53 protein-coding genes (1 of these 53 cut by a window edge) are annotated in these 55196 nt (G+C 74.3%); 15 read left to right on the top strand and 38 right to left on the bottom strand.

Translation table 11 applies throughout. The features are described 5' to 3' along the window. Window positions 1-143: 143 nt before the first annotated feature. From EDD39_RS35710 to EDD39_RS35695, 4 genes are all read left to right on the top strand, one after another. A complete protein-coding gene (locus tag EDD39_RS35710) occupies window positions 144-671 on the top strand; it encodes a DinB family protein (RefSeq protein ID WP_123563737.1) in 528 nt (175 codons plus the stop codon). 399 nt (window positions 672-1070) lie between these two features. Next, window positions 1071-1469, top strand: a complete 399-nt coding sequence (locus tag EDD39_RS35705; RefSeq protein ID WP_162870321.1) for a cell division protein SepF — start codon at window positions 1071-1073, stop codon at window positions 1467-1469. A 187-nt stretch (window positions 1470-1656) separates the two neighbouring features. Further along, window positions 1657-2211, top strand: coding sequence for a TetR/AcrR family transcriptional regulator (locus EDD39_RS35700; protein ID WP_030461201.1), 555 nt, complete (start codon window positions 1657-1659; stop codon window positions 2209-2211). Further along, a complete protein-coding gene (locus EDD39_RS35695) occupies window positions 2208-3941 on the top strand; it encodes an MFS transporter (protein WP_244257476.1) in 1734 nt (577 codons plus the stop codon). Before EDD39_RS35700 ends, EDD39_RS35695 begins: the two co-directional genes overlap by 4 nt. A 7-nt stretch (window positions 3942-3948) precedes the next feature. On the opposite strand, the gene EDD39_RS35690 is transcribed toward EDD39_RS35695, so the two are convergent. After that, the gene (locus EDD39_RS35690; RefSeq protein ID WP_208765751.1) at window positions 3949-5634 is read right to left on the bottom strand and encodes an alpha/beta hydrolase; all 1686 of its coding nucleotides are present in this window, start codon (window positions 5632-5634) and stop codon (window positions 3949-3951) included. A 293-nt stretch (window positions 5635-5927) separates the two neighbouring features. Between EDD39_RS35690 and EDD39_RS40020 the strand changes: the two genes are divergently transcribed. Beyond that, entirely contained in the window at window positions 5928-6623 is a 696-nt protein-coding gene (locus EDD39_RS40020; protein WP_162870320.1) for a hypothetical protein, read from the top strand. A 105-nt stretch (window positions 6624-6728) separates the two neighbouring features. Here the strand turns inward: EDD39_RS40020 and EDD39_RS35680 are convergent, their stop codons facing one another. Continuing rightward, window positions 6729-7028, bottom strand: a complete 300-nt coding sequence (locus EDD39_RS35680; RefSeq protein WP_123563734.1) for a hypothetical protein — start codon at window positions 7026-7028, stop codon at window positions 6729-6731. 241 nt (window positions 7029-7269) lie between these two features. Here EDD39_RS35680 and EDD39_RS35675 point away from each other — a divergent pair, with 241 nt between their 5' ends. Continuing rightward, on the top strand, window positions 7270-8382 hold the full coding sequence (locus tag EDD39_RS35675; RefSeq protein ID WP_123563733.1) for a right-handed parallel beta-helix repeat-containing protein: 1113 nt from the start codon (window positions 7270-7272) through the stop codon (window positions 8380-8382). A gap of 27 nt (window positions 8383-8409) precedes the next feature. Beyond that, a complete protein-coding gene (locus tag EDD39_RS35670; RefSeq protein ID WP_425269807.1) occupies window positions 8410-9474 on the top strand; it encodes a methyltransferase in 1065 nt (354 codons plus the stop codon). Window positions 9475-9535: 61 nt separating this feature from the next. Here the strand turns inward: EDD39_RS35670 and EDD39_RS35665 are convergent, their stop codons facing one another. Genes EDD39_RS35665 through EDD39_RS35620 form a run of 10 tightly spaced genes read right to left on the bottom strand, consistent with a single transcriptional unit; the run spans window position 9536 to window position 18288 of the window. Next, window positions 9536-10900, bottom strand: coding sequence for an acetyl-CoA carboxylase biotin carboxylase subunit (locus tag EDD39_RS35665; RefSeq protein WP_123563732.1), 1365 nt, complete (start codon window positions 10898-10900; stop codon window positions 9536-9538). 9 nt (window positions 10901-10909) lie between these two features. Beyond that, window positions 10910-11407 carry an acetyl-CoA carboxylase biotin carboxyl carrier protein gene (locus tag EDD39_RS35660; protein WP_123563731.1) on the bottom strand — a complete coding sequence of 166 codons (498 nt, stop codon included), beginning with the start codon at window positions 11405-11407 and terminating at the stop codon, window positions 10910-10912. Beyond that, window positions 11404-13086 carry an acetyl-CoA carboxylase, carboxyltransferase subunit beta gene (gene accD / locus EDD39_RS35655; RefSeq protein ID WP_123563730.1) on the bottom strand — a complete coding sequence of 561 codons (1683 nt, stop codon included), beginning with the start codon at window positions 13084-13086 and terminating at the stop codon, window positions 11404-11406. Before accD ends, EDD39_RS35660 begins: the two co-directional genes overlap by 4 nt. 41 nt (window positions 13087-13127) lie before the next feature. After that, entirely contained in the window at window positions 13128-13457 is a 330-nt protein-coding gene (locus EDD39_RS35650; RefSeq protein ID WP_123563729.1) for a TcmI family type II polyketide cyclase, read from the bottom strand. Further along, window positions 13454-13912, bottom strand: a complete 459-nt coding sequence (locus EDD39_RS35645) for an SRPBCC family protein (RefSeq protein WP_123563728.1) — start codon at window positions 13910-13912, stop codon at window positions 13454-13456. Before EDD39_RS35645 ends, EDD39_RS35650 begins: the two co-directional genes overlap by 4 nt. A 1-nt stretch (window position 13913) precedes the next feature. Then, window positions 13914-14168, bottom strand: a complete 255-nt coding sequence (locus EDD39_RS35640) for an acyl carrier protein (protein WP_123563727.1) — start codon at window positions 14166-14168, stop codon at window positions 13914-13916. A 28-nt stretch (window positions 14169-14196) separates the two neighbouring features. Next, entirely contained in the window at window positions 14197-15417 is a 1221-nt protein-coding gene (locus EDD39_RS35635) for a beta-ketoacyl synthase N-terminal-like domain-containing protein (protein ID WP_123563726.1), read from the bottom strand. After that, window positions 15414-16679 (bottom strand): beta-ketoacyl-[acyl-carrier-protein] synthase family protein, encoded by a 1266-nt coding sequence (locus EDD39_RS35630; protein WP_123563725.1) that lies wholly within the window; start codon window positions 16677-16679, stop codon window positions 15414-15416. The genes EDD39_RS35635 and EDD39_RS35630 overlap by 4 nt, the downstream gene beginning before the upstream one ends. Then, entirely contained in the window at window positions 16676-17104 is a 429-nt protein-coding gene (locus tag EDD39_RS35625) for a cupin domain-containing protein (protein WP_123563724.1), read from the bottom strand. The genes EDD39_RS35630 and EDD39_RS35625 overlap by 4 nt, the downstream gene beginning before the upstream one ends. Window positions 17105-17154: 50 nt before the next feature. After that, entirely contained in the window at window positions 17155-18288 is a 1134-nt protein-coding gene (locus tag EDD39_RS35620) for a SchA/CurD-like domain-containing protein (RefSeq protein WP_123563723.1), read from the bottom strand. A 270-nt stretch (window positions 18289-18558) separates the two neighbouring features. On the opposite strand from EDD39_RS35620, the gene EDD39_RS35615 reads away from it, so the two are divergent. Then, a complete protein-coding gene (locus tag EDD39_RS35615; RefSeq protein ID WP_123563722.1) occupies window positions 18559-20217 on the top strand; it encodes an FAD-dependent oxidoreductase in 1659 nt (552 codons plus the stop codon). Window positions 20218-20247: 30 nt separating this feature from the next. Here EDD39_RS35615 and EDD39_RS35610 read toward each other — a convergent pair whose 3' ends face one another. The 7 genes from EDD39_RS35610 to EDD39_RS35580 form a co-directional block, all read right to left on the bottom strand. Continuing rightward, window positions 20248-21690 carry an MFS transporter gene (locus tag EDD39_RS35610; RefSeq protein ID WP_123563721.1) on the bottom strand — a complete coding sequence of 481 codons (1443 nt, stop codon included), beginning with the start codon at window positions 21688-21690 and terminating at the stop codon, window positions 20248-20250. A gap of 93 nt (window positions 21691-21783) precedes the next feature. Beyond that, on the bottom strand, window positions 21784-22236 hold the full coding sequence (locus EDD39_RS35605; protein WP_123563720.1) for a hypothetical protein: 453 nt from the start codon (window positions 22234-22236) through the stop codon (window positions 21784-21786). Window positions 22237-22322: 86 nt separating this feature from the next. Then, the gene (locus EDD39_RS35600; protein ID WP_123564071.1) at window positions 22323-24848 is read right to left on the bottom strand and encodes a SpoIIE family protein phosphatase; all 2526 of its coding nucleotides are present in this window, start codon (window positions 24846-24848) and stop codon (window positions 22323-22325) included. A gap of 142 nt (window positions 24849-24990) precedes the next feature. After that, window positions 24991-25605: a TetR/AcrR family transcriptional regulator gene (locus tag EDD39_RS35595; RefSeq protein WP_123563719.1), complete on the bottom strand. Its 615-nt coding sequence runs from the start codon at window positions 25603-25605 to the stop codon at window positions 24991-24993. Window positions 25606-25647: 42 nt separating this feature from the next. Next, window positions 25648-27249: a 4-coumarate--CoA ligase family protein gene (locus tag EDD39_RS35590; RefSeq protein ID WP_167518098.1), complete on the bottom strand. Its 1602-nt coding sequence runs from the start codon at window positions 27247-27249 to the stop codon at window positions 25648-25650. A gap of 213 nt (window positions 27250-27462) precedes the next feature. After that, complete coding sequence (locus EDD39_RS35585) at window positions 27463-28299, bottom strand: inositol monophosphatase family protein (protein WP_123563718.1); 837 nt, start codon at window positions 28297-28299, stop codon at window positions 27463-27465. A gap of 38 nt (window positions 28300-28337) precedes the next feature. Continuing rightward, window positions 28338-29120, bottom strand: a complete 783-nt coding sequence (locus tag EDD39_RS35580; protein ID WP_123563717.1) for a maleylpyruvate isomerase family mycothiol-dependent enzyme — start codon at window positions 29118-29120, stop codon at window positions 28338-28340. 156 nt (window positions 29121-29276) lie between these two features. Here EDD39_RS35580 and EDD39_RS35575 point away from each other — a divergent pair, with 156 nt between their 5' ends. Then, window positions 29277-30023, top strand: coding sequence for a phosphotransferase family protein (locus EDD39_RS35575; RefSeq protein ID WP_123563716.1), 747 nt, complete (start codon window positions 29277-29279; stop codon window positions 30021-30023). Window positions 30024-30068: 45 nt separating this feature from the next. Here EDD39_RS35575 and EDD39_RS35570 read toward each other — a convergent pair whose 3' ends face one another. From EDD39_RS35570 to EDD39_RS35555, 4 genes are all read right to left on the bottom strand, one after another. After that, complete coding sequence (locus tag EDD39_RS35570; protein ID WP_123563715.1) at window positions 30069-31241, bottom strand: acyl-CoA dehydrogenase family protein; 1173 nt, start codon at window positions 31239-31241, stop codon at window positions 30069-30071. Window positions 31242-31338: 97 nt separating this feature from the next. After that, window positions 31339-33279: an acetyl/propionyl/methylcrotonyl-CoA carboxylase subunit alpha gene (locus EDD39_RS35565; RefSeq protein ID WP_123563714.1), complete on the bottom strand. Its 1941-nt coding sequence runs from the start codon at window positions 33277-33279 to the stop codon at window positions 31339-31341. A 304-nt stretch (window positions 33280-33583) separates the two neighbouring features. Beyond that, window positions 33584-35182 carry an acyl-CoA carboxylase subunit beta gene (locus tag EDD39_RS35560; protein WP_123563713.1) on the bottom strand — a complete coding sequence of 533 codons (1599 nt, stop codon included), beginning with the start codon at window positions 35180-35182 and terminating at the stop codon, window positions 33584-33586. After that, the gene (locus EDD39_RS35555) at window positions 35179-36963 is read right to left on the bottom strand and encodes an acyclic terpene utilization AtuA family protein (protein ID WP_123564069.1); all 1785 of its coding nucleotides are present in this window, start codon (window positions 36961-36963) and stop codon (window positions 35179-35181) included. Before EDD39_RS35555 ends, EDD39_RS35560 begins: the two co-directional genes overlap by 4 nt. A gap of 116 nt (window positions 36964-37079) precedes the next feature. Here EDD39_RS35555 and EDD39_RS35550 point away from each other — a divergent pair, with 116 nt between their 5' ends. Together EDD39_RS35550 and EDD39_RS35545 are read left to right on the top strand one after the other, a co-directional pair. Beyond that, window positions 37080-37412, top strand: coding sequence for an MDR/zinc-dependent alcohol dehydrogenase-like family protein (locus EDD39_RS35550; protein ID WP_244257475.1), 333 nt, complete (start codon window positions 37080-37082; stop codon window positions 37410-37412). Between the two features lie 69 nt (window positions 37413-37481). Next, window positions 37482-38243: an HAD family hydrolase gene (locus tag EDD39_RS35545; protein ID WP_123563712.1), complete on the top strand. Its 762-nt coding sequence runs from the start codon at window positions 37482-37484 to the stop codon at window positions 38241-38243. 284 nt (window positions 38244-38527) lie between these two features. Here the strand turns inward: EDD39_RS35545 and EDD39_RS35540 are convergent, their stop codons facing one another. Continuing rightward, window positions 38528-39241: an HAD family hydrolase gene (locus EDD39_RS35540; RefSeq protein WP_123563711.1), complete on the bottom strand. Its 714-nt coding sequence runs from the start codon at window positions 39239-39241 to the stop codon at window positions 38528-38530. A 207-nt stretch (window positions 39242-39448) separates the two neighbouring features. On the opposite strand from EDD39_RS35540, the gene EDD39_RS40465 reads away from it, so the two are divergent. Then, the gene (locus EDD39_RS40465; RefSeq protein WP_208765750.1) at window positions 39449-39841 is read left to right on the top strand and encodes a hypothetical protein; all 393 of its coding nucleotides are present in this window, start codon (window positions 39449-39451) and stop codon (window positions 39839-39841) included. 34 nt (window positions 39842-39875) lie between these two features. On the opposite strand, the gene EDD39_RS35530 is transcribed toward EDD39_RS40465, so the two are convergent. After that, the gene (locus EDD39_RS35530) at window positions 39876-40070 is read right to left on the bottom strand and encodes a hypothetical protein (RefSeq protein WP_123563710.1); all 195 of its coding nucleotides are present in this window, start codon (window positions 40068-40070) and stop codon (window positions 39876-39878) included. A 391-nt stretch (window positions 40071-40461) separates the two neighbouring features. Continuing rightward, the gene (locus EDD39_RS35525; protein ID WP_123563709.1) at window positions 40462-41463 is read right to left on the bottom strand and encodes a phosphatase PAP2 family protein; all 1002 of its coding nucleotides are present in this window, start codon (window positions 41461-41463) and stop codon (window positions 40462-40464) included. A gap of 150 nt (window positions 41464-41613) precedes the next feature. On the opposite strand from EDD39_RS35525, the gene EDD39_RS35520 reads away from it, so the two are divergent. Next, on the top strand, window positions 41614-42246 hold the full coding sequence (locus EDD39_RS35520) for a TetR/AcrR family transcriptional regulator (RefSeq protein WP_123563708.1): 633 nt from the start codon (window positions 41614-41616) through the stop codon (window positions 42244-42246). A 160-nt stretch (window positions 42247-42406) separates the two neighbouring features. Next, window positions 42407-43171, top strand: a complete 765-nt coding sequence (locus tag EDD39_RS35515; protein WP_030464345.1) for a glucose 1-dehydrogenase — start codon at window positions 42407-42409, stop codon at window positions 43169-43171. Between the two features lie 90 nt (window positions 43172-43261). Here EDD39_RS35515 and EDD39_RS35510 read toward each other — a convergent pair whose 3' ends face one another. Both EDD39_RS35510 and EDD39_RS35505 read right to left on the bottom strand, forming a co-directional pair. Next, a complete protein-coding gene (locus EDD39_RS35510; protein ID WP_123563707.1) occupies window positions 43262-43927 on the bottom strand; it encodes an MBL fold metallo-hydrolase in 666 nt (221 codons plus the stop codon). Window positions 43928-43993: 66 nt separating this feature from the next. Further along, the gene (locus tag EDD39_RS35505; RefSeq protein WP_123564067.1) at window positions 43994-45019 is read right to left on the bottom strand and encodes a nucleotidyl transferase AbiEii/AbiGii toxin family protein; all 1026 of its coding nucleotides are present in this window, start codon (window positions 45017-45019) and stop codon (window positions 43994-43996) included. Window positions 45020-45278: 259 nt separating this feature from the next. Here EDD39_RS35505 and EDD39_RS35500 point away from each other — a divergent pair, with 259 nt between their 5' ends. Beyond that, complete coding sequence (locus tag EDD39_RS35500) at window positions 45279-46958, top strand: Shedu anti-phage system protein SduA domain-containing protein (RefSeq protein WP_148089588.1); 1680 nt, start codon at window positions 45279-45281, stop codon at window positions 46956-46958. A gap of 16 nt (window positions 46959-46974) precedes the next feature. Here the strand turns inward: EDD39_RS35500 and EDD39_RS35495 are convergent, their stop codons facing one another. The 10 genes from EDD39_RS35495 to EDD39_RS35450 all read right to left on the bottom strand — a co-directional run. Further along, the gene (locus EDD39_RS35495) at window positions 46975-47910 is read right to left on the bottom strand and encodes a Gfo/Idh/MocA family protein (protein WP_123563705.1); all 936 of its coding nucleotides are present in this window, start codon (window positions 47908-47910) and stop codon (window positions 46975-46977) included. Between the two features lie 147 nt (window positions 47911-48057). After that, the gene (locus tag EDD39_RS35490; RefSeq protein ID WP_123563704.1) at window positions 48058-49065 is read right to left on the bottom strand and encodes a phosphatidylinositol-specific phospholipase C; all 1008 of its coding nucleotides are present in this window, start codon (window positions 49063-49065) and stop codon (window positions 48058-48060) included. A 126-nt stretch (window positions 49066-49191) separates the two neighbouring features. Continuing rightward, window positions 49192-50238 carry an urease accessory protein UreD gene (locus EDD39_RS35485; RefSeq protein WP_123563703.1) on the bottom strand — a complete coding sequence of 349 codons (1047 nt, stop codon included), beginning with the start codon at window positions 50236-50238 and terminating at the stop codon, window positions 49192-49194. After that, on the bottom strand, window positions 50235-50855 hold the full coding sequence (gene ureG, locus EDD39_RS35480; protein WP_123563702.1) for an urease accessory protein UreG: 621 nt from the start codon (window positions 50853-50855) through the stop codon (window positions 50235-50237). The genes EDD39_RS35485 and ureG overlap by 4 nt, the downstream gene beginning before the upstream one ends. A gap of 22 nt (window positions 50856-50877) precedes the next feature. After that, window positions 50878-51612, bottom strand: a complete 735-nt coding sequence (locus EDD39_RS35475) for an urease accessory protein UreF (RefSeq protein WP_123563701.1) — start codon at window positions 51610-51612, stop codon at window positions 50878-50880. 56 nt (window positions 51613-51668) lie between these two features. After that, complete coding sequence (gene ureC, locus EDD39_RS35470) at window positions 51669-53393, bottom strand: urease subunit alpha (RefSeq protein WP_123563700.1); 1725 nt, start codon at window positions 53391-53393, stop codon at window positions 51669-51671. After that, window positions 53393-53806, bottom strand: coding sequence for an urease subunit beta (locus EDD39_RS35465; protein WP_123563699.1), 414 nt, complete (start codon window positions 53804-53806; stop codon window positions 53393-53395). Before EDD39_RS35465 ends, ureC begins: the two co-directional genes overlap by 1 nt. Before the next feature lie 58 nt (window positions 53807-53864). Further along, a complete protein-coding gene (locus EDD39_RS35460; protein ID WP_123563698.1) occupies window positions 53865-54686 on the bottom strand; it encodes a hypothetical protein in 822 nt (273 codons plus the stop codon). A gap of 3 nt (window positions 54687-54689) precedes the next feature. Then, window positions 54690-54995, bottom strand: coding sequence for an urease subunit gamma (locus EDD39_RS35455; protein ID WP_030463673.1), 306 nt, complete (start codon window positions 54993-54995; stop codon window positions 54690-54692). A 141-nt stretch (window positions 54996-55136) separates the two neighbouring features. Next, window positions 55137-55196, bottom strand: partial view of an urea transporter gene (locus EDD39_RS35450; RefSeq protein ID WP_123563697.1) — the 3' portion only. It continues 912 nt past the right edge of the window; 60 of the gene's 972 nt are visible here — the last part of the coding sequence; its start codon lies beyond the right edge, outside the window — the gene reads right to left on this strand; the stop codon is at window positions 55137-55139.

Raw genomic sequence — 55196 nt, 5'->3', positions numbered from 1 at the left:
CCCCCAGCCCCACCTCACACCCCAACCCCACCTCACGCCCCCAACCCCACCTCACGCCCACAGCCTCACCCCGCCCAACCCCGCCCCGCGCCCGGCCCGAAAACGGCTCGCCCGCCCGCCCCGGGCTGCCCCACCATGTCCGCATGACGAACACCGGCCCCGCCACCACCCGCACCAGCCCGCCCTTCGCCGCCGACGAGGCGACCATGCTCGGCGCCTGGCTGGACTTCCACCGCGCCACGCTCGCCCTCAAGTGCGCGGGCCTGACTCCCGATCAACTGCGCGAACGCGCCTGCCCACCGTCCTCGCTGAGCCTGCTCGGGCTGGTGCGGCACATGGCCGAGGTGGAGCGGCACTGGTTCCGCAAGGTGCTGGACGGCCAGGACCTCGGCACCGACGGCCGCTACTGGACAGAGGAGTTCCCGGACGGCGACTTCGACCTGGTGGACGGGGCCGACCCGGTCGCCGACACCGCGGTCTGGCAGGAGGAGGTGGCGTTCGCCCGGTCCGCCGCCACCGGCCTGCCGCTGGACACGGTCGGCAAGAGCCGGTGGCGCGACAACGAGGTGACGCTCCGTTGGATCCTGGTCCACATGATCGAGGAGTACGCCCGCCACAACGGGCACGCCGACCTGCTTCGGGAACGAATCGACGGCTCGACCGGCGAGTAGCCCCCACCGCCACCCGCTCGCACGGTGCACGCCGCACCGGTGTGACGCACGCCGCGCTGCGCGCCACCCGCCACCCGCACGCCCCTCGGCCGCGACCCGCCACTCCCGGGTGAAGCCGTTACATGATTGTTGACACTCAGTCAACTAGCTTCCCGATACCACCGATAGGGTCGTCACTCGCAACCACCCACCGATTAATGGCGTCGTTGCGGGTATCCGCCGAGTATCCGGGGAGCCACTGTTTTTCCTCCGCGCCACAACCGGTGCAGGGGGTACAAGCGGGCACATCCACGGTGATCAGTGCGATACTCGGACAGTTCCAACAAGTGGATGACGTGTCAAAACGACCCGTCACCCCCCGGGGGGACGAGTACGGAACGAGACAGGGAGGCGCGGCTAATGGGAGCACTACGCGACGAGCACCACAACGGGTGGCTGATGCCTTCCGGCAGCTACCCGGCCGCGATGTACGAGGAACCGTGGGAGGGCGAGGAGACGCTGCCGAGCAGCGTCCAGGCCGCCCCCTCCAAGATCGTCTCGCTCCGCCCGACGGGCTTCGAGGCCGCCCGCACGGTCGGCGAGCACATCCGCGCCGCGACCCCGGTGGTCATGGACCTCACGGAGATGGACGACGCCGAGGCCAAGCGGATGGTCGACTTCGCCTCCGGTCTGATCTTCGGCACCCGCGGCGGCATCGAGCGGATCGCCCGCCGGGTGTTCCTGCTCACCCCCGCCGACGTCGAGGTGATGGTCATCGACCGCCCGCTCGACGAGTCCGGCTTCTACAACCAGAGCTGACAGCCAGCCCACCAGCCGTTCGAAGACCCCGCGCCCCGCGCGGGGTCTTCGGCATGTCCGGCCCCAACGCCACACCCTCCCTCCTCTCCCCCTCTCTTCTCCCCCCTCCATGAGACTTCTCCCCCCTCCATGAGACACGCAACAAAATTTTGAGACATCAAAGTCTCACTTGCGCTACCCTTATCTCATGGCAACCGACCGCGACTCCGTCCTGGAGGCAGCCGTGGGCATCCTGTCCCGGCGCCCGACGGCCCATCTCGACGAGATCGCCCGCGCCGCCGGCATCAGCCGCGCCACGCTGCACCGGATCTTCCCGGGCCGCGAGGCCCTGATCCTCGAGGTGGGCGCCCTCGGCCTGCGCCGTTTCTCCGCCGCGCTCGACACCGCGCGGGTCGAGGAGGGCAACGCCGAGGCCGCGCTGCGCCGCCTGGTGGACGCGGTGGTGCCGGATGCCGCGCTGTGCGCCTTCCTGGCCGGGGAGAACCAGCTGTACGACCACGAGGAGATCAACGACCTCTGGGAGCTCCAGGACGCCCGGGTCCGCGCGCTGTTCCTGCGCGGCCAGCAGGAGGGGGTGTTCCGCGTCGAGCTCTCGGCCGCCTGGCTGAGCGAGGCGTTCTTCGACCTGGTGGCCGGCATCGGCTGGGCCGTGCAGGAAGGCCGGCTCGCCCCCCGCGAAAGCGCGTTCTCGCTCGCCGAGCTGTTCCTCGGCGGTGCTCTACGGAGATCTGATACCCCATGAGTTCCACCCCCGTCGTCACCCGGCCCGTCCACCGCTGGGCCGGTCTCGGCGTCCTCGTGCTCGCCGTCACCCTGGTGGCGGTGGACGCGACGGTGCTCTCCCTCGCCATCCCCTCGATCACCGAGACCCTCCGCCCGTCCGGCACCCAGCTGCTCTGGATCGGCGACGTCTACTCCTTCGTGCTGGCCGGCCTGCTGGTGTCGATGGGCGCGCTCAGCGACCGGCTGGGCCGCAAGCGGGTGCTGCTGGCGGGTTCGGCCGCGTTCGGCGCGGCCTCGCTGCTGGCGGCGTACGCGCCGGGCCCGGGCTGGCTGATCGTGGCCCGGGCGCTGCTGGGCGTGGCGGGCGCGACGATCATGCCGTCCACGCTGTCGCTGATCCGCACGCTGTTCCCGGACGCGAAGGAGCGGGCCACCGCGATCGGCGTCTGGGGCGCGGGCGCGGCGGCCGGTGCCGCGCTGGGCCCGCTGGTGGGCGGTGTGCTGCTGGAGCACTTCTGGTGGGGGTCGGTGTTCCTGCTGAACCTGCCGGTGATGGTGCTGCTGCTGGCGCTCGGTGGCTGGCTGCTGCCGGAGTCCCGCGATCCGCGTCCGGGCCGGTGGGACGTGGGGAGCGTGCTGCTCTCGATGGCCGGTGTGATCGGCGTGGTGTACGGCGTCAAGGAGTTCGCCGTGCACGGCCTGGAGCAGTGGACGGCTCCGGTGGTGTTCGTGCTGGGCGCGGCCGCGCTGGCGGTGTTCGTACGGCGCCAGCTCCGCCTGGAGACCCCGCTGCTGGACGTCCGGCTGTTCCGGAACGCGCGCTTCACGGCCGCGGTGGTGTCCTCGCTGATCTGCCTGATCGGCCTGTCCGGTGTGATCTTCTTCATGTCGCAGTACCTCCAGCTGGTCCGCGGCTACTCGCCGCTGCACGCGGGCTTCGCCGAGATGCCGGCCTTCGTCGGCTCGGTGGCGGGCGGTCTGCTGACGGCCCGGCTGGTGCGGCGCGCGGGCGCCCGCCGGGTGCTGACGGCGAGCCTGTTCGTGATGGGCCTGGGCATCGGCGTGCTGGGCTTCGTCCGGGTGGACAGCGCCTACCTGCTGCTCGGCTCGTCCTTCCTGGCGCTGGGCACCGCCGAGGGCGTGGTGTACACGCTCTCCTCGGACCTGGTGCTGGGTGCCGCCCCGGCCGACAAGGCGGGTGCCGCCTCGGCCGTGTCGGAGACGGCGTACGAACTGGGCGCGGCGCTGGGCATCGCCCTGGTCGGCTCGATCGTGACGGCCCTGTACGCGGGGTCGCTGTCCGTCCCGGCGGGTACCGACCCGGCGCTCGCGGAACAGGCCGGCCAGTCGCTGGGTGGCGCGATCGAGGCCGCGGCCGCCCTTCCGGCGGGCCCGGCCGGGCAGTTGCTCACCACCGCGAACAGCGCGTTCGTGCACGGGATCACGGTCGCGGCCTGGGTCTCGGCGGTCCTGCTGCTGGGCGCCGCCGCCCTCGCCCACCACCTCCTGCGCACCCGCCCCGACCGCCCCGCGGAAACCACCGGCACCGCGCGGCCGAGCGCGGAAACCACCGCCACCACGCGGCCCGCCGCAGGAACCACCGGCACCGCGCAGCCCAGCGCGGAAACCACCGCCACCACGCAGCCCGCCGCAGGAACCACCGGCACCGCACGGCCCAGCGCGGAAACCACCGGCACCACGCAGCCCGCCGCGGAGGCGGAAACCGCCGGCACCCCCGCGCACCGCTGACGCCCCGTCAGGGGTGGTCCGCCAGGTACGCCACTAGCCGGTCGGTGTCCTGCTGGGTCCACCCCTCGGGCGGCGCGATCCGCGCCCACGCCTCGGCGGGCATCAGCCCGTAGCGGTGCCCGTGCCCCTCGGGCACCGCCTCGGAGGCGGCCAGGTCGCAGGTGACCTGCCAGAACGTCACCAGCGGGTACCACCGCATGGTCGGGGAGACGTCGTGGGCCCGCTGCCCGTTCAGCCACTCGGGTCGGCGCCAGACCAGCGCGGGTTCCCACCACACCACCGGGTCGCTGCCGTTCTGCAGGTAGACCACCCGCGGCTGTTCCCAGGCGGCGCCGGCCGGCACCGCGAAGTCGGAGGGCTGCTGGGCGAACCGCACGTGCTGTCCGTCCCGGTAGACCGGCCGCCAGACGGGGCTGCCGGTCTGCCGCAGGTCGGTGACCGTCTCCCGCAGCGGGTTGTCGGGGGTGGGCCCGACCAGCAGCGCTCCCCCGGTCTGCCCGGTCAACTGCTCGACGCCGCCGGGGAAGGCCCGCTCGGTGGCGTACGAGCCGAGGCTCTCGCCGGCCACCATCAGCCGGGGCCGGGAGTCGGCGGGCAGTTGCGACCAGTGCGCGTGCACCGCGTCGTACAGGGCCTTCCCGGCGTCGGTCGCCTCGCCCTCGGTGAGGAAGGAGATCCAGCTCGGCAGGTACGAGTACTGGAAGGCGACCTCGGCGCTGTCGCCGTCGTACAGGTACTCCACCGGTCTGGCGATCCGCTCGTTGACCCAGCCGCTGCCGGTGGTGCCCAGCACCACCAGCACCTTGCGCCGGAAGCCCCCGGCGCGGTCGAGTTCGGCGACCGCGCGCCGGGCCCGCTCGGCCAGTCCGGCGGTGGTCCGGGCGCCCTCGGCGAAGCCCGTCCCGTCCACCGACCGCAGTCCGACGTACGCCCGGACCGGGTCCAGGGCCGGGCGTCCGGTGAAGCCGGAGATCTGCGCGGCGGTGGGGGCGCGGCCGACGAAGTCGCGGCCCTTCGCACCGAGGCCGGCCCAGCTCTCGTACGACTCGGGGCTGCCGGACAGGGTCGGCGACAGCGGCTGTTCGACGCCGGGCGAGGTGGTGCGGTCGGCCAGCGCGGCGCCGCGTTCGGCCAGGTCGAGCAGCCCGCGCAGCAGGAAGCCCTCGACGAAGCCGACCACCAGGACGGTGGCGAGGGCGGCGGCCCCGGCGGCGGCCGCCCAGTTCGGGACGGCGCGGCCGAGGATCCGCCGCAGCCGGCGGGTGCCGAGCCGGACCGCCCGGGCGCACAGCACCAGCAGCGCGCCGAGCAGCAGGGCGACCGGCAGCACCAGGGCCCACTGCCACCAGCCGATCCGCGGGTCCATGCCGACGGCCCTCCGCAGGTCGCCCTGCCAGCGCACGCTCCACGCGGTGACGGCCACCACCGCGCCGCCGCCGGCCACGGCCAGCACCCACCAGCCGGCCCGCCGCACCCGCTCCTCGATCTCCGGGCCGCACGCCCGGACCACGTACCCGGAGAACGCCCCGATGCCGTAGCCGAACACGGCGGTGATCGCCCCGGCGGCGGCCTGCAGGTACCAGGGTCGGGGCAGCAGCGAGGGGGTGAAGGACAGTCCGTAGCACAGCAGCGCCCCGGCCAGCGCGCCCCAACTCGGCCACCGCCGTACGATCCGCTCCCCCGCTGCCGCCACCCGCCGCCTCCCGTCCTGTCCTGTCCTGTCCCGGCGCCCGCACCGTCGCCGCCGCGCACCCGCCGCGGCCCGCCATACGTATCTCGCCGCCCGCACCGCCGATCTGACGGGCCGTCGGACTCCTCCCAATGGCGCAGCGCCGCTGGCCCCGGGGGCCGCCGGGCTCCGACGATGGGGACGTAGGGCGGAGGCGGACGTCCGGTTCCGCATGTCCGGACGCGGGCCGTGGGCCTGCCGGAACGACCGCGGCGCGCACGGGCCCGGCGCGGTTCTGAACGAGAGGGTGCATCGGGATGCGAGACGCGGAGCGGAACGGTTCGGGCCGGGGGCTGGTCCGGCAGGGGCCGGTGGGGCCGCCGCAGCGGCACCCGGTGCGGCGGCGCCCGGTGCGGCGCGGGCTGCGGCTGTCGCTGGCGGTGGCCGGCGCGGCCGCCGGGATCGCGGTGATCGCGGCCTGCGGCGGCACCTCGGGCGAGAACCCGGTGCAGGCGGCGATGTCGACGTTCACCGTCGGGGCGTCGCCGGAGGCGGCGAACTTCTCGGGCGAGCCGCCGTCCGCCTTCGCGTCCGCGCACGAGTCGGCGCTGGCCTCGGTGTCGGCCGCGGAGGCCAGCGCCTCCGAGCGCGCGGCCTCCTTCGAGGCGTCCGCCAACGCCCAGTTGGCGGCCACCCGGGCGAAGGCCGCGGAGGTGCTGGCGGCCGTCCCGGACGCGGGCAACGCGATGACGGACGTGACGCTGACCGGTGTGCCGAACTCGACCTCCGGCGACCTGACCGCGGCGATCATCACGGTCACCAACAGCACCACCGAGACCCGGTCCTACGCGATCCAGGTCGACTTCACCGACAGCACCGGCAAGAGCGTGGACAGCCAGGTGCTCGGCGTGGAGCACCTGGCGGCGGGCGCGACGGCCAACCCGGTGGCGTTCAGCAAGCTGGGCAAGGACACCAACCTGCTCCCGGTGGTGGTCAAGGCCTACCGCTACTGACCGGGCGCCGAACGCCGGTGTGCCTGCCGCTCGACCGGTCGAGCGGCAGGCACACCGGCGTTCGGCCGGTCCGTCGTCCCGGTACCGGGTCGACGGGCCACCGGGTCAGTTGACGGAGCGGAGGATGACGTCCTCGTAGTCCCAGGCCGGGTCCTCGGCGCCGTCCGGTCCGACGGCGGTCTCAAGACCGCTCTCGAGGCCGTTCTCAAGACCGCTCTCAAGAGCGGTCCCAAGGCTGCTCTCGCCGCCGGCCTCGACGCCGGCGACGGGTTCCGCGAACCCGAGATCGGTGCGGGGACCGGCGTGGAAGTCGGTGCGGAGGTCGGTGCGGCCGGCGCCGGCGGGGCGCAGTTCGGCGGCCAGGAGTTCGGTCTGCTCGACGGTTCGTCCATTCTGCGTGTCCATGGATCCATAGTGGTTCGGGCCGCCGGTACGGGCCCGCTGCCCGGCCGCAGAGCCCCCCGATCGGGTGTACGGGTGGTACCCGCCTCCCCCTTTCCGGCCATCGCCACCCGGTCGGCGGGTGCGGGCAACCCGTGCGCGCCAACCCGGCTGGCCGGGCCCGGGGCGCGACCATAGCTTCGAGGCGGCGGACCGGCCCGCATGCCGTCCGTGACCGCGACGTCTGGAAGCCGGCTGCTCTTCGATGACTGCTCTCCTCTCTCCGGCGCGCCCGCTGATCCGGGCCGCTGCCGTTCTGCTGTCCTGTGCCGCCACGGTGCCCGCCGGGCTGGCCGCCGCCCCGGCCGCGGCGGCCCCCACCGGCCCGGCCGTGTACCGGGTCGCGCCCGGCGCCTCCGTCCAGGCCGCCCTGGACGCGGCCGCCCCCGGCGACGTGGTGGAGCTCGCCGCGGGCCGCTACCCGGGCAGCGTGACCCTCTCCACCGACCGCGTGACCCTGCGCGGCCAGGGCGTCGCCACCGTCCTGGTGCCCGATTCGGCCGACCGCGGCGCCTGCGCGCGGGCCGGCGACGGCGTGTGCGTGACGGGCAGTTCGGACCCGCAGGGCGCGCCGGTGCACACGGTGTCGGGGGTGGTGGTGGAGGCCCTGGCGGTCGCGGGCTTCCCCCGCAACGGCGTGGGCGCGGCCGTCACCGACCGGCTGACGGTGCGCGGGGTGGCGGCGCACGACAACGGCCTGCAGGGCATCAGTGTCGAGATGTCGACCCGTACCGCGCTGACCGACAACGAGGCCCGGGACAACGGCCAGGCGGGGATCTTCGTCGCCAACTGGTACGACCGCAAGGGCGGTGCGCTGGAGACCCTCGGCACCGAGGTGTCGGAGAACCGGCTGACCGGCAACCGGATCGGCCTGCAGCTGCGCCGGGTGCGCGGGCTGACGGTGGCGGCCAACCTGGCGTCCGGGAACTGCGGCGGCGTGTTCGTGGTCGGCGACGACGGGGTGCCGCGGGCGGGGGCGCTGACCGTGCGGGACAACGTGGTGCGGGCGAACAACCGGTACTGCCCGCCCAATCCGCGGCTCGACTTCGTCCAGGGCACCGGCATCCTGCTGACCGGCACCGAGGACGTCACGGTCTCCGGCAACCAGGTCAGCGACCACACCGGCGCGTCCCCGATGTCGGGCGGCATCGTGCTGTACCCGAGCGTGGTCGGCGCGCCCAACGCCCGGGCCACCGTCACCGGGAACGCGCTGCGCGACAACCGGCCCGCCGACCTCGCCGACCGGGATCCGCGCGGCACCGGCAACACCTTCACCGGCAACGTCTGCGGCGCCTCAGAGCCCGCCGGCCACTGCTGATCCCCATCCGTCCTCCGAAGAAAGGCCATGCCCGTGACTTCCGCCCCCACCGCCCCGCCGAACCCGACCGCACCCCAGGCCCCGGCCGTCCCACCCGCGATGCTGCTGCGCGAGCTGGTGTTCGGCGCCGCCTGCGCGGGCGCGGTCCGCGCCGCCGCGAGCCTGCGGCTGCCGGACGTGCTGGAGCAGGAGCCCGCCACCGCCGAGGAGTTGGCCGGTCGGCTGGACGTCGAGCCCGGCCCGCTGCGGCGGCTGCTGCGCGCGCTGGCCTGCTACGAGGTGTTCGCCGAGGACGCCGACGGCCGCTACCGGCACACCCCGCTGTCGCGCCTGCTGCGCGCCGACGAGCCGGGCAGCCTGCGCGACATCGCCCTGTGGTGCACCGAGCCGTGGACCTGGCAGTCCTGGTCCCGGCTGGACGACGCGGTGCGCACCGGGCGCAGCGTGTTCGGCGACGCCTTCGGCAAGGAGTTCTTCCAGTACCTGCACGACGACGCGCCGGAGTCCGCCGCGCTGTTCAACCGGGCGATGACCCAGTCCAGCCGCCAGTCCGCGCAGGACCTGGCGGGTTTCCTCGACCTGGCGGGCGTCGCCTCGGTGGCCGACATCGGCGGCGGCCAGGGCCAGGTGCTGGCCGAGCTGATGGAGCGCCACCCCGGCCTGCACGGCACCCTGCTGGACCTGCCGAAGGTGGTCGAGCACGCGGACCCGCGGCTGCTGCCGGGCGGTTCGCTGGCCGACCGGGTCCGGCTGGTGCCCGGGGACTGCCGCACCGCCGTGCCGGTGCAGGCGGACCTGTACCTGGTGAAGAACATCCTGGAGTGGGACGACGACTCCACCCGCCGGACGCTGCGCAACCTGCGCCAGGTGGCCCGGCCGGGCGCCCGGGTGGTGATCGTGGAGAACCTGGTGGACGACTCCCCCTCGATGCGGTTCACCACCGCGATGGACCTGCTGCTCCTGCTGAACGTCGGCGGCGCCAAGCACACCCTGGGCAGCCTGACCGCGCTGATCGCCGAGTCCGGCCTGCGGCTGGACGCGGTCGCCCCGGTCAACCCGTACCTGCACGCCTTCTCCTGCACCGTGCCGTAGCGGGACGTGACGGAAGGGGCCGCCCGGAGCGTTCCGGGCAGCCCCTTCCGTCACGTCCGGGTCAGTGCGCGGCGGCTTCCTCGGCGGCCATCTCGGCGACCAGCCCGGTGGTGTGCCGGCCGGCCCGGAAGCGCGGGTCGGCGAGGGTGCGGCGCAGGTAGCCGGTGGTGGTGCGGACGGTGGGGCCGTCGATCCGGAACTCGCCGAGGGCCCGGTCGAGCCGGGCGATCGCCTGTTCGCGGTCGGGCGCCCAGGCGACGGTCTTGGCCAGCAGCGAGTCGTAGTCGGGGCCGATCAGCCAGCCCGGGTAGGCGTGGGTGTCGACCCGGACGAACGGGCCGCCGGGCGGGACGAACTCGGTGAGCAGCCCGGGGGTGGGCAGGAAGCCGCGGTCGGGGTCCTCGGCGTTGACCCGGGCCTCGACGGCGGCGCCGCGCGGCCGGACGGCGTCCTGGCGCAGGGTGAGCGGTTCACCGGCGGCGATGGTGAGCTGTTCGCGGACCAGGTCGATGCCGGTGACCATCTCGGTGACGGGGTGCTCGACCTGGAGCCGGCAGTTGACCTCCATCAGGTAGAAGGAGGCGTCGGGGGCGAGCACGAACTCGAAGGTGGCGGCGCCGACGTAGCCGACGGCGAGCGCGCCGCGGACGGCGGCGGCGCAGATCTCGCGGCGCAGCGGGTCGGGCAGGTTGGGCGCCGGGGACTCCTCGATCAGCTTCTGGTGGCGGCGCTGCACGGAGCAGTCGCGTTCGGCGAGGTGGACGGCGTTGCCGTGGCTGTCGCAGAGCACCTGGACCTCGATGTGCCGGGCGCCGTCCACGTAGCGTTCCAGGTAGAGCCGTTCGTCGCCGAAGACGGCGCGGGCGTGGGCCCGGGTCTCCTGGTAGGCGCCAGCCAGGTCGGCGTCGTCGCGGACCACGGCCATGCCGCGTCCGCCGCCGCCGGCCACCGCCTTGAGGATGACGGGGTAGCCGACCCGGGCGGCGGTGGCGCGGGCCTCGGCGGGGCTGCGGACGGCGCCGGCCGAGCCGGGCAGCACGGGCAGTCCGGCCTCGCCCATCAGGCGGCGGGCGACGGCCTTGTCGCCGAGCTGCTCCATGACGCGCGGCGGCGGGCCGATGAAGGTCAGGCCGTTGGCCTCGCAGATCTCGGCGAAGTCGGGGTCCTCGGAGAGGAAGCCGTAGCCGGGGTGGACGGCCTCGGCGCCGGTGAGCTTGGCGGCCTCGACGATGGAGGGGATGTGCAGGTAGCTGAGCCTGGCGGCGGCCGGTCCGAGGTGGACGGCGCGGTCGGCGAAGCGGACCACCGCCGAGTCGCGGTCGGCGGTGGAGTACAGGGCGACGGTGCGGATGCCCATCTCCCGGCAGGTGCGGGCGATCCGCAGGGCGATCTCGCCGCGGTTGGCGATCAGCACGGTGGAGAACACGCCGCCCCCTCAGGCCGGCTCGACGGCGATCAGCCGCTGCTGGAACTCGACGGGCGTGCCGTCCTCGGCCAGGATCTCCACCACCCGCCCGGCGGTGTCGGCCTCGACGGGGCTCATCATCTTCATCACTTCGAGGATGCCGATCGGCTGGCCGACCGCCACGGTGTCGCCGACGCTGACGAACGGCGGCGCGCCGGGCTCGGGCGAGCGGTAGAAGGTGCCGACCATCGGCGCGCGCACGTGCCGGGCGGTGCCCTCGTCGAGCGGTTCGTCCGCCGCGGGGGGAGCGGCCGTGACGACCTGCTGCTCCCCGACCGGCCATTCGACCTCGACGGCGGTGCCCAGGTGTTCGAGCCGGATCCGGCTGGGCGGCCGGGTGGTGGTGCGGGCGAGTTCGGCGATGCTGCGGCACAGCGCGGTGAGGTCGGCGACCGGGTCCGTGGCGGCGCCGTCGCCGGTCAGGGTGATCCGGCCGCGCTGGGCCTCGTGCTTCACCTCGACGGTCATGGCTGGCTCCAATCTGCCGCGGCCGCGCCGGTGTCGGTGCCGTAGCGGTGGAAGCGGGCCCGGCGGTCGGCGCGCAGCCGGTCCGGGTCCCAGGGGATCAGTTCGTGCAGGGCCGCGGTGACGGCGGCCTCCAGCAGGTCGGCGGCGGCGGCGTGGTCCTGGTGGGCGCCGGCCGGCGGTTCGGGGACGATGCCGTCGACGACGCCGAGGCTGAGCAGGTCGCCGGGGTGCAGCCGGAGCGAGGCGGCGGCCGCGGGGGCGGCCTGCGGGTCCTTCCACAGGATGGCGGCGCAGCCCTCGGGGCTGATCACCGAGTAGGTGCCGTTGGCGCAGACCAGCACCCGGTCGGCGACGGCCAGGGCGAGCGCGCCGCCGCTGCCGCCCTCGCCGATCAGCACGGCGACGATCGGGACGGGCAGCCGGGCCATCAGCCGGAGGTTCTCGGCGATGGCGGCGGCCTGTCCGCCGGTCTCGGCCTCGGGGCCGGGGTTGGCGCCGGGGGTGTCGATCAGGGTGACGACGGGCAGGCCGAGTTTGGCGGCGAGCCGCATCAGCCGGGCGGCCTTGCGGTAGCCGGAGGGCTGGGCCATGCCGAAGTTGCGGCGGCGGCGCTCGCCCAGGTCGGGGCCGCCCTTGTGGTGGCCGATCAGGACGACGGGGGTGCCGGCCAGCCGTCCGGTGCCGGCCACGATGGCGGGGCAGTCCTCGGCGAGCCGGTCGCCGTGCAGTTCCTGGAAGTCGTCGACCAGGCGGCGGACGTAGTCGAGGGTGGTGGGCCGTTCGGGGTGCCGGGCGAGCCGGACGCTGTGCCAGGGGTCGCGGCCGACCAGGTCGTCGGCGGCGCGCAGGATGGCGGCGCCGTCGCCGGGCGGCAGCGGGCCGGTGACGGCGCGCAGGCCGAGCAGCCGGCCGAGGACGGGGCGCAGGCCGACCCGGGGGACGACGTCGTCGATCATGCCGTGGGCGAGCAGGAACTCGGCGGTCTGGAAGCCCTCGGGCAGTTTCTCGCCGGTGGTCTGTTCGATGACGCGCGGCCCGGCGAAGCCCATCCGGGCACCGGGTTCGGCGAGGATCACGTCGGCGAGGGTGGCGAAGGAGGCGGCGACGCCGCCGTAGGTGGGGTCGGTGACGATCGAGACGGTGAGGACGCCGGCCTCGTCGAGTTCGGCCATCGCCTGGGCGGTCTTGGCCATCTGCATCAGCGACAGCACGCCCTCCTGCATCCGGGCGCCGCCGCTGGCGGTGACCAGCACCAGCGGGACGCGCCGTTCCAGGCTGGTGCGGGCGGCGTGGGTGATCAGGGCGCCGACGGCGCAGCCGAGGCTGCCGCCGAGGAAGCGGAAGTCCATCACGGCGGCGACGCAGGGCTGGCCCTCGACCGTGCCGGCGGCGCACAGCACGGCCTCGGGCAGGCCGGTGTCGGCGCGGGCCCGTTCGAGGCGTTCGGCGTAGGGGCGGCTGTCGACGAAGCCGAGCGGGTCGTGCAGGGCGGGCACCGGTCCGATGCTCTCGGCGGTGCCCGGGTCGAGCAGCTGCTCGAGCCGCTCGGGGGCGGTGAGCCGCCCGTGGTGCCCGCAGTCGGGGCACACGTGCAGGGTGCGCGTCCAGCGTTTGCCGTAGACCAGGGCGCCGCAGCCTGCGCAGCGCACCCAGTCCGCCGGTTCGGTCCGCTCGGCCACGGCGGCTCTCCCTTCCCTGCTGCGTACGTGCGTACGGCGGTTCAGCGGTCCCAGCGGTAGAACTCGTGCGCCATGGCGTCCTTGGGGCTGCGCCAGGTCGCCGGGTCGTAGGCGTCGACGTAGACCGCGAGGCGTTCGCTGACGTCGCGGAACTCGGGGTGCGCGGCGTACCTGGCGACCTCCGGTCCGGCGGGGCGTTCGGACTCGATGAGGTGCAGGTAGACGTCGCCGAACTGGAACAGGCTGCGGCCGGTGACGCCGATCAGGCCGGGCAGGGCGCCGCGGTCGGAGTCGGCGAAGACGCCGGCGATGTGGTCGGCGGTGCCGGGCTTCATCCGGGCGACGATCAGGGTGCGGTGCGGCTCGCTCATCCGGTCGCTCCGGCGCGGTGCTCGACCTTGGCGCGGATCAGCTCCATCTGGACCTTGGAGTTCTGGTTGATCCGGTCGGTCATGCCCTGGTCGTCGACGGGGGCGGTGGGCTTCATGGCGAAGTCCTGGATCCAGCGCATGCTGGTGCCCTGCGGGTGCTCCTCGTACTCCCAGCGGATCTCCATGAACTCGAACGGGCCGGGTTCGACCCGGCGGGCCCGGACGGTGAGCTTGTCGCGGTCGGTCTCGCGCTCGGAGACCCAGCTCCAGACCTGGCCGTTCTCGTCGGGGTGCATGGTGAGCCGGAAGCGGACCAGCTGGCCCTGCCGGTCGAGGACCTCGACGGAGGCGTACTCGCTGAACAGCTGGGGCCAGTTCTCCAGGTCGTTGGTGACGTCCCAGACCAGGTCGAGGGGCGCGTTGATGACGATCGTGTTGTCGGTGTGTCCGGGCATCTCAGGCACCAGCCTTCACGGAGGAGTTGACGGTCTGCAGGAACTCGGCGACGGGGCGGCCGAGCAGGTCGGAGGAGTCGATGGAGACGCCGTAGCGGTTCTCCACGTCGGCGAGGACGCCGAGCACGCCGAGCGAGTCGACGCCCAGGTCGAGGAACATGCAGCCGGGGTCGGCGAGTTCGTCGACGGTGACCGCGACGCCGGCCCGGGTCTTGATCAGGGTGGCGAGTTCCTCGTAGGTGATCTCGGAGGACATGTGGTGCTCCTTCGGGGTTCGGGACGGATCAGGGGCGGCGCAGCAGCAGGGCGCTGTTGGAGCCCATCAGGCCGCGGCTGAGCACCAGGGCGGTGCGCAGTTCGGCGGAGCGCGGGTAGCCGGTGACCAGGTCGAGGCCGTGCGGGCAGTCCGCGGTGTGCGGGGTGGGTGGGACGAGGCCGTGTTCGAGGGCGAGCACGGCGGCGGCGACGTCCAGCGCTGGGGCGCCGCAGTGGGCGCGGCCGAGGCCGGCCTTGGGGGCGGTGACGGGGACTCGCCCGGCGTGGTCGCCGAGGGCGTCGGCGAGGGCGAGCGCCTCGGCGCGGTCGGCCTCGGGGACGCCGAGTGCGTCGGCGAAGACCACGTCGACCTCGTCGGGGGCGCAGCGCGCTTCGGCGAGGGCGCCGCGGATCGCGTGGGCGAGTCCTTCGCGGCTCTCGCTCCAGCGGGCGGCGCCGGTGAAGGTCGCGGTGTGCCCGGCGATCCGGGCCCGGGGGCGGGCGCCGCGCAGGCGGGCGGTGTGCTCGTCCTCGACGACGAACATGGCGCCGCCCTCGGCGGGGACGAAACCGGCCGCGTCGCTGCCGAACGGGCGGTAGGCGCGTTCGGGGTCCTCGGTGGTGGACAGTCCGGGGTAGCCGAGCTGGCAGACCATCGAGTAGGGGGCGACGGGGGCTTCGGCGGCGCCGGCCAGCACGGCGTCGGTGCCGCGGGCGACGGCCCGGGCGGCGTGCGCGAGGGCGTCGAGGCCGCCGGCCTCGTCGGAGGCGACCACGCCGCAGGGGCCCTTGAAGCCGCCGCGGATGGAGATCTGGCCGGTGGAGGCGGCGTAGAACCAGGCGATCGACTGGTAGGGGCCGACGTGGTGCGGACCCTCGGCCCACAGGTGCTGGAGTTCGCGCTGGCCGAACTCGCCACCGCCGGAGCCGGCCGCGGTGACCACGGCGACGGTGAACGGGTCGTCGGGGTGGTCGGCCAGGTCGGCGTCGGCCATGGCGAGTTCGGCCGCGGCCATGGCGAAGTGGGTGAACCGGTCGGTCTGGACGAGGTAGCGCGGTTCGACGTACTCCTCGGCGTCGAAGCCGCGGACCAGGCCGGCGACCTTGAGCGGCAGGTTCTCGCAACCCTCCCGGTCGATCGGGCCGAGCGCCGAGCGGCCCTCGCACAGGGCCTTCCAGTAGTCGTCGGCGCCGATGCCGTTGGGCGCGACCACGCCGACTCCGGTGATCACCGCGCAGCGTTGGTTCATGCGGCCGCCTCCACCCTGCTCAGCACCACCGCGGACTGGAAGCCGCCGAAGCCGCTGCCGACCGACAGCACGTGGCGCAGCGGCAGTTCGCGGGCGGTGCGGGGGACGTAGTCGAGGTCGCACTCGGGGTCGGGCTCGGTGTAGTTGGCGGTGGGCGGGACGACGCCGTGGTGCAGGGCGAGGGTGCAGGCGACGAGTTCGATGGCGCCGATCGCGCCGAGCGAGTGCCCGACCATCGACTTGATGGAGCTCATCGGGACGCGCCGGGCGTGCTCGCCGAGCGAGCGCTTGACGGCGGCGGTCTCGTGCCGGTCGTTCTGCTTGGTGCCGGAGCCGTGCGCGTTGACGTAGTCGACGGCCTCGCCGGGGAGTTCGGCGTGGGCCAGGGCCCGGTCGATGGCCCGGGACATCTCCAGGCCCTCCTGGGTGAGGCCGGTCATGTGGTACGCGTTGCCGAAGGTGGCGAAGCCGCCGAGTTCGGCGTAGATCCGGGCGCCGCGCCGCTCGGCGTGCTCCCACTCCTCCAGGACCAGGACGGCGCCGCCCTCGCCGAGCACGAAGCCGTCGCGGCCGGCATCGAAGGGGCGGGAGGCGTGCTCGGCGTCGTCGTTGCGGGCCGAGGTGGCCTTGATGGCGTCGAAGCAGGCGACGGTGATCGGGGAGATCGGCGAGTCGCAGGCTCCGGCGACGATCACGTCGGCGCGGCCCTCCTCGATGGCGAGGGCGGCGTAGCCGACGGCGTCCAGGCCGGAGGTGCAGCCGGTGGAGACGGTCTGCACGGGGCCGTGGGCGCCGATCTGCTCGGCGACGGCGGAGGCCAGGGTGGACGGGGAGAAGGCCCGCTCCAGGTGCGGCGCGGCGGGGGCGTGGTCGACGTCCCAGTGTTCGCCGCGGCCGCTGACCAGCACGTAGTCGCGCTCCAGCCGGGTGGTGCCGCCGACGGCGGTGCCGAGCGAGACGCCGATCCGCCAGGGGTCCTCGCGCGCCGGGTCGAGCCCGGCGTCGGCGACCGCCTCGGCGGCGGCGACCAGCGCGAACTGCACGTACCGGTCGTTGCGGGCGGTCTGTTCGGGGGTGAGGCCGTGGGCGGCGGGGTCGAAGTCGCACTCGGCGGCGATCCTGGAGCGGAAGCCCTCCGGGTCGAACAGGGTGATGCCGCGGGTGGCGGTGCGGCCCTCGGTGAGCAGTGACCAGAACCGGGGGACGCCGATGCCGCCGGGGGCGACCACGCCGATCCCGGTCACCGCGACCCGGCGGGTCACGAGGCCGCCCCGGCCGGTTCCGGCGGTCCCGCCTCGGCGGCGCTCTCCTCGGTGTCGACGTGCCCGAGCTCGGGGCGCGGCGCGAGCGGCCCGAGGTGGAAGACCATCCGGGCCTGGGTGGCGCCGACGTTGCGGAAGCGGTGCCGCATCCCGATCGGGATCATCAGGCCCTCGTCGGGCCGCAGCCGCTGCGGCACGCCGTCCAGGTCGACCTCCAGCTCGCCGGAGATCACGAACACGAACTCCTCGGAGTACGGGTGGTAGTGCTCGCCGATCCGGTCACCCGGTTCGACGATCGCCACGCCCATGAATCCGCTGGTGGCGCCGACCGCCGGCGGGGTGAGCATGGCCCGCAGGTCGCCGCCGCGCTTGCGGTTGGGGGGCGCGTCGTCGACGTGGACGATGCGTGGCATCTCGGTGGTCACGGTGGGTTCCTCTCGTGGCGGGCGTGCGGGGGGGGGCTGAGAGCGGCCGGTCAGTCCTCGGCCGAGCTGCGGTCGGTGACGAGGGCCATCGAGCACTCGGCGAGCAGGCGGCGCAGGCCGTCGGGGGTGCGCTCGGCGGGTTCGGCGAGCTTGCCGAGGACGGCGGCGGCGCGCGGGCCGGCCAGGCCGAGGGCGGCGGCCGGGTCGTCGGCGGGGTCGGTGAGCAGGTCGACCAGCCGGACCACCAGGTCGTCGTGCCGGTAGACGGTGGCGCGCACCAGCGGGCCGCCGGGGTCGGCGGCGGCGTGCTCGTCCTCCTCGGCCAGCAGCTCGGCGAGGGCCGCGCCGGCGCCGGGGCGGACGGGGTACAGGTAGGCGTGCCGCTGCACCGGGCCGCTCCGGAGGGCGGCGTGGTGGTGGACGGCGGGCAGTGCGGCGCGCTGGAAGAAGTCGCGGGCGGAGAGCGGGTCGTCCAGGTCGCGGTCCTCCTCCAGGTAGGGGTTGAGCGCCTCCTCGACGGCCCGCACCCCGGGCTGCCGGGCGACGTGCCGCAGCGCGGTGGGCAGGTCGCCGGCCACCTCCACGCAGCGCACGACCCGGTTGCCGTGCATGAACAGCGAGGTGCGCAGCAGGCGGGTGGTGTCGTCGACCCGGGCCTGCGGGGAGCGGTAGCCGGCCAGCAGTTCGGCGGCCCTGGCCTCGGCGCCGGGCTTGACGGTGAAGCTGAGCGCGTGCCGGACCACGCCGTCCGGGCCGGGGCGCGGCACGCCGGGGACGCCGGGGTGGTGCTCGCCGGGGCGCAGCGGTGGGACGGTGGTGTCGGTGGCGGTGGTGCCGTGGGTCTCGCGCAGCACGGTGTAGCGCAGCGAGCGGGTGTCGCGGACGCAGCCGTGCATCGGCTTGACCATCTCGCGGTGGGCGGGGCTGTCGACCCAGGCGAGGAACGGTTCGGCGCTCTCCCACTCGCTGGTGATCAGCCAGCGGGACGGGTCGTCGATGGACTGGCAGAGCTGGTCGCTGACGTGGCCGGGGACGGCCGAGACCTGGTAGCGCAGCAGCTCGTAGGCGTCCAGGAAGCGGTCCTGGGCGCCTTCGTAGACCTCCAGCATCAGGATGACGCGGAGCCGGCCCGGGGTGGGCCGGCCCGTGGTGGTGGTCTCCTCGGGTTCGGAGAGCAGGGTCATGTCGGCGGTTCCTGTCGTCGGTTCGCGGTTGGTCCGCGGCGTGTTCGCGGTTCGGTTACGAAGGGCCCTTCGCCGGTTTCGTGGACGGGCCTCGGGCGGCCGGGCCGGTCGGCGGAGCGGGCGGCGGTTCGCCCTCGATCGTCACGGCGGGGCGGGGGCGGCGCGAGACTTCGCGGCCATCCGGGCGACGTACCCTGCGTGGCCGCCCGCGGCGGGGGATGGATGTCGGGTCTGGCGCATCCCGCGCCCCGCACGGATGGAGCAGAGCTGATGAACACACAGATGGCGGACCGGGTGCCGGTCCTGATCGCGGGGGGTTCGCTGGTCGGGCTGTCGGCCTCGCTCTTCCTCGGCCGGCTCGGCGTGCCGCACCTGCTGGTGGAGCGGCACGCCGAGACCTCCCGGCACCCGCGCGGCCGCGGGAACAACCTCCGCACCATGGAGCTGTTCCGGGGTGCCGGCGTCGAGCAGGACGTCCGGGACGCGGCGTCCGTGCTGGCCGACAACCACGGCATCCTGCAGGCCGAGACGCTCTCCGGCGGGGAGCAGGAGTGGCTGTTCCGGGAGATCGACCCCGGCGGGGGGCTGGCCAGGTTCAGCCCGTCCTCGTGGTGCCTGTGCAGCCAGAACGACCTGGAGCCGGTGCTGCTGCGGCACGCCGCCGAACGCGGCGACGTGCGGTTCAACACCGAGCTGCTCTCCTTCGCCCAGGACGCCGACGGGGTGACGGCCCGGCTGCGGGACCGGGCCACCGGCGAGGAGCAGGAGGTGCGGGCCGATTACCTGCTCGCGGCGGACGGGCCGCGCAGCCCCGTCCGGGAGCGGCTGGGCATCGGGCAGTCCGGGCGCGGCGACCTGTTCCACAACGTCTCGGTGACCTTCCGGGCCAAGCGGTTGGCCGAGGTGGTCGGCGACCGGCGCTTCATCGCCTGCTACCTGACCGCCCCGGACGGCGCGGGCGCGCTGCTGCCGGTCGACAACCGCGAGCAGTGGGTCTTCCACCTGCCCTGGCACCCCGAGCGCGGCGAGGCCGTCGAGGACTTCACCGACGCCCGGTGCACGGCGCACATCCGGGCCGCGGCCGGGGTGCCCGACCTGGACGTGGAGATCACCGGCCGGGCGCCCTGGCACGCCGCCGAGCGGGTCGCCGACCGGTACCGCACCGGGCGGGTCTTCCTGTGCGGCGACTCCGCCCACGAGATGCCGCCGACCGGGGCGTTCGGCTCCAACACCGGCATCCAGGACGCGCACAACCTGGCCTGGAAGCTGGCCGCGGTGCTCGGCGGCTGGGGCGGGCCGCGCCTGCTGGAGTCGTACGAGGCGGAGCGGCGGCCGGTGGCCGTGCAGACCGCGGCCCGGGCCGCGGCACGGTCGGTCGAGCACCAGCACCCCGGCTTCGACGCGGCGCCGGTGGGCGGGCCGCGCACCAACGTGCTGGCGGTGGCGCTCGGCTACCGGTACACCGAGGGCGCGCTGGTCGGGGCGGACGCCACCGCCGGGGTGATCCCGGAGCGCTTCGCCGCGACCGGCGAGGTCGGCACCCGGGCCCCGCACCTGTGGCTGCGCGACCGGGACGGCGCCCGGCTCTCCACGCTCGACCTGTTCGTGCGCGAGCCCGTGCTGCTGGCGCCCGCGGCGGGCGGGGAGCAGTGGCCGGCGGCGGCGCGGGCGGTGGCCGAGGAGACCGGGGTGCCGATCCGCTGCGTGCTGCTCGGCGAGGGCGGCGACCTCGTCCCCGAGCCGGTGCCCGACGCCCCGGCCGGCCGGGGTCCGGCGGGGCCGGGCGGCTGGCCCGCGGTCTACGGCCTGCGGCCGGGCGGCGCCGTGCTGGTCCGCCCCGACGGCTTCGTCGGCTGGCGCGCCGTCAGCTCCGTCGGCGACCCGGTCGGCGCGCTGCGGGTGGCCGCCCTCGGCGTGGCGGGGCGGTAGGCCGGGCGGGCCTGGCCGGCTGCGCGCCGGTCAGGCCCGCCGTTCCCCGGACTCCCCGCGGGGCCGCTTGGTGAAGGGCTCGGCCGCGGCGAGGAGGGCGAGCAGGATGAAGGCGAGCACGACGGCGAGGCTGAGCTGGAAGGCCGTGGGGTAGTCGGCGGGGGTGTGGAGGTGGCCGAAGAAGGTGGCTCCGACGGTGGCGATGCCGGCGGCGGAGCCGATCCGCTGGGCGGTCTGCAGGACGCCGCCGGCCGATCCGGCCCGGGCGACGGGGACTTCGTTGAGGGTGAGGGCCTGGTTCGGGGAGACCACCAGGCCGCTGCCCAGGCCGGCCAGCAGGAGCGGCAGGGCGGTGGCCCAGCCGATCCCGGGGCCGTCGAAGAAGTGCACGGTGAGGGCGGCGAGCGCGAGGCCGACGGCGACGGTGGCCAGGCCGACCGCGATCAGGCGGCGGCCGTAGCGGGTGACCAGGCGGCCGCCGATGGTGGAGGCGATCGCCGAGGCGAGCGCGAACGGGGTGATGGCCAGGCCGGCCTGGAGGGCGGTGTAGTGGCGGCCGGACTGCAGGTAGAGGGTGAAGACGAAGAAGACCGCGGTGAACCCGGCGAAGTAGAGCAGCGAGACCAGCGCGCCGTAGGTGAAGGAGCGGGTGCGGAACAGCGCGGGGTGCACCAGGGGCTCGCGGTGGCGGGCGTAGTGGCCCTCCCAGCGGGCGAACCCGGCCAGCACCAGGGCGGCGGCGGCCAGCAGCAGCCACTTGCGGGCGCCGTGCCACTGGGACTGGACCAGCGGGAGCAGCAGCAGGACGGTGCCGGCGCCGAGCAGCAGCACGCCGACCGGGTCGAAGTCGCGGCGGGCGCAGGTGTCGGGGGTGGGGGCGGGCAGCAGGCGGCGGGCCAGCGGGAGGGCGGCGAGGCCGATCGGCAGGTTGACGTAGAAGACCCAGCGCCAGCCCTCGGCGGTGCCGAAGGCGGCGATCAGCAGGCCGCCGAGCAGCGGGCCGACGGCGGTGGAGAAGCCGATGGTGGTGCCGAGCAGACCGAAGGCGCGGGCCCGTTCGGCGCCGCGGAAGAGCTGCTGGATGAAGCCGGAGACCTGCGGGACCAGCAGCCCGCCGGACATGCCCTGCAGCAGCCGGGCGACGACCAGCCAGCTCTCCCCCTGGGCGGCGCCGGCCAGCGCGCTGGTGGCGGTGAACAGGGCCAGGCCGGCCAGGAAGACCGGGCGGCGGCCGATCGCGTCGCCGAGCCGCCCGGCGGGGACCAGGACGAGCCCGAAGGCCAGCGAGTAGCCGGAGAGCACCCATTGGAGTCCGGCCTCGGACATGTGCAGTCCGCTGCGCACGGACGGCAGGGCGACGTTGACGATCGACACGTCGAGCAGGGTCATGAAGCCGGCGACCAGGCACACCGCGAGAGCCCGCCAGCGGCGCACTTCCTCGGTGGCGGCGCCGACTGTCGTGGGCTGGGTCATCCGGGTTCCCTTCCGTCCGGCGTCCAGTCTCGGAGGAGGGGGCGGCGGCGGGCGGGCGGCGCGCCGGGGGTGGGCCGGTCGGCTGACGTCGGGTCAGGGGACGGGTGGCAGGTCGAGCGGGATGCTGCGGGCGTCGGCGGCGGCGGGCGGGGTGGCGCCGAGGTCGGTGAGGGTGGTGATCACCACGGAGTCGGGGCCGGGCAGCCAGTTGCTGGTCTTGGACTGGACGGTGACGGTCTGGGTCTGCGGGGTGCCGTCGCAGACCACCAGGGTCGGCGAGGTGCGGGTGGAGCCGAAGGCGATGGTGGCGGGGTCGTCGGGGTCGGTCTGCTCGACGGAGGTGTTCAGCGAGCGGGGCCGGTCGGTGGGCGCGCAGGTGTAGGCGAGGGTGACCCGGGCCCGGCTGGGGACCTTCGGGTCGATGACGGCGCCGGTGATCGAGATCGTGGTCGTGGCGGGGGTGCCGGCGGGGTCGTCGGCGGCGGTGGCCGGGGCGGCGGCGGTGAGGGCGAGCAGGCCGGCGGCGGCGAGGAGGCGGACGGGCACGGGGGGCCTTTCGGTCGGTGGCGGGATTGCCTCCGACTGTCCGTCAGTTCCGCGGTCCGGGCGAGCGGTCGGCGCCCGGGCGGGTGTCAGCCCGCCCGGTACGGGAGTTCGATCTCCGCCCAGACCACCTTGCCGTGCCGGGTGGGGCGGCTGCCCCAGCGGTGCGCGAGCTCGCTGATCAGGTGGATGCCGCGGCCGCCCTCGTCCTCCTCGGCGGAGCTGCGCAGCCGGGGCGGCTGGCCGCCGGCGTCGGAGACCTCCAGGGTGAGGGTGCGGTCGCGGAAGATCCGCAGCCGGCGCGGGGCGTCGGCGTGCAGCAGGGCGTTGGTGACGAGTTCGCTGACCACGAGTTCGGCGTAGTCGGTGAGTCCGGACAGGCCCCAGGTCTCCAGGGTGGCGCGGGTGAAGCGGCGGGCGCGGGCGGGCAGCGGGCCCTCGCTGGGCAGCAGCAGGGTGGCGATCCGGTCGGCGGGGACGGGCAGGACGCGGGCCATGATCATGGCGATGTCGTCCTCGGTCCCGTCGGTGACCAGGGCGGAGAGCGCGGCGTCGCAGCTCTCCTCCAGGGTGCGGCCGGGGACGGCGAGGGTGCGGGCGAGCAGGTCGATGCCCTCGTCGAGGTCGCGGCCGCGGCGCTCGACCAGGCCGTCGGTGTAAAGGGCGAAGGTGGAGCCGGGCGGCAGGGTGAACTCGATCGACTCGAAGCCGCCGCCGCCGACGCCGAGCGGGACGCCCGGCGGCAGCTCGATGACCTGGGCGGTGCCGTCGGGGTCGACTCGGACCGGCGGCAGGTGGCCGGCCGAGCAGACCACCACGCTGCGGTCGACCGGGTCGTACACGGCGCACACGCAGGTGGCGAACTGGCCCTCGCCGATCGCGGAGGCGGTCTCGTCGAGCCGGCCGAGGACCTGTTCGGGCGGCAGGTCGAGGGTGGCCAGGGTGCGGGCGACGGTGCGCAGTTGGCCCATGGTGGCGGCGGCCCGGATGCCGTGGCCCATCACGTCGCCGACCACCAGGGCGACGCGTCCGCAGGACAGCGGGACGACGTCGAACCAGTCGCCGCCGACCTCGCTGACCACGCTGGAGGGCAGGTAGCGGTGGGCGATCTCCAGGCCGAGGGTGCGGTGGATCTCCTGCGGGAGCAGGCTGCGCTGCAGGGTGAGGGCGGTCTCCCGCTCGCGCCGGTAGAGCCGGGCGTTGTCGATGGCCAGCGCGGTGCGGGCGACCAGTTCCTCGGCGAGCGAGACGTCGGCGGCGCCGAACGGCTCGGGGTTGCGGGTGCGGACGAACTCGGCGCCGCCGAGCACCATGCCGCGGGCGATCAGCGGCACCAGCAGGTAGGAGTGGATGCCGGCGGCGACGCCGGAGGCGACCCGGTCCGGGTCGGGCACCAGGCCGCGCAGCACCTCCTCGTCGACGTGCGGCTTGAGCAGCGGGCGGCCGCTGCGCAGGCACTGGGTGTAGACCCGGTGCGCGCCGTACTCGGTGGTCTCGCCGACGGTGTCGGAGACGGTGGTCAGCCCGGAGCCGTACGCCTCGCCGACCGCGACGGCGCGGACCTGGATGGACCGCTCGGGCTGGATCGGGGCGGGCTCCTCGCCCCGCAGCACCGGCTCCAGCAGGTCGACGGTGGCGAAGTCGGCGAACTTCGGGACGATCGCCTCGACCATCTCCTCGGCGGTGCGCTTGAGGTCGAGGGTGGTGCCGATCCGGGCTCCGGCCGCGGCGAGCAGGGTGAGGCGCTCCTGGGCGCGGGAGGCGCGGGCCTCGGCCTGGAAGCGCTCGGTGACGTCGATGATCGAGGAGGAGACGCCGAGCACCTTGCCGGTGGAGTCCTCCAGCCGGAAGTAGGACGCCGACCAGGCCCGGTCGCGGCGCGGGTCGCCGGGGACGCGCCCGTACGAGCGGGCGTCGACCACCGGTTTGCCGGTGGCGATGACCTGCCGCATCACGTTCTCGATCTCGGCGGCGTTGATGCCGGGCAGCACGGCGGAGATCCGGCGGCCGAGGTGCTCCTCGGCGCTGAGGCCGTTGATCCGGGCCAGCGCCTCGTTCAGCCGGACGAAGCGCAGGTCGGTGTCGTAGACGGCGAGGCCGATCGGGGACTGGTCGAAGAAGCCGTCCAGGACGGCCAGGTCGGACTCGACCTCGTGCAGCGCGTCGGTGTCGGAGGCGGTGGCCAGCAGCAGCGGGCGGCCGTCGGGGCCGGCCACCGGGTAGGTGTGGAACTCCAGCTCGACGGTGGAGCCGTCGCGGCGGCGCACGGGGTGGGTGCCGGACCAGCCGCGCCCGGCGACCAGCCGGTCGAACAGCTTCTCGGCGGCGGCCCGCTCCTGCTCGGGCAGCAGCAGCCGGACCGGGTGGGCGCCGATCGCCTCCTCGGCGGGCCAGCCGGTGAGCGCCTCGGCCTCCTGGCTCCAGTGCAGGATCCGGCCGTCCTCCTGGACCAGGGCGGTGGCCAGCGGGACCAGGCGGTGCCCGGCCAGGCGCGCGGAAGCGGCGCCCGCCGCGTCGCGGCCGGGCTTCTGTTCGAACCCGTGCGTGCTCAGTTGGCCACCTGCCCGGTACCTTCCCCGGTTCTGCCGGTAGTTCCGGCTTCCACCAGACTGCACGGCCCGCCGCACGCTGGCGACTGGTGGTCGTGCGGGCGGTCGGACCGAAGATGCGAGTGTGCTCGATCCGGACCGGTTCGGGCAAGGGTGTGACTCCCAACTGCCGGTCGGGGCCCGGTCCGGGCCGCAGGTGCGGGCCGGTTCAGCCCGCCAGCGCGGCGTCCAGCAGCCGGGACCACTGGCGGACCACGCCGGCCCGGCGCGGCCCGTCGTCGGTGAGCAGGTTGGCCAGGCCCAGGCCGCGGGCCAGGTCGAGGGTGGCCTGGACGGTCTCCCGGACGCCCTGGGCGGACTCGTCCGCGCCCAGGCACTCGACGGCGGCCCGGTGCGCCTCCCGGCCGATGTGGTTCTCCAGGCCGGTGATCCGGCTGCGCAGCGGCTCCTCGGTGGCGGCGGCCACCCACAGGTGCAGGGCGGCGCGGAACAGCGGGCCGGTGTAGAGGTGCACGATCATCTCCACCACCGCCTCGGTGCGGGCCGGCCCGGGCGGCGGCAGCTGTTCGACGTGCGCCAGGGCGGCGGCCAGCCGCTCGGCGGCGACGTGCTCGACGGCGGCGGTGAACAGGTCCTCGCGGGTGCGGAAGTGGTGCTGGGCGGCGCCGCGGGTGACGCCGGCCCGCTCGGCGACCACCAGCACCGTGGAGCCGTTCCAGCCGACCTCGGCCAGGCACTCCACCGCCGCCTCCAGCAGCCGTCTGCGGGTGGCGCGGCTGCGGTCCTGCCGGGGCATGCGGGCGGCGGGGGCGCTGGTCGTCATCGGCGGCTCCTGGTCGGCGCGGGCGGGCTCCGGATGCCGATCCTATGCACCGCCGGCCGGGATCCCACCCCGCTGCGCGGCCCTGGCCCGCAGTTCGCGGCGCAGCACCTTGCCGCTGGCGGACTTCGGCACCGCGTCCAGGAACTCCACCTCGCGCACCTTCTTGTACGGGGCGACCCGGCGGGCCACGTACTCGATCACCTCCTGCTCGGCCAGTTCGCAGCCGAACGCGGGCACCACGTACGCCTTGGGGTGCTCGGCGCCGTGGGCGTCGTGGACGCCGATCACGGCGGCGTCGGCGATGCTCGGGTGGGTGAGCAGCACGGCCTCCAGTTCGGCGGGGGCGACCTGGTAGCCCTTGTACTTGATCAGCTCCTTCACCCGGTCGACCACGAACAGGTAGCCGTCGGCGTCGACGTGGCCGACGTCGCCGGTGTGCAGCCAGCCGTCCGGGTCGAGGGTCGCGGAGGTCTCGGACTCCCTGCCGAAGTAGCCGCGCATCACCTGCGGGCCGCGGAACAGCAGTTCGCCGTCCTCGCCGGGGCCGAGGTCGTGGTGCGGGGCCGTCAGGGAGCGGATCCGCAGCTCGGTGCCGGGGACCAGGCGGCCGACGGTGCCGGCCGGCGGGTTCGGGTCGCCGGGCGGGACGACGTGGGTGACCGGGGACAGCTCGGTCATGCCGTAGCCCTGCAGCAGGTGCGGCAGGCCCAGGCGGCGGGCGCAGGCGGCGGCCAGCTCGGCGTCCAGCGGGGCGGCGGCGCTCAGCACGTAGCGCACCGAGGACAGGTCGAAGCGGTCGACCAGCGGGTGCCTGGCCAGCGCGAGGACGATCGGCGGGGCCACGTACACCGCCTCGATCCGGTGGCGCTGGATGGCGGTCAGGAACTGCTCCAGGTCGAAGCGGGGCAGCACGACCACGGTGGCGCGGGCCCGCAGCGGGCGGTTGAGGAGGGCCGCGAGGCCGTAGATGTGGAAGAAGGGCAGCACCGCCAGCACCCGTTCGCCAGGGGCCGGGCCGAACAGCGCGTCGGTCTGGGCGAGGTTGGTGGACACCGAGCGGTGGGTGAGCATCACGCCCTTGGGCAGGCCGGTCGTCCCGCTGGAGTACGGCAGCACCGCCAGGTCGGCGGCCGGGTCGATCGGCGGGGCGGGCTCCGGGGCGGAGCTCGCCGCCAGGTCGGCCAGCGAGCGGTGGCCCTCGGCCTCGTCGCAGACGAAGATCCCGGCGACCGGGTGCTCGGCGGCGGCCTGCCGGGCCACCGGCAGGAACGCGGCGACGGTGATGATCCAGCGGGCCCCGGAGTCGCGCAGCTGGTCGGCCAGCTCCCCCGCGGTGGCCAGCGCGCTGACCGGGGTCACCGTCGCGCCGGTGCGGGTGGTGGCGTAGAACGCCAGCGGGTAGGCGATCGAGTTCGGGCTGAACAGCGCCACCACGTCGCCCCGGGCGACCCCCGCCTCGGCCAGGCCCGCGGCGACCCGGCGGCTGCCCGCCTCCAGCTCCCGGTAGCTGACGCTGCGTCCGGTCAGCCCGTCCACCAGGGCCGGGCGGTCGGCGTGCTCGCCCGTGGCGCAGCCGTCCAGGACGGCGGCGTGGATCGGCAGGTCGAGCGGGGCGACGGGCGGGTAGTCGCTGTGGAACACCATGCGGGCCTCCGGACGGCTCGACGGTCGCGGCCCCCGGGCCCGGACGCGGAGTGGATCCGTGGGGCGGATCCGTTGCGTGGATCGATCTGCGGGACGGATCCGTTGGGCGGATCGGTCCGTTGGGCGGATCCGGGTGCGGGGTGCGGTCGCGGGGTGCGGCCGCGGTGCAAGCGTGCCGGGGGCGGGGGGCCGCCGCCAGGGCGCGTGGCGGGCTTACCGGCGTACGCCGGTGGTCTCCTGACGGGTGATCAGGTCGAGCAGGAGGGCGTGGGTCCGTTCGTCGGCCGCGGCGATCAGGCCGCCGTCGCCGCGGTGGACCGGCCCGCCGCGCAGGTCGGTGACGGTGCAGCCGGCCGCCTCGCAGAGCGCGATGCCCGCCGCGAAGTGGACGCTGCCCTCGAGTCGGCCGTCCGTCACGTACCCGGCGCGGCGGCCGGCGGCGACCCAGGCCACCGCGAGGGTGCTGGACACCACCCGGGGGCGGAAGGCCCGTTCGAAGTCGGCGTCGGTGAGCAGGCGGGCGACGCGCAGCGCGGGGGCGTTCGGGTAGGGCGGGTCGAGGTTGAGGTCGACCAGCCGGGACTCCGGGGACGGCTCCAGCGGGGTGTCCGCCCCGTCGCGGCGCAGCCGGGCGCGGGCGCCGTCCGTCCAGTACGTCTCCCCGGTGTACGGGTCGGCGGTGGCGGCGGCGGTCGTCCGGCCGTGCTCCTGGAGGGCGACGTTGACGCCGACCAGGTGGGTGCCGACCGCGAAGTTGAGCGTCCCGCACAGCGGGTCGACCAGCCAGCGGCGGGCGGCGTCGGGCGCGCCGGTGCGGCCGCTCTCCTCCGCCGTGAACGCGTCGTCCGGGCGGGCGGCGCGGAGCAGGCCAAGGACGGCCCGCTCCGCCTCCACGTCCACGGCGGTGGCGAAGTCGCCGCCGCCCTTGTCCTCCCGTGCGACGCCGCGCCAGTCCCGGTTGCGCACCACCTGCGCGCCGAGTTCGGCGGCCCGGCGGGCGAGGTCGGCGTCGCCGGTGGTGGTTTCGCTGGCGTCGTCGGCGTTGCTCACGTGGGCCTTTCGGGGCGCGGGGAGGGGGCGGGGGGTGCTCAGGCTTCCGGGTCCCAGTCGTAGAGCTGGTGGAAGAGCTCGGCGTCGCCCTCCAGGTGGAGGGCCTCGATGGGGGTGCGGCCGTGGAAGACGGCGAGCAGTTCGGCGGCGGTGCCGCGGATGGTCGCGTCCGGGGTGGCGGCGCCGGGGGTGGCGGCGCCCGGGGCGGTCGGGGTGCGGGTGGCGTGGGCGCCGTTCGCGGAGAGGGTGAGCTGCCAGGTGGGGCCGTCGGTGGCCTGGAAGGCGAGGACGGCGGGGGTGTGCGGCCAGGCCACGGTGGTGGAGCAGCAGGTGAGGAGGAACTCCTCGGCGCTGTCGAGGGCCACCTCGCGGGGCAGCTCGGCGGCGACACCGGCGGCGAGCTGGGCGTCGTAGGCGTGGACGGCCGTCTCGTTGAGGCGGCGGCGGACCGCGCCGGTGGTGTTCCGCGGGGACTGGGCGAGCTCCCACCAGCCCCAGCAGGGCGCCTCGGGGCCGGCCTCGCGCAGCGCCGCCAGGAGCTGCGCGTTGGACTCGGCGAACCAGGCGATCAGGGCCTCCCGGTCGGCCGGGGCGGCCTCGGTCGGACGCGGCGGGGGCGTCTCGGAGGCGCCCGCGGCCACGATCGCGGACCAGAAGCGCTGGCCCTGGCCCAGGTGCTGCGCCAGGTCGTACAGCGTCCACTCGGGGCAGGTCGGGACCTGGACGTCGAGGCCGGGCGCCGCGACCAGGGCCTCGCGGAAGGCCGTGGAGCGGTCTTCGAGCAGGCTCAGCAGGGCCGGGAAGTCAAGATCGATAGCCACCTTGACTGTCTATCATCAAGATTCCGGGGGGCGGAAACGATTTATTCAAGGCGGTGGGTGGGGGCGGCAGTGGCGGGGAGGGGCGGTGGCGGATGGGGACGGTGGCGGGGGAAATTCGGGGGACGGGGGCGGTCGTCCTCGGGATACTGGTCGGTCATGGATGAGGTCGAAGTCGTCGTCGCCCATTCCGAGCGTGCGACCCTGCGCGTCGGTGGCGTGTTCCTGAAGGTGGACGCCGATCAGGCGCGCGTCGACGCCGAGGTCGAAGCGATGTCCCTCGCGCCGGTGCCGACGCCGGAGGTGCTGTGGCACAAGCCGCCCGTGCTCGCCGTGGCCGCGCTCCCCGGGGCGACGCTCGGGCGCCTGGGCGGGCCGTCGACCGGGTCGGCGGCGGCGTGGGCCGCGGCGGGCGCCGCCATCCGGCGGTTGCACGACGCGCCGCTGCCGCCCCGGCTCGGCCGGGCCGGCCGGAGTGCCGACGCGTTGGCGGCGGAACTCGACGCCGAGTGCGAACTGCTGGTGGCGAGCGGTGTCCTGCCCGCCGACCTGGTCGCCCGCAACCGCCGGGTCGCCGAGGCCGCGTTCCGGCCGTGGACCCCGGCGTTCACGCACGGCGACCTGCAGATCGCGCACGTCTTCCTGGAGGGCGACGAGGTCACCGGCATCATCGACTGGTCCGAGGCGGGCCGGGGCGACGCGCTGTACGACCTCGCCACCTTCACGCTCGGGCACGAGGACCGGCTGGCCGACCTCCTCGCCGGCTACGGCGCCGAGGTCGACCTGGACGTGATCCGCGCGTGGTGGTCGCTGCGCAGCCTGCTGGTGGTCCGCTGGCTGGCCGAGCACGGCTTCGACCCGTACGCGCCGGGGTGCGAGGTCGACGTGTTGAGGTCCCGGATGTGAGGCCGTGCGGGATCGGGGGGCTCGTGCCGGCGGCGGGTGGGACGGTCAGTAGGAGCGGGGCAGGCCGAGGGTGTGCTGGGCGACGTAGTTGAGGATCATCTCCCGGCTGACCGGGGCGACCCGGCCGACCCGGGTGGCGGTGATCAGTGCGGCCAGGCCGTACTCCTGGGTGAGGCCGTTGCCGCCGAGGGTCTGGACGGCCTGGTCGACGGCGCGGCAGGAGGCTTCGCCGGCCGCGTACTTGGCCATGTTGGCGGCCTCGCCGGCCGCCAGGTCGTCGCCCGCGTCGTAGAGCTGGGCGGCCTTGCGGGTCATCAGGCGGGCGAGTTCGACCTCGATGGCGCACTGGGCGAGGGGGTGCGCGATGCCCTGGTGGGCGCCGATCGGGCGGTCCCAGACGGTGCGGGTGCGGGCGTAGGAGACGGCGGTGTCCAGGGCGTGGCGGGCGATGCCGAGGGTGAAGGCGGCGGTCATGATGCGTTCGGGGTTGAGGCCGGCGAAGAGTTGCAGCAGGCCGGAGTCCTGGTCGCCGACCAGGGCGTCGGCGGGCAGCCGGACGTCGTCCAGGAAGACCTGGAACTGCTTCTCCGGGGCGGTGAGTTCCATCGGAATGGGCCGGTACTCGAAGCCCGGGGTCTCGCGCGGGACGACGAACAGCGCGGGCTTGAGCTTGCCGGTGCGGGCGTCCTCGGTGCGGGCCACGAAGAGGACGGCGTCGGCCTGGTCGATGCCGGAGACGAACACCTTGCGGCCGGTGAGCAGCCAGTCGTCGCCGTCGCGGCGGGCGACGGTGGAGATCCGGTGCGAGTTGGAGCCGGCGTCGGGTTCGGTGATGCCGAAGGCCATGACGGTGCTGCCGTCGGCGAGTCCGGGCAGCCAGCGCCGCTTCTGCGGATCGTTGCCGAAGCGGGAGATGACGGTGCCGCAGATCGCCGGGGAAACGATCAGCATCAGCAGCGGGCAGCCGGCCGCCCCCAACTCCTCCAGGACCACCGCGAGTTCGCCGATGCCCGCGCCACCGCCGCCGTACGCGGTGGGGAGGTTGACGCCGAGGTAGCCCAACTTGGCGGCTTCCGACCAGAGTTCGCGGACGGGCTCTCCCGCGCGGGCCTTGCGCTGGAAGTACTCGCGGCCGTAGCGGGCGGCGAGGGCGGCGACGGCCGTGCGCAGGTCGTGCTGGTCCTCGGTGTCGGTGAGCGGGGTCAGCGGTGCGGACATGGCGGGGTCCTGTCTGTCGTGGGCTGCTGCTGTCGGCTTTCGTGGGCTGCTGCGGGCTTTCGCGTTCGTACTCGCAGAAGGGGCGGGGTTCCGGGGGTCAGTGGTCGGGGGTGACGACGGCGAGGACGGTGCCGGTCTCGACCTGGCGGCCGAGGGTCGCGGGGAGGTCGGTGAGGGTGCCGTCGGTGGGGGCGGTGACCCGGTGTTCCATCTTCATCGCCTCGATGGCGAGCAGGACTTGGCCCGCGGTGACGCGTTCGCCGGGGCCTGCTTCGAGCCGGACGACGGTGCCGGGCATCGGGGCGAGCAGGGTGCCGGGGGCGAGCGGGGCGGTGGGGACGGGGTGGCGGTCGACGGCGGTCAGGGTGTGGTGCTCGGTCGGGGCGTCGACGAAGATCCGGTCGCCGTGGCGGGCGATCCGGTAGTGGCGGCGCAGGGGGCCGACCGCCAGGTCGACGGATTCGGGTGTGCTGCGCAGGAGTTGGACGTCGGGGTGGTCGTCGGCGCGCAGCCCGTCGCGGGTGAGCAGGTAGCGGACCTCGTGTTCGGTGCCGTCGGTGGCGCGGTAGCGCTTGACCTGCGGCTGGGAGGGCAGGTTGCGCCAGCCGGAGGGGAGTTCGCGCAGTGGGCCTCGGCGGTCGGCGGCGTCGGTGAGGGCGGCGGCGAGGGCGGCGAGGGGCGCGGATTTGCCGTCGGGGGCGGTGAGTTCGGCGTGGTGGTCGGCGAGCAGGGCGGTGTGGACGCGGCCCGCCAGGAAGTCGGGGTGGCGCAGGGCACGGACCAGCAGGTCGCGGTTGGTGGTGGGGCCGTGCAGGCGGGCGCGGGCGAGGGCGTCGGCGAGGCGGCGGGCGGCGGCGGTGCGGGTGGGGGCCCAGGCGACGACTTTGGCGAGCATCGGGTCGTAGTGGACGGTGACCTTGTCGCCGGCCCCGGCTCCGGCGTCCAGGCGCAGTCCGGACGGGGCCTGGGCGGTGGTGAACTCGACGTCCGTACCGGGGAGTTCGAGGAGGTGGAGTGGGCCGGTGGCGGGCTGCCAGTCGCGGGCCGGGTCCTCGGCGTACAGGCGGGCCTCGATCGCGCAGCCGCGGGTGGGGGGCGGGGCGGCCGGGAGGTGTTCGCCCTCGGCGACGGCGAGCTGGAGGGCGACCAGGTCGAGTCCGGTGACGCACTCGGTGACGGGGTGTTCGACCTGGAGGCGGGTGTTCATCTCCAGGAAGGCGAGGCGGCCGTCGGGGGCGAGCAGGAACTCGGCCGTCCCGGCGCCCTGGTAGCCGACGGCGCGGGCGGCGGCGACCGCGGCGGCGTGCAGGCGTTCGCGCAGCTCGGGAGTGAGGCCGGGGGCGGGGGCCTCCTCGATCACCTTCTGGTGGCGGCGCTGGAGCGAGCAGTCGCGGTCGCCGACGGCCCACACGGTGCCGTGGGTGTCGGCGAGCAGCTGCACCTCCAGGTGGCGGCCGGTGGGCAGGTACGGTTCGCAGAACACCTCGTCGTCGCCGAACGCGGCAGCAGCCTCGGCGCGGGCGGCAGCCAGGGCGGCCGGGAGTTCGGCCAGGGTGCGCACCACCCGCATGCCGCGTCCGCCGCCGCCGGACGCGGCCTTGACCAGCAGCGGAAGGTCGGCCTCGGTGGGATCGGGGCCGACGGTGAGGACGGGGACGCCCGCCTCGGCCATCAGGCGCTTGGCGGCGGTCTTGGAGCCCATCGCGGCGATGGCGGCGGGCGGCGGGCCGATCCAGCGCAGCCCCGCGTCGAGCACCGCCTGCGCGAACTCGGCGCTCTCGGACAGGAATCCGTATCCCGGGTGGACCGCGTCGGCCCCCGCATCGAGCGCCGCGCGGACCAGCAGGTCGGCGCGCAGGTAGGTGTCGGCGGGCGCGGCCCCGGGCAGCCGGACGGCGGTGTCGGCCTCCCGGACGTGCCGGGCGTCGGCGTCGGGGTCGGCGTACACGGCGACGGTGGCGATGCCGAGGGTGCGGCAGGTGCGGAAGACCCGGCGGGCGATCTCGCCTCGGTTGGCCACCAGCAGGGAGGTGATCATCCGTCAGTTCGCTTTCTCGCGGCGGGAGGGGAGGGAGGGGAGGGAGGTGGGGGCGGGGTGGAGCGGGGTGAGAGGGGCAAGCAAGTGCGAGGGGGACGGGCGAGCGTGAGGGGGCGAGTGGACGCGAGGGCCAATAGCAGGCGCGAGAGGGTCTAGCGAGGGTTAGTGGGTGCAGCGGGAGCCAGGAGGGCGGGCGGAGGCAGAAGGGGCTAACGGGAGTTAGAGGGTGTAACAAGAGCGAGAGGATCTGCCGGGAGCGAGGAGGCGAGCAGAGGTTAGAGGGTGTAGCGGTGGCGAGTGGGCGTCACATGCGGAAGACGCCGTAGCCGCGGGCGCCCTCGATCGGGGCGCTGTGGATGGCGGAGAGGCAGAGGCCGAGGATGGTGCGGGTGTCGCGGGGGTCGATCACTCCGTCGTCGTAGAGGCGGCCGGAGAGGAAGATCGGGAGGGATTCGGCTTCGATCTGCTGCTCGACGGCGGCGCGGATGGTGGCGTCGGTTTCCTCGTCGTAGGGCTGGCCCTTGGCGGCGGCGGATTGGCGGGCGACCAGGGAGAGGACGCCGGCGAGTTGCTGGGGGCCCATGACGGCGGATTTGGCACTCGGCCAGGTGAACAGGAAGCGGGGGTCGTAGGCGCGGCCGCACATGCCGTAGTGGCCGGCGCCGTAGGAGGCGCCCATCAGGACGGACAGGTGGGGGACGGTGCTGTTGGCCACGGCGTTGATCATCATGGCGCCGTGCTTGATGATGCCGCCCTGTTCGTACTCCCGGCCGACCATGTAGCCGGTGGTGTTGTGCAGGAAGAGCAGCGGGCGGTCCAACTGGTTGGCGAGTTGGATGAACTGGGCGGCCTTCTGGGACTCCTGGCTGAACAGCACGCCCTGGGCGTTGGCCAGGATGCCGACGGGGTGGCCGAGCAGGGTGGCCCAGCCGGTGGTGAGGCTGGTGCCGTAGCGGGGTTTGAACTCGTCGAAGTCGGAGGCGTCGACGATCCGGGCGATCACCTCGCGCGGGTCGAAGGGGGCCTTGAGGTCGCCGGGGACGATGCCGAGCAGGTCGTCCTCCGGGTACTTCGGTGGTTCGGGGCAACGCGTGGGCGCGGGGCCGGACTTGCGCCAGTGCAGGCGGTGGACCACGCGGCGGGCCAGGCGGAGGGCGTCGGGCTCGTCGAGGGCGAGGTGGTCGGCGAGGCCGGAGGTGCGGGCGTGCATCTCGGCGCCGCCGAGCGACTCGTCGTCGGACTCCTCGCCGGTGGCCATCTTCACCAGCGGGGGGCCGCCGAGGAACACCTTGGCCCGTTCCTTGACCATGATCACGTGGTCGGACATCCCGGGCACGTACGCGCCGCCCGCCGTGGAGTTGCCGAACACCACGGCCACGGTGGGGATTCCGGCCGCCGACAGCCTGGTCAGGTCGCGGAACAGGGCGCCGCCCGGGATGAAGATCTCCTTCTGGCTGGGCAGGTCGGCGCCGCCGGACTCGACCAGGTTGATCAGCGGGAGCCGGTTGCGCAGGGCGATCTCGTTGGCCCGCAGGGCCTTGCGCAGCGTCCACGGGTTGGACGAACCGCCGCGCACGGTGGGGTCGTTGGCGGTGATGACGCATTCGGTGCCGGCCACCGTGCCGATGCCGGTGACCAGGGCCGCGCCGACCTGGTACGGGCTGCCCCAGGCGGCGAGCGGGGAGAGTTCGAGGAACGGCGAGTCGGGGTCGAGCAGCAGCTCGATCCGTTCGCGGGCCGCGAGTTTGCCCCGACTGCGGTGGCGTTCCAGGTACTTGGGCCCGCCGCCGGCCAGCGCCTTGGCGTGTTCGGTGTCCAGTTCGGCGAGTCGGGCCAGCATCGCGGCACGGTTGGCCTCGTACTCCGGGGCGTCCGGGTCGAGCCGGGTGGACAGGACGGTCACAGCGGGGCCTCCGGGGGCTCGGGCCGGACGGGCGGGGTGGTGGGGAGCGGCGGGGCGGGGGGTGGGGCCGGCGGGAGGAGCGAGGCGGGGAGGTCGAGGTGGCGGGAGCGCAGCCACTCCCCCAGCGCCTTGACCTGCGGGTCGAACCTGGCCTGGGCGGCGACGCCTTCGCCGAGCAGGCCGCGGAGGGTGAAGTTGACCGCCCGGAGGTTCGGGAGCAGGTGCCGTTCGATCTCCAACTCACCTGTCTCGGGGAGGAGTTCGCGCAGTCTGGCGGTGGTGAGAGTGTGGGCGAGCCAGCGCCATCCGGCTTCGTCGCGGGCCCAGACGCCGAGGTTGGCGTCGCCACCCTTGTCGCCGCTGCGGGCTCCGGCGATCAGGCCGAGCGGGGCGCGGCGGGTCGGCCCGGGCTCCGGGGGTGGTGGCAGCTCCGGTGCGGGCAGCGGGAGCTGGCGGTGGAGGGTGGCGGCCGGGGGCGGAACGGGGACCGGGGTGCCGGTGGGCAGGTGGGCGGTGTGGTCGACCGCCTTCTGGTCCAACTCCCTTGACTCGAACACGCCGTAGGGGCTGGGCCGGGCGGGCGGGGCGGTCAGGTGGAAGCCCGGGTAGCCGGCCAGGCCGAGTTCGACGGCGGCGGCGGTGAGGGCACGGCCGACCTTGTGCTCCTGCGGGTCGCGGGCGGTGAGCCGGAGCAGGGTGCTGGCGCGTTCCTCGGTGTCGGCGTCCGGGTGCTGGGTGCGGGTCTCGGTCCAGCGCAGCGCGGCCGGCGGATCGGCGGCCAGGGCGCGGTTCAACTGCCGTTGCACCAGGGCGGATTTGGCGTCGACGTCCAACCCGGTGAGGACGAACACCAGCTCGTTGCGGTACCCGCCGAGCCGGTTCAGCCCGACCTTGAGGGTGGACGGCGGGGCCTCGCCGCGCACCCCGTCGATCCGGACCCGGTCGGTGCCCTGGGCGGTGAGCGTCACGGTGTCCAGGCGGGCGGTGACGTCCGGCCCGAGGTAGCGCGGTCCGCCCGTCTCGTAGAGGAGTTGGGCGGTGACGGTCTCCACGGTCACCGCGCCGCCGGTGCCCGGGTGCTTGGTGATCACGCTGCTGCCGTCGGCGTGCAGTTCGGCGATCGGGAAGCCCGGGTGGTCGACGTCGTGCTCGGCGAAGAAGGCGTAGTTCCCGCCGGTCGCCTGCGCCCCGCACTCCAGGACGTGGCCCGCCACCACCGCACCCGCCAGCGCGTCCAGGTCGTCCGGGGTCCAGCCGTGGTGGGCGATGCCCGGTCCGACCACCAGGGCGGCGTCCGTGACCCGTCCGGTCACCACCACGTCCGCTCCCGCGCGCAGGCACTCGGCGATCCCGAACGCGCCCAGGTAGGCGTTCGCGGCCAGCAGCGGGCGGCGCGGGTCTTCGCCCGTCCAGCCGAACTCGTGGGCCCTGGGCAGGAGTTCGTCGCCGGTGACGTGGCCGATCCTGGCCCGGAGGCCCTGCCGGGCGGCGAGTTCGCGGAGCGCCTCGGCGAGTCGGGCGGGGTTGAGGCCGCCCGCGTTCACCACGATCCGCACGCCGCGGTCGAGCGCCTCGGCGAGGCACTGCTCGGCCTGCCGCAGGAACGTCCGCGCGTAGCCCCGGGCGGGATCGCGCAGCCGGTCGCGGGCCAGGATCAGCATGGTCAGTTCGGCCAGGTAGTCCCCTGTGAGCACGTCCAGCGGGCCGCCCGTCAGCATCTCGTGGAACGCGTCGAACCTGTCCCCGTAGAACCCCGACGCATTGCCGATCCGCAGCACGATGTCTCCCCAACTCCGCTGTTTCCGGCCGCCGTTGGTGATGGCAGCGGCCGGGGGTGGCGCGTGTCCGGTCGGGGTCGAGCCTGGCAGCAACCCGGGGGCAAATCAAGCATGCGTGCTTGTTTTTGGCCGTTGGGGGTACGGGGCAGCGCGGGGAGTGCGACTCCTGCCGGCGCGGCGACTTCGCGAACTGCCGGCACCAGGAGCAGACCGGCGCCACCGCCGACGGCGGTTACGCCGACAGAGGTTACGCCGAGGTCGTCTACGCGCGGACCAGCGGTCTGGTGCACGTCCCCGACGAGGTGCCGCCCGCCGAGGTGCCGCCCGCCGAGGCGGCGCCGCTGTTGCGTGCCGGGCTGAGCGCGTTCAGCGGGCTGCAGCGGATCGGCGCCCGGCCGGGGGCGCTGGTCGCGGTGCAGGGCATCGGCGGGCTGGGGTACCCGGCCCTGTAGTACGCGCGCGGCCGAGAGCCCGTACGGCGGGGTATCGGGGCGGGGCGGCCCCGCGGGAGGATCATCGGCATGGTGGATGTGGTGTTCTTCGATCTGGACGGAACGCTGGTCGATCACCGCCGGGCGGCCTTCGCCGCGATCGGCGGGATCGTCGGGGGCGCGACGGAGGCGGTGGGGTCGACGGGGTCGGCGGGCTCGGCGGGGTCGGTCGCGGAGCTGGCGGCGGAGTGGTGGGCGTTGGAGGCGCGCCACATGTGGGAGTACCTGGACGGGGAGTGCTCGTTCACCGAGCAGCACCGGCGACGGACCCGGGCCTTCCTGCCGCTGCTGGGTGAGCCGGTGTCCGAGGATCCGGCGGCGCTGGACAGGTGGATCGCCGAGCGGTACCTGCCCGCCCTCGATGAGTCCTGGCAGTGCTACGCCGACGTGCTGCCCTGCCTGGAGGCCCTCGGACGGATGCCGGGTCGCCGGCCCCGGCTGGCGGTGCTCACCAACGGGGACCCCGGGCAGCAGCGGGCCAAGCTGGACCGCTTCGGGCTCGCGGGGCACTTCGAAGCCGTCCTGACCCCGACCGAACTCGGCGCCGCCAAACCCGCGGCCTACGCCGCCGCCTGCCGCCGGATGGGAACCGTCCCCGAACGGGCCGCCAATGTCGGCGACATGCTCCCCACCGACGTCACGGCGGCCGCCGCGGCCGGGCTCACCGGGGTCTGGCTGGACCGCGGCGTCGACTTCGTCACCGGCGGCCCGTCGCCCGTCGCGGAGCCGTCGGTGCTGCGGATCGAGCGGCTCACGGAGCTGCCGGAGTTGCTGGCGCAGATGGGGAGTTGACGGGGGCCACGGACGGACGGGCCGGCGGGTGGGTGGACGGGCGACCGACCGACGGCCCACCCATCGTCGCGGAGTCGGCTGCGCTTCGGGCCGGACAGCTCGCCGGGCTGTCGGATTCGCCGGCCTGGGAAGGTAGTTGACGCCCGCTGTCCGTTGTCGCGCCGGTCGACGGCGCTACCCGTCGCGGGGCTGTCGGCGCTTCGGGTCGAGCAACTCGCCCGGCTGCCAAGGGAGCTGGGGTGGGCGGGTGGTCGGCGAGTGGGCAGGGCAGGGGCGCGTCGGGGTCAGAAGAGGGACAGCAGGTCGGCCAGGGAGGTGATGGCCGGAACTCCGGCGGAGGCGGAGGCGGAGGCGGGGGCAGGGGCGGAGGCGGGAGTGTCGCGGGAGAGGGTGCGGCCGGTGTAGCCGAGGGCGAGGGCGGCGGCGACCAGGGTCGGGTCGTCGTCGACGAACAGGCAGTGGTGCGGGGCGAGTCCGAGTGCGGTGCTGGCGTGGTGGTACATCCGCGGGTCCGGTTTGTTGCAGCCGAGGACGGAGGAGATCGCGTACGCCTCGAAGAAGCGGTCGATGCCCAGGCCCGCGTGCAGGGTGGGGAGGTTGGGCCAGGCGTCGGAGACCACGGCCATCCGGACGCCGCGGCGGGCGAGTTCCTCCAGGGTGGGCAGGACGTCGGGGTAGGTCTCCAGGAGGACGGCCGCTGGGAGTTCGCGGCGCAGGTCGGCGAGGAGTTCCGGGGTCGGGGGCACGTCGAGGTGGTGGAGCAGCAGGCGGTGGTAGTCGTCGGTCGCCGGGGTCGACGAGGTGGCGGCGAGGAAGCGGTCGCCCGCGGCGACGGCGGCCGCGAACCGTTCGGGGGTGGTGGCGGGTGCGTGGGCCAGGACGGTCGGTTCGAAGTCCGCGCGGGGGTTCCAGCGGCCGCCGATCGGGCGCATCAGGACGCCGCCCGAGTCGAAGAGGATCGCGCGGAGGTCTTCCCGGGGAGTGGGTCGTGTCGCCATCCGGCCCAGTCTGCCCGGCGGGTGTCCGGCGGTCGATCCCCCGGCGCGGGCGGGAGAGGGCCGGGCCGGTGGCGGTCCCGGCGTCAACTCCTGGCCTTCCGGCGGTAGTTGCGGAGTGCACCGGAGTACGCCGGAGTGGAACCGGTCGGGTACCCCGGTGGCTGTGTTGTCGGTGGGGTGCGGCATGCTCCACGCATGCTTCACGCGATGACCGAGCGCGGACTGTCGATGCGCGACCCGGGGCCGGCGGCCCTGAGCCGGCTGGTGGCGAACATGCAGCGCGGGGACTCCCACCTGGTCGTCGAGCGGTTCGGTGCGGACGAGCCGGAGGGTGACTGGTACGCGCAGGTGCGGCTCCAGGAGAACGGCGTCTACCAGTTGGAGTACCGCGACGGGGTGCCCGCCGAGCACTACCGGACCCTGACGGTCTCGCTCCCGAAGGTGGTGAACGCGCTGGTCGGCTGGTCGCAGGGGCGGACGGCGTGGCGGGCCGAGTTCGACTGGAGCAACGTCGGTGCCGAGTTCGTCGGGCACGTCGAGCGCGTCGGGCACGTCGAGTCCAGGGTCCGCGGCGGGGGCAGTGCGGCCGGTGGCCGCTGAGTCCGCGCGGGGCCAGGCCGGATCGGGGCCGGGGTCAGAGCATCCAGAGGCCGAAGCCGGCGATCAGGATGCCGGTGGCGATCAGCAGCGGGCCGAGCAGGTGGTCGCGGGGGCGGTCGGTGCCCGGGCGGATCCGGATGGTGGAGGCCAGGCCGACACCGGAGAGCAGGACGCCGAGCGGGGTGAGGACCGCCCAGAGGGCGGGTGCGGCGAGGTGGCCGGAGATCATCGGGCCGTCGGCCGGCCGGCGGGTCGGGGGCGCGCGCCGGGCGCTGACGGGGCGTGGGGTGCGGCCATGGTGGGTCCTCCTGCTGGGTTCCGCACGACGCTACCGGGGTGCGGAACAAGACTCCGCCACGGATTGGCAAAGCCTTCACCGCTCCCGCCCGATCGCCCCGGAACCACCGTCTCTGACGGGCCGTCAGGTTCACTCGGGCGGCCCACCAGCCCGAACACGGGAACGTTCGATTCCCAGTGAACGCCCAGCGAGTTCCCGGAATTCGTTCATCGGTTTCCGGGCGGCCCGTGGGGGCTGCCGCCGGGAACGCAAGGGGCCCCGGTTCCGGCACCACCTTGCCGGGACCGGGGCCGGGGCCCGCGGGGTGGGAGGGAGCCGGTCCTCAGCCGACCGGGACGGCCGGTTCGGCGGCCGCCGGGACGGCTGCGGCCTCCTTCGCGACCCGGGCCGCGGCGCGGCGGGCGACGAAGCGGTTGACCAGGGTGACCATCGCCCAGGCGTAGGCCCAGCCGACCAGGATGTCGATGATGAAGTGCTCGGCGCCGTAGACCAGGGTGAAGGCCATCGCCAGGGGGTACGCGGCGAGCAGGACGCGCAGCCCGCGGCTCGCCCGGGGCCAGAAGACCAGGGCGATCATCATCGGGTAGGCGGCGTGCAGCGAGGGCATCGCGGCGACGTCGTTGGCGAACTTGCTGCCGTTCTCGAAGACGGTGCCGGCCCGGTGGAGGCCGCTGCTGTCGAGGACGGTGGACACTATCCGGCTGACGGCCGGCATGTGGTTCTCCAGCGCGGCCAGCCACGGCGGGTCGGCCGGGTAGAGCACGTAGGTGACGAAGCCGATCGCGGTGATCGCCAGGTAGCAGCCGAGGAAGTGCCGGAACCGGGCGTGGTTGCGCTTCCACAGCACGGCGAGGATCACGAACACCGCGAAGAAGTGCGTCATGTAGACGGTGACGGCGGCGTAGTCGTACCACTGCGGCCGGCCGGGGTGGTACAGCCAGTCCTGCAGGCGGACGGTCCAGGTCTCGCCGAAGCCGAGCACCTTGTCGAAGGCGATCTGCGGGGCGTAGTGCGGTTTCCAGGGGGTGTGCGCGCCGTAGCCCCGGAGCAGGGAGTACGTCCAGACCACGGCCATCACCGGGACCCAGTCCCGCAGGACGTGCAGCCAGCCCTTGCGGCCGCCGCTGTGCACGGAGGCCGCGACCAGGGCGGCGATCAGCCAGAGGAAGACCACGTCGTTGGCGTACGGCAGGCCGTACACCACCAGGTAGCGCCAGAGCGCCACCGCGAACAGTGGCCAGGCGAGGTGTCGGAGTCTGAGCCGGGACAGCAGGTGGAGCGCCAGGGAGCGTGACCGGGCTGCCAGGTGGGACGAGTCGATCATGCGTCACGAAGCTAGCAAGGGCGGCTTGGAGATTCCTCCTGCCGCGCGCCGGGGTTCCCAGCCAGTTCCCAGGCGGTACCCGGACGGGTGCAGCCCCCGCCAGCTGCCCTGATGCTCGACATTAATAATGGCGAGCATTAATGTGGAGGCATGGCAACGAAGTCGACCGGCGGTGACAGCGGCTCCACCCGGGCACTGCTGATCCGTTCCGCCGAACGGGTGTTCGCGGCGCGGGGCGTGCACGGCGCGCAGCTGCGCGAGGTGGTGCGGGGGGCCGGGCAGGCGAACCCGTCCGCGGTGCAGTACCACTTCGGTTCGCGCGAGGGGCTGCTGGACGCGGTGATGGCCGAGCGCCAGCGGCGCACCGAGCAGGCGCTCGCCGAGCGGCTGCCGAAGCCGGAGGGGCGTTCGCTGGGCGAGCTGCTCCGGGCGCTGGTCGACGCGGAGTCCACCGAGCTGAGCACCGAACGCGGGCGGGACTGCCTGCGGATCTCCACCCAGGTCAGCCACCGCAGCGGCATCCGCGAGCGGCGCCCGCACGCGGGGCTGGCCGGGACGCTGTACTGGCGGCTGATCCTGGCGCTGGAGACGCCGCTGGTCCCGCTGGCCCCCGAGCCGGTCCGGCTGGAGCGGATCGACCTGGCGCTGACCCTGATCGGGGCCGCGCTGGCCGAACGCGCCCGGCAGCTGGCCGAGGGCGAGCCCACCTTGAGCGACGACCGGGCGTACCTCGCCGACCTCGTCGCCGTCTGCACCGGCCTGCTGACCGCGCCGGTCCCCTGATCCCCCTCCACCCCGCACCCGGCCGACGCAACGGGAGCGGGGCCGCCGGTGTCCGCGGGCCGGATGCCGGCGGGGGGCGTACCGATGGAACAACGAGGGCCCACGAGGCCCGTGCCCGCAGGGCGAGTACCCCCGCAGGGCGAGTACCGAGGAGCAAGTCATGAGCGAGCTGTCCGGCAAGACCGTCGTCATCACCGGCGGGGCCCGGGGCCTGGGCGCGGAGACCGCCCGGCAGGCGGTCGGGGCGGGGGCGAACGTGCTGATCACGGACGTCCTGGACGCGGACGGCGAGGCCGTCGCCGCGGAGTTGGGCGAGCGGGCCCGGTACCGGCACCACGACGTCACCTCGGAGCAGGACTGGGCGGACGTGATCGCCTACGCGCAGGCCGAGTTCGGGGCGGTGCACGGGCTGGTGAACAACGCGGGCATCTCCACCGGGAGCTTCCTGGCCGAGGAGTCGGTGGAGCACTTCCGCAAGGTCCTGGACATCAACCTGACCGGTGTGTTCATCGGCATGAAGACGGTGATCCCCGCGCTGCGGGCGGCCGGCGGCGGCTCGGTGGTGAACATCTCCTCGGCGGCCGGCCTGATGGGCCTGGCGCTGACGGCGGGCTACGGCGCGTCCAAGTGGGGGGTGCGCGGCCTGACCAAGATCGGCGCGGTGGAGCTGGGCGTGGACCGGATCCGGGTGAACTCCGTGCACCCGGGCATGACCTACACCCCGATGACGGCGTCCACCGGGATCCAGCGCGGTGAGGGCAACTACCCCAACACCCCGATGGGCCGGGTCGGCGAGGCGCCCGAGATCGCCTCGGCCACCGTCTTCCTGCTCTCCGACGCCGCGTCCTACATCACCGGCGCCGAGCTCGCGGTGGACGGCGGCTGGACCACCGGCCCGACCGTCCGGTACGTGATGGGCCAGTGAGCGCGGGCGGTCCGCGGCGGCTCCGGCCGGTCGCGGACCGCCGGGGGCCGGGGGCCGGGGGGCCGGGGGGCCGGGGGCCGGGGCCCCGGTTCAGTCCAGGACGGCGGACTCGCCGAGCGCGATCCGGGCGTAGCGGGTGGCGGACTCCCCCTCGAGCCAGCCGTCGAAGTTCTCGGCGCCGATCGGGCTCAGGTTGGCGTCGTGGATCGGGAAGGCGCGTTCCGGGCGGAGGGCGCGGACCATCTCGATCGCCTCCCGCAGGCTCAGCCACGGGCCGGAGGCGGGGAGCAGCAGGGCGCGGACGTCCTCGGCCCGGCCGTCGTGGCCGCGCGGGACGTGCAGGGAGTCTCCGGGGTGGTAGACGCCCTCGACCAGGTAGCCGAGGTTCGCGCAGTCCGGGTGGTCGTCGATGACCCGGGCGTGCCGGCCGCCGACGGCGCGCACCGCGAAGCCGCCCGCCTCGAAGGACTCCCCCGGGCGGACGGCGGTGGGCGCGGGGCCGGCCAGGGCGGGGTGGGCGGCGAGTTCGGCCGCGAGTTCGGGGTGGGTGTACACCTCCAGCTCCGGGTCGGCGGCGCGGGCGGCGGCCAGCAGGTCGGGGTCGAGGTGGTCGGCGTGCGCGTGCGTGTAGAGCACCGCCCGGACGCCGTCGAACGCCTTCGGTTCCGTCCAGCACCCCGGGTCGATCAGGACGGAGCGCTCTCCCTCGGGCGAGTCGATCCGGACGCAGGCGTGGGCATACTTGGTCAGACGCATCCGGCCAACGTAACGCCGGGGGCGGTGCGGGCGCTTCCCTTTTTCGGCGCGGAAGTTGACGGGGCGTCAGTGCGGTGCGGAGACGACGGCGGCGGTGGCGGCGAGGGCGGTGCGCAGGCGGGCCAGCCAGTCGGCGGCGGTGCCGTGGAGGCCGGGGTGGGCGGCGCGCAGAGCGTCCCAGTCGGCGGGCGGGACGGCGGGGCGGAGGGTGCCGGGGCCGCCGAGGTCGCCCGGGTGACCGGGGTGACCGGGGTGGCCGGGCTCGCGAGCGAGGACGCGGCGCAGCAGGGCCGGGTCGAGGGTGTGGGCGCAGAGTTCGGCGAGCAGGACGGCGTCGTACAGGTCCTTGGCGCGGGCGCGGTCGCCGTCGGCGTGCAGCCAGAGCAGTTTCCAGGCGAGCGAGAGTTCCCGGCTCGCGGTCCGCACGGTGGTCGTGCCGGTGCCGTCGCCGCGTGGGACGGCCGTGCGGACGGGCGGTTCGGGCAGCCGCTCGTCGCGGGCGAAGTCGACGGTGACCTCGCCCTCGACACCGGCCCCGCCGTCGCCGACGCGCTCCGCCGTCCAGCGCAGGGCGACCCGTACGCCGGGCCGGCCGTCGTCGTACGCGTAGGCCCAACTGCCGGTGGTGCGGACGGAGTCGGGGTGGAGGGTGATGCCGGGGGCGGGGTGCGGGTGGCGGGTGACGAGCCGGTGGAGCGTCTCCTCCGGCCCCTCGTCCTCGGGTTCGTCCTCCAGCACCCAGGCGAGGCCCTCGGGCGGGAGGCGGACCCGCAGGCCGCGGGTGTCGAACTCCTCGTGCCGCCAGATCTCGTACCCGCCCGCGCCGTCCGCGGCCTCGGGCCACTGCTGGACGGCCGCCAGGTCGGGCAGGTAGGGGTACGGGTCGAGCTCGTCGACGGGGACGAGCCGGGACGGCAGCACGATCCAGTCCAGGTCGGCGGGCTCGCGGGCGGCCCGGCCCACCCAGGCGGGCATCACCATGCTGCCGCGCAGCACCAGCGCCTCGGCCCACGGCGAGCCGGCGATCAGCGCGAGCAGGTGGTCCAGCACGGCCCGCCGGGCGGTGCGCTGCTGCGGGGTCTCGCCGTTCACCGTCACTCGTCCGTCTCCGCCGGGTGTTCGTCGGGGGTGACGGTAGCGGGAGGGTCGGACAGCCCCCGGGCCGGGTGGGGTTCTGCTGGCCGGATCTTCACCGGGGCGTTCTGCGCCGGAAGCGGGGTGGGCACCACCCGGAAATCATCGGCATCTTCCGTACGCGCGGTCGAATTCCCCGGTTCGGTCAGCCTACGGAATTCGTCTTCAGGGTGGATATATTTCACCTCAAACCAACGGACCGGAGGAGGACCCCCCCATGAATCGACGGTGGCTCGTGCGGGCCCTGGCCGACAAGCCTGCGCACCGTATGGATCAGCCGTCCCAGGGCGGATCGCTCCGATCGGCCGTCGCGTCGCAACCAGTCGGCGAGGGTGACGGTGTCATTCTGTGGCGGCCGCGGAAAGGCGGCGGTGTCGTCGGCCTGGGCAAGGTCGTCCGCAGTATGGAGAATCCGGCGCTGCGGTTCCCCTATCAGGCGTCGGTGAAATTCGACCGGGTTTTCCTGTCGACTCCACTCTCCCCCGAGGTGCTGCGGAGTTCCGGGCTCGGGTCGGTACCGGCCGCGGTGCAGAGCACGGCGCGGTACACCCCGCAGGGCCCCGTCCTCGGCCCGGTGTCCCTGTCCGAGTCCCAGTGGGAGCGCCTCGAACAGGAAGCGCTGCTGCCGGCCCCGCCGACGGAGTGGCCTGCCTGGTGGGACATTCAGCCGGGTGCCGTCATGCTCCGGGCCGAGCTGCACGCCTCGTTCGGCGGCAGTCCGCAGCGGACCGCCAGCGTGAGCAGTTCCACCCCGAACGCCTTCCTGATGGTCGGCCGGAACGATCCGGCCGCGCGCTGGGACGGGGACCTCCTGCTGGTGCCGGGGAACGCCGATGCCGTGGGCATCCTGTCCGCGGGCAACCGCGCCGTGGTCGACCACCGCAGGCGCGGCGTGCCCCTGCGCGTGTTCGAAACGCAAGGGAACGACTGCCGCTACGCCGGAGAGTTCACGGTCGATCCGGAGCGGGCCATCCAGGCGTGGACGCCCGGCACCCGCACCGTGACCCGCTACCACCGCCGCGTCCAGGAGGCGGTGCCGTTGCTGCGGCTCCGGCTGGTCAGCGGGATCCGGCCGCTCGACGGCTCCGCCGACCCGTTCGACGGGGCGCCCCGGCTGACCCTCGGGCTGGGGGCGGGCCCGCGACGCGGAGGGCCCGGGGCCGAGGCGCCAGCGGTGCCGTCCCCCCGGGAGGCACTCGTCACGACCTCGGACAGGGGCGTCGAACGGATCGTTCGGCACCTGCTGAACCTGGTGGAGAGCGATTCGCGGACGGCCGCGCTGGTGAACCGGATGGACGAGGCCCGGGTGCTCTCCGCCCTCCTGCAGCACGCCCAACGGCAGGCCGACCTGGACGAGTTGCGGGCCGCCGTGGAAAACCCCGACACCAAGGAACGGCAACTGCAGGAGATCCTCGAAGGGATGACCTGGATCTTCGGCGGCGAGTTCCTCCCCGGCTTCGGGAAACGCAGCCTCACCACCCAGGACCAGCTCGACTTCACACTGCTGCGCCCCGACGGAACCATGCACGGCGTGGAGATCAAACTGGCCTGGATCCCCCATCTGATCATCGGAGACGACGAACACCGGTCGCTGGGGTCCGCAGTACACAGAGCGATCGGGCAGGCGATGGACTACTTGGTCAGCCTGGACGAGGAACGCCATTCGATCCTCGCCAAGCGAGCGAAGATCGACACCCGCCGGGCATCAATGACGGTGGTGATCGGACACTCGAAGTTCCCCGACCGCCGCTTCAGCCCCGAACAGGTCACGGAGGCGATGCGAACCTACAACTCCCATCAGACCAGGATCACCGTCACCACCTACGACCAGCTGATCGACAACGCCCAGCGCATGCTCTCCGTGCCCGCACTGAGCCTTGGCACCCCGAATCCGTGAAGCGGGGCGCCCCCGTTCAGGCGGATTCGGCTTCGATGCGGTTGACGATGAGTTCGCACAGTTCGTGGGTGCGCAGGGCGTCGGTGGCGTCGAGGGTCTTGCCGGCGCGGAGGGCGTCGAGGAAGTGCAGGACGACCTGTTCGATGCCGCGTTGGCGGGCGACGGGGACCCAGTCGCCGCGGCGGCGGATGGTGGGCTGGCCGCGGTGGTCGATGATTTCGGCGAGGTTGTGGACCTCGCGCTTGGAGTCGGCGCCGGAGACTTCGAGGATCTCCTCGGTGGAGCCGGAGACGCGGTTCATGATGCCGAGGGCGGTGAAGCCGCGGCCGGCCAGGGTGAGGACGACGTGTTCGACCAGGCCGTCGCGGGTGCGGGAGCGGACGTCGACGTGCTCGATCTCGCCGGGGACGAGGAAGCGCAGGCTGTCGACGACGTGGATGAAGTCGTCGTAGACCAGGGTGCGGGCGCGTTCGGGGAGGCCCTCGCGGTGCTTCTGCAGGACGATCAGGTCGCGCGGGCGTTCGGCGGCGAGCAGGTAGCCGGGGGCGTGGCGGCGGTTGAAGCCGACCAGCAGGGAGCGGCCGGTGTGGGTGGCGAGGTCGGCGAGGCGGCGGGCGCCGTCGAGGTCGTAGGCGAGCGGCTTGTCGACGTAGACGTCGACGCCGTGGGTGAGCAGTTCCTCGACGATCGGGACGTGCTGGTCGGTGGCGGCGTGGACGAAGGCGGCGCGGATGCCGGAGTCGATCAGTTCGCCGAGGTCGGTGGTGCGGAACGGGAGGCGGTGGGCGTCGCCGATCCGGTCGAGCTTGGCCCGGTCGCGGGTCATCAGGCGCAGGTCGAGGCCGGGTTGGGCGGTGAGGACGGGCAGGTAGGCCTTCTGCGCGATGTCGCCGAGCCCGATGACGCCGATCGGGATCGGGGGCGTGCTGCGGTCGGTGTCGTGATCGCTCATCGGGCACTCCTGCGAGGGTGGGTGGTGGTCGTCCCTGACCACCCGGCAGCATATGCCAGGACGGGTGTTGAGCAGTCAGGACGCGGGGGATCGGCCGATTCGCGTCGGTGCGGGAGGAGGCAAGAGGCGGGAGGCGGGAGGCGGGGGTCAGGCGGTGAAGTTCTGGTCGATCAGCAGGTGCAGGACGTTGACGTGGAAGTCGGGGAAGTCCATCGGGACGATGCCGTAGCGGGCGGGTCGGCCGGCGTGGGCGGTGAGGTAGGGGTAGACGGACTGGTCCATCAGGGTCTGTTCGGCGCTCTTGGGCCAGTAACCGCCCGCGTAGCTGAGGAAGTTGACGTACATCTGGGGCGAGGCGGGGTCGGCGGCGGCGGTGTCGAACTGCTGGGTGATCGCGCGGCCCTTGACCCGGAGCGGGAAGAGCTGGTCGGTCTGCCAGAGGTCCTGGGTGCGGAAGTAGGCGTTGCTGCCGCTGGACCACTGGATCACGCCCCAGTCGTTGGCGAAGTCGGCGACCAGGACGATCCGGCCGCGGGCGGTGCCGAGGGTGGGCCAGCCGGAGAGGTGGAACAGCGGGCGGTAGCCGAGGTCGTCGAGGTAGTGGTCGACCCGGCGGCGGAACTCGGCGGGGTCGAGCGCCTGGCCGCCGGCGTTCTCGTTGCGCAGCCGCATGACGACGGTCTCGCCCCGGTGGGCCGTCAGGAAGGCCCGGCACTGGTCGAGGACGTCCTGGAGGCGGACGTACTGGTAGGCGTCGGAGTGGTAGACGCCGAGCTCGTCGGCGGTGCCCTGGAGGCCGTTGCAGCGGATGTCGAGGAAGCGGACGCCCTGGGTGAGCTGCTCGGGGACGCCCCAGTTCTGGGTGTGCGACCACTCGGTGCCGTGGGCGGGGTCGGTGCAGCAGGAGTCGTGGGTGCCCGGGACGGTCAGGCCGAGCAGCGGGCGGGCGGCGTCGAGGCGGCCCATCCAGTCGGCGGTGGGCTGCCCGCCGGGGGTGCTGCCGGTGACGGTCGCCGCCGCGGGCACGGCGCGGGTCGCGGCCGCGGTCCGGGTCGCGGTCGCGGCGCGGGCGGTGGCCGGGAGGGCCAGGCCGCCGAGCGTGCCGGCCAGGGTGGCGGCGGCTCCGGTGAGCAGTGTGCGGCGTGCCACGGTCATGGGTGCGCTCCCCCGGTCCGGCCGGTGCGACCCGGCCCGAATGTTGTCCGGTTCATGCCCAGGTTGCCGGACGGGCATGCGCCCGGCCCGGGACGGCGGCCGCCGCGCCGAGGGAGCGGCCGGGGGCTACGCCTTGCGCAGGTCCGGGGCCGGGGCGTCGATCAGGAGACGGCGGACGGCGTCCCAGGCGGCGCGGAGGGCGGCGGTGCAGGTGCGGGTGTCGGGGCCGAGCAGGCGCAGCCAGGCGCCGCTGTCGGCGGGGAGGGTGGAGACGCCGTGCAGCAGGCCGTGGGGGGCGAGTGCCTGGTGCAGGGTGTCGGCGATCCGGGCGGCGGGGGCGAGCGGGCTGAGGACGTGGAGGGTGGACATCACGTCGTGTCCGGCCAGGACGGCCGGTCCGGTGACGCCGCCGCCGGGGGTGCCGGTGGGGATCAGCCGGACGGTGTCCACGGCCAGCAACTCGCCGTCCGGGCGGCGCACTTCCAGGTCGGAGGCGAGGACCCGGTAGGCGTGGCGTTCGCCGCGGGCGAGCCGGCCGGCCAGGACGGTCTCGCCGACCAGCACGGTGGCGGACGGGTCGACGGTGAGGACGGTGCGCTGGTAGAGGCGGGAGTCGACGAACGGGATGACCGGCTCGGGCAGGTACTCGACGTAGGCGCGCGGGCCGGCCGTCAGGTTGACCAGCTGCGTCGCGTAGTCGTGTTCCATCCGGTAGACCTTGGTGGCCGCCTGGGTGGTCAGGTGGACGGCCGTGTCGGCGCCGCAGTGCAGGTCGGTGCGGAGCCGGTCGGCCTGCAGGATGCCGCCGCCGGTGGACATCAGGAAGGTGACGGCGAGGTCGGGGCGGGCCGGGTCGAAGTACAGCGGGCGCATGATCTGCAGCGGCGACTTCTGGTAGTGGCCGGTGAGTTCGGTGCGGCCGCCGACCTGCTCGAAGGCCAGTTCCAGCAGGCCGACCTTGCCGGGGCGCCCGACCGCGAGGGTGTCGGGCGTCCCGGCGTAGCGGCGGACCTCGGGCGGGACGCGGGCCGGCTCGTAGTGCCGGGGGTCGAGCCGGGGCGGCGCCGCGGGCGGTGCTTCGGACGGGGCTTCGGGCGGCGCTTCGGGCGGCGCTTCGGACCGTGCTGCGGGCGGTGCTCCGGACGGCGCTTCGGGTGGCCTGGTGGTCGTCACGCGGCGGCCTTGCGGAAGGTCTCCAGGAAGGCGGCGATCTGCTCCAGGCCGTCGCCCGTCAGGCAGTTGGTGAGGGCGACCGGGCCGCCCTCGCGCACCCGGTGGGCGTCGGACTCCATCACCCGGAGGTCGGCGCGGACGTACTGGGCGATGTCGATCTTGTTGATGACGAGCAGGTCGGACTCGGTGATGCCGGGGCCGCGCTTGCGGGGCATCTTCTCGCCCTCGGCGGTGTCCAGGACGAACACGAACACGTCGACCAGCACCGGGCTGAAGGTGAGGGTGAGGTTGTCGCCGCCGGACTCGTAGAACAGGGTGTCCACGTCGGGGAAGCGTTCGAGGAGTTCGGCGCCGGCGGCCAGGTTCATCGTCGGGTCGTCGCGCACGGCGGTGTGCGGGCAGGCGCCGGTCTCCACGCCGACCACCCGTTCCGGGTCGAGCACGCCGGCCAGGGTGCGGCGCACGTGCTGGGCGTCCTCCTGGGTGTAGATGTCGTTGGTGATCACGGCGGGGCGGTGGCCGCGGGCGATCAGCACCGGCACCAGCGCCTCGATCAGCGCGGTCTTGCCGGAGCCCACCGGGCCCCCGATGCCGATCCGCAGGACGTTGTCGTCCATGGGTGTCTCCTTCGTGGTGGTTTCAGCTCATGAACAGCCGGGCCTCGGCCCGCTCGTGCCGGCCGGACATGATGTCGGCGACCGGCACGCAGCCGCCGAGGTCCGCCAACTCCCTTACCAGGGCGGCCTCGACGGTCTCCCGGATCACCGGGGCGGCGCCGCGCAGCAGCACCTGGGCCTTGCGGTGGTCGGTCAGCCGCAGCCGCAGCGCGGCCCCGGCGAAGCTGGTGCAGAACGCGAACAGGTCGCTGGTGACGGCCCGTTCGACCGGGACGCCGGCCGCCGCGTGGGCGACCCCGGCGGCCACCGGCTGGCAGCCGGGAGCGCGCTTGGCGGCGACCAGGGCGGCGTACTGCTCCAGCGCCTCGCCGCCGATCGACTCCCTTGCGATGTCCAGGAGTTGACGGCCGGTCCGGGTAGCGGCCAGCCGTAGTTCGCGGTTCAGCCGGGTGGCGTGCAGCCGCCGGTCGGTGGCGGCCAGCAGCTCCCACTCCCCCGCGGCGGCGGCCCGGTGGGCCAGGACGAGGGCGGTGGCGTCGGACGGGCCGACGCCGTGCCGCAGCAGGTCGGCGAGCAGGTCGGGCAGGGTCTCAGGGGTGACGGCCCCGGCCTGGGCGTAGCCCTCCAGGCCGTGCGAGAGGGTGTAGAAGCCGCTGGGGAAGGCCGAGTCGGTGAGCTGGAGGCAGACCAGCAGGGCGTCCAACTCGGCGGCGGTGGCGGTGGGAGCGGCAGGAACGATGCCTACGCTCGTGCCCACGCTCGCGCTCGCGCCCACGCTCGTGCTCGCCCTCGTGCTCGCGCTCGCGCTCGCGCTCACGCGAGGTAGAACAGGTGGTTGAGCGGCAGTTCGCGGGCGGGTTCGATGGTGGCGGGCTCGCCGTCCAGGGTGACCTTGTAGGTCTCCGGGTCGACCTCGATCCGCGGCAGCGCGTCGTTGCGGACCATGTGCTGCTTGCCGACCGAGCGGCAGCGGCGCACCGGCAGCACGGTGCTGCGCAGGCCGAGTTCGGCGGGGACGCCGAGGTCTACGGCGGCCTGTGACATGAAGGAGACCCGGGTGGCCTGCCGGGCCCGTCCGTACTGGCCGAACATCGGCCGGTAGTAGACGGGTTGGGGGGTGGGCAGGGAGGCGTTGGGGTCGCCCATCAGGGCCCAGTTGATCATGCCGCCCTTGATCACCATCTTGGGTTTGGCGGCGAAGGAGTGGATCGGCCACAGCACGATGTCGGCGAGCTTGCCCGCCTCCAGCGAGCCGATGTGGTCGGCGGTGCCGGAGGCGACGGCCGGGTTGATGGTGAGCTTGGCCAGGTAGCGGAGCACCCGGAAGTTGTCGTGCCGTTCGCTGTCTCCGGCCAGCTTGCCGCGCTGGTCCTTGCAGTGGTGGGCGGTCTGGAAGGCGCGGGTGAAGGACTCGCCGATCCGGCCCATCGCCTGCGAGTCGGAGGAGAAGATCGAGATCACGCCCTCGTCGTGCAGCACCGTCTCGGCGGCGATGGTCTCGGCCCGGACCCGAGAGTCGGCGAACGAGACGTCCTCGGGGATGCTGTGGCTGAGGTGGTGGCAGACCATCACCATGTCGAGCAGTTCGTCCACCGAGTTGACGGTGTAGGGCAGCGTCGGGTTGGTGGACGAGGGCAGCACGTTGGGCTCGCCGGCGATCCGCATGATGTCGGGGGCGTGGCCGCCGCCCGCGCCCTCGGTGTGGAAGGTGTGGATGGTGCGGCCGTCGATCGCGGACAGGGTGTCCTCGAAGTAGCCGGACTCGTTGAGCGTGTCGGTGTGGATCGCCACCTGCACGTCGTACTCGTCGGCGACGCTCAGCGCGCTGTCGACCGCGGCCGGGGTGCTGCCCCAGTCCTCGTGCACCTTGAGGCCGCAGGCGCCCGCCTCGACCTGTTCGCGCAGCGCGCCGGGCAGCGCGCCGTTGCCCTTGCCGAGCAGGCCGACGTTGACCGGCAGGTCCTCGACGGCCTGGTACATCCGGTGGAGGTTCCACGGGCCGGGCGTGCAGGTGGTGCCGTTGGTGCCGTCGGACGGGCCGGTGCCGCCGCCGATCAGGGTGGTGATGCCGTTGCTGAGCGCCTCCTGCACCTGCTGGGGGGCGATGAAGTGGATGTGCGTGTCGATGCCGCCCGCGGTGGCGATCAGGTGTTCGCCGGAGATCACCTCGGTGCCGGGGCCGATCACCAGGTTGGGGTGCACGCCGCCCTGGGTGTGCGGGTTGCCGGCCTTGCCGACGGCGACGATGAAGCCGTCCTTGACGCCGATGTCGCCCTTGACCACGCCGAGCACGGCGTCCAGCACCACCACGTTGGTGATCACCAGGTCGAGCGCGCCCTGGACGGAGGTGGCCGCCGGGTCCTGCGCCATGCCGTCGCGGATCGCCTTGCCGCCGCCGTACACGGCCTCGTCGCCGTAGTGGCCCTGGTTGAAGTCCCGTTCGACCTCGACGACCAGGTTGGTGTCGGCGAGGTGGAAGCGGTCGCCGACGGTCGGGCCGAACAGGTCGGTGTACTGCTTGCGGGAGAGGATGGCCATCAGCGGTCGCCTTCCTGGCGGTCGGGGGTGGTGCCGGGGGTGGTGGAGCCCTTGAAGCCCTGTTCGGCGGCCCGGCGCAGGGAGCGGTCGCGGGTGGCGGGGGCGGTGACGCCGCCGTCCACCAGGTTGGCGAAGCCGACCAGGCGGCGGTGGCCGCCGAACTCGGCCAGCACGACGTCCCGGGTGTCGCCCGGCTCGAACCGGACAGCGGTGCCGGCCGGGATGTCGAGGTGCTTGCCGAAGGCGGCCTCGCGGTCGAAGTCGAGGGCCCGGTTGGCCTCGAAGAAGTGGTAGTGCGAGCCGACCTGGATCGCCCGGTCACCGGTGTTGCTGACCGTGACGGTGGCCTTGGCACGGCCGGCGTTGATCTCCACCGGGTCGTCGCCGTACAGGTACGCGGCGCCACCAGACATGGCTGCCCTTCCTCTCTGCCGGTTCACTGCGGGTCTGTGGGGGTGTCATGGGGGGATGTCAGTGGGTGTGGGACGGTTCGCCCGGGCCGTGGCCGTGGCCGTGGCCGTGGCTGTGCGCGTAGCCGTGGCCGTGCTCGGCGTCCAGGCCGGCGGCGGTGCCGTCCTCGCCGTGGCCGAGCAGGTGCAGGGCGTCCGCCGTCCGGGCCGCGAGCACCCCGGCGACGGCGGACGGGCGCAGCAGCGGGCCGCCGTCGAGCACGCCGGGGACGGGGGTGCGCAGGGCCGGTCCGAACGCGGCCGGGACGGCGGTGACGGTGCGCGCGCCGAGCAGGCGGCAGCGGGCCGCGCCCTCGGCCGGGTCGGGGTCGCCGTCGTCGAACGCGACCTCCACCCAGCGGTGGCGGCCGAACTGCCGGGCCAGCCGGGCGATCCGGAACAGTTCGGCGTCCTCGAACGGGCCGGCCGCCGGGGCGGTGACCAGCAGCGCGCCGTCCGGGGCGGCGGGGGCGGTGCGGGCGGCGGCGCGCAGCCAGCCGACCAGGTGTTCGGCGGCGGCGAACGGCGCGGTCAGCGCGAGCCGTCCGGGCCGCTGCCCCTGCTCGGCGGTGAGTCCGCGCAGGGTCCGGGCGGTCTCGGCGACCAGGCGCGGGTCCCGGCCGAGGGTCATCGGGACGACGCACACCGGGTGGCCGCCCGGTGCGGCCAGGGCCGCGCGGACCGCCTCGGCCAGCGGGCGGCCGGCCGGGGCGGCGGCGTGCACCGTCGGCCCGGCGGTGGCGGCGGTGGCGGCGGTGGCGGCGACCAGGGGGGCGAGGTCCCGTCCGCCGTCGCTCTCGTGGCCGCCGGCCAGCACCACGACGGCGTGCTGAGGGTGCGTCATCGGTCAGGCGCCGACCGGGTCGTGGCAGGAGACCAGCTTGGTCCCGTCGACGAAGGCGGCCTCGACCTGGAGCAGCGGGAGCATCTCCCGCACGCCCGGCATGACGTCCTCGCCGCGGACCGCCTGCTTGCCGATCTCCATGCATTCGGCGACGGTCCGGCCGTCCCGGGCGCCCTCCATGACGGCCTCGCTGATCAGTGCGCAGGCTTCGCTGTAGTTCAGCTTGACGCCGCGGTCGCGGCGTTTGCGGGCCAGGTCGGCCACGACGTAGATGTACAGCTTGTCGATCTCGCGGGGGGAGAGATTCACGGGAGCCACGCGTCCTTTCCGGGAATCCGGTCGAAATGCCGGGCGGGCGTTCGGGCAGCGCCGAGCACCGCCGGGCGGCGGGGTGGGAAGTGTCCGAAGTGTCGGGGGTTCCGGGGTGGTCGGGCGGGGAACGGCCGGCGGTCAGCGCCGGTGCAGTCGGGGCACGGCGGGGACGGCGGCCAGGAAGAGCAGGGTGGTGAG

The sequence above is a fragment of the Kitasatospora cineracea genome (assembly GCF_003751605.1).
GTDB classification, from domain to species: domain Bacteria; phylum Actinomycetota; class Actinomycetes; order Streptomycetales; family Streptomycetaceae; genus Kitasatospora; species Kitasatospora cineracea.
Note: the sequence above shows the minus strand (reverse complement) of the source record. Positions and strands in the feature narration are given on the sequence as shown.

Bases quoted from the DNA above. Each gene is read 5' to 3' on its own strand.
- EDD39_RS35500 (WP_148089588.1), top strand. From the start codon at position 45,279: ATGAATCGACGGTGGCTCGTGCGGGCCCTGGCCGACAAGCCTGCGCAC.
- EDD39_RS35640 (WP_123563727.1), bottom strand. From the start codon at position 14,168: ATGTCCTCCGAGATCACCTACGAGGAACTCGCCACCCTGATCAAGACC.
- ureG (WP_123563702.1), bottom strand. From the start codon at position 50,855: ATGGACGACAACGTCCTGCGGATCGGCATCGGGGGCCCGGTGGGCTCC.
- EDD39_RS35510 (WP_123563707.1), bottom strand. From the start codon at position 43,927: ATGCGTCTGACCAAGTATGCCCACGCCTGCGTCCGGATCGACTCGCCC.
- EDD39_RS35710 (WP_123563737.1), top strand. From the start codon at position 144: ATGACGAACACCGGCCCCGCCACCACCCGCACCAGCCCGCCCTTCGCC.
- EDD39_RS35460 (WP_123563698.1), bottom strand. From the start codon at position 54,686: ATGACGCACCCTCAGCACGCCGTCGTGGTGCTGGCCGGCGGCCACGAG.
- EDD39_RS35595 (WP_123563719.1), bottom strand. From the start codon at position 25,605: ATGACGACCAGCGCCCCCGCCGCCCGCATGCCCCGGCAGGACCGCAGC.
- EDD39_RS35525 (WP_123563709.1), bottom strand. From the start codon at position 41,463: ATGATCGACTCGTCCCACCTGGCAGCCCGGTCACGCTCCCTGGCGCTC.
- EDD39_RS35495 (WP_123563705.1), bottom strand. From the start codon at position 47,910: ATGAGCGATCACGACACCGACCGCAGCACGCCCCCGATCCCGATCGGC.
- EDD39_RS35575 (WP_123563716.1), top strand. From the start codon at position 29,277: ATGGATGAGGTCGAAGTCGTCGTCGCCCATTCCGAGCGTGCGACCCTG.
- EDD39_RS35520 (WP_123563708.1), top strand. From the start codon at position 41,614: ATGGCAACGAAGTCGACCGGCGGTGACAGCGGCTCCACCCGGGCACTG.
- EDD39_RS35635 (WP_123563726.1), bottom strand. From the start codon at position 15,417: ATGAACCAACGCTGCGCGGTGATCACCGGAGTCGGCGTGGTCGCGCCC.
- EDD39_RS35545 (WP_123563712.1), top strand. From the start codon at position 37,482: ATGGTGGATGTGGTGTTCTTCGATCTGGACGGAACGCTGGTCGATCAC.
- EDD39_RS40020 (WP_162870320.1), top strand. From the start codon at position 5,928: ATGCGAGACGCGGAGCGGAACGGTTCGGGCCGGGGGCTGGTCCGGCAG.
- EDD39_RS35670 (WP_425269807.1), top strand. From the start codon at position 8,410: ATGCCCGTGACTTCCGCCCCCACCGCCCCGCCGAACCCGACCGCACCC.
- EDD39_RS35490 (WP_123563704.1), bottom strand. From the start codon at position 49,065: ATGACCGTGGCACGCCGCACACTGCTCACCGGAGCCGCCGCCACCCTG.
- EDD39_RS35610 (WP_123563721.1), bottom strand. From the start codon at position 21,690: ATGACCCAGCCCACGACAGTCGGCGCCGCCACCGAGGAAGTGCGCCGC.
- EDD39_RS35695 (WP_244257476.1), top strand. From the start codon at position 2,208: ATGAGTTCCACCCCCGTCGTCACCCGGCCCGTCCACCGCTGGGCCGGT.
- EDD39_RS35570 (WP_123563715.1), bottom strand. From the start codon at position 31,241: ATGTCCGCACCGCTGACCCCGCTCACCGACACCGAGGACCAGCACGAC.
- EDD39_RS40465 (WP_208765750.1), top strand. From the start codon at position 39,449: ATGACCGAGCGCGGACTGTCGATGCGCGACCCGGGGCCGGCGGCCCTG.
- EDD39_RS35705 (WP_162870321.1), top strand. From the start codon at position 1,071: ATGGGAGCACTACGCGACGAGCACCACAACGGGTGGCTGATGCCTTCC.
- EDD39_RS35540 (WP_123563711.1), bottom strand. From the start codon at position 39,241: ATGGCGACACGACCCACTCCCCGGGAAGACCTCCGCGCGATCCTCTTC.
- EDD39_RS35530 (WP_123563710.1), bottom strand. From the start codon at position 40,070: ATGATCTCCGGCCACCTCGCCGCACCCGCCCTCTGGGCGGTCCTCACC.
- EDD39_RS35465 (WP_123563699.1), bottom strand. From the start codon at position 53,806: ATGTCTGGTGGCGCCGCGTACCTGTACGGCGACGACCCGGTGGAGATC.
- EDD39_RS35565 (WP_123563714.1), bottom strand. From the start codon at position 33,279: ATGATCACCTCCCTGCTGGTGGCCAACCGAGGCGAGATCGCCCGCCGG.
- EDD39_RS35620 (WP_123563723.1), bottom strand. From the start codon at position 18,288: ATGACCCTGCTCTCCGAACCCGAGGAGACCACCACCACGGGCCGGCCC.
- ureC (WP_123563700.1), bottom strand. From the start codon at position 53,393: ATGGCCATCCTCTCCCGCAAGCAGTACACCGACCTGTTCGGCCCGACC.
- EDD39_RS35650 (WP_123563729.1), bottom strand. From the start codon at position 13,457: ATGAGCGAGCCGCACCGCACCCTGATCGTCGCCCGGATGAAGCCCGGC.
- EDD39_RS35590 (WP_167518098.1), bottom strand. From the start codon at position 27,249: ATGGTGTTCCACAGCGACTACCCGCCCGTCGCCCCGCTCGACCTGCCG.
- EDD39_RS35700 (WP_030461201.1), top strand. From the start codon at position 1,657: ATGGCAACCGACCGCGACTCCGTCCTGGAGGCAGCCGTGGGCATCCTG.
- EDD39_RS35645 (WP_123563728.1), bottom strand. From the start codon at position 13,912: ATGCCCGGACACACCGACAACACGATCGTCATCAACGCGCCCCTCGAC.
- EDD39_RS35675 (WP_123563733.1), top strand. From the start codon at position 7,270: ATGACTGCTCTCCTCTCTCCGGCGCGCCCGCTGATCCGGGCCGCTGCC.
- EDD39_RS35615 (WP_123563722.1), top strand. From the start codon at position 18,559: ATGAACACACAGATGGCGGACCGGGTGCCGGTCCTGATCGCGGGGGGT.
- EDD39_RS35660 (WP_123563731.1), bottom strand. From the start codon at position 11,407: ATGACCGTCGAGGTGAAGCACGAGGCCCAGCGCGGCCGGATCACCCTG.
- EDD39_RS35680 (WP_123563734.1), bottom strand. From the start codon at position 7,028: ATGGACACGCAGAATGGACGAACCGTCGAGCAGACCGAACTCCTGGCC.
- EDD39_RS35515 (WP_030464345.1), top strand. From the start codon at position 42,407: ATGAGCGAGCTGTCCGGCAAGACCGTCGTCATCACCGGCGGGGCCCGG.